47 protein-coding genes, 1 tRNA gene and 1 pseudogene (2 of these 49 cut by a window edge) are annotated in these 56,862 nt (G+C 72.4%); 21 read left to right on the top strand and 28 right to left on the bottom strand.

Annotation, left to right across the window (positions count from 1 at the left end; all coding sequences use genetic code 11):
• The 7 genes from J5Y10_RS03160 to J5Y10_RS03130 all read left to right on the top strand — a co-directional run.
• A protein-coding gene (locus J5Y10_RS03160; protein WP_209370623.1) for a two-partner secretion domain-containing protein crosses the window boundary here: on the top strand, positions 1-1,692 show its 3' portion. Its footprint begins 5,130 nt before the window's first position; the window shows 1,692 of its 6,822 coding nt (coding positions 5,131-6,822); the start codon falls outside the window, past its left edge; the stop codon is at positions 1,690-1,692.
• 2 nt (positions 1,693-1,694) lie between these two features.
• Complete coding sequence (locus tag J5Y10_RS03155) at positions 1,695-4,652, top strand: CHAT domain-containing protein (protein ID WP_209370620.1); 2,958 nt, start codon at positions 1,695-1,697, stop codon at positions 4,650-4,652.
• 15 nt (positions 4,653-4,667) lie between these two features.
• Complete coding sequence (locus J5Y10_RS03150; protein WP_209370612.1) at positions 4,668-5,447, top strand: hypothetical protein; 780 nt, start codon at positions 4,668-4,670, stop codon at positions 5,445-5,447.
• Between the two features lie 93 nt (positions 5,448-5,540).
• Entirely contained in the window at positions 5,541-7,730 is a 2,190-nt protein-coding gene (locus J5Y10_RS27705; protein WP_342452822.1) for a serine/threonine-protein kinase, read from the top strand.
• Between the two features lie 138 nt (positions 7,731-7,868).
• Positions 7,869-8,504, top strand: coding sequence for an OmpA family protein (locus J5Y10_RS03140; RefSeq protein WP_209370611.1), 636 nt, complete (start codon positions 7,869-7,871; stop codon positions 8,502-8,504).
• Positions 8,505-8,529: 25 nt separating this feature from the next.
• Positions 8,530-9,498 (top strand): hypothetical protein, encoded by a 969-nt coding sequence (locus tag J5Y10_RS03135; protein WP_209370609.1) that lies wholly within the window; start codon positions 8,530-8,532, stop codon positions 9,496-9,498.
• A 118-nt stretch (positions 9,499-9,616) separates the two neighbouring features.
• Positions 9,617-10,825 carry a peptidoglycan-binding domain-containing protein gene (locus tag J5Y10_RS03130; RefSeq protein WP_209370607.1) on the top strand — a complete coding sequence of 403 codons (1,209 nt, stop codon included), beginning with the start codon at positions 9,617-9,619 and terminating at the stop codon, positions 10,823-10,825.
• Between the two features lie 156 nt (positions 10,826-10,981).
• On the opposite strand, the gene J5Y10_RS03125 is transcribed toward J5Y10_RS03130, so the two are convergent.
• From J5Y10_RS03125 to J5Y10_RS03055, 15 genes are all read right to left on the bottom strand, one after another.
• Positions 10,982-11,545: a DNA-3-methyladenine glycosylase gene (locus tag J5Y10_RS03125; protein ID WP_245214269.1), complete on the bottom strand. Its 564-nt coding sequence runs from the start codon at positions 11,543-11,545 to the stop codon at positions 10,982-10,984.
• A gap of 7 nt (positions 11,546-11,552) precedes the next feature.
• Positions 11,553-12,050 (bottom strand): hypothetical protein, encoded by a 498-nt coding sequence (locus J5Y10_RS03120; RefSeq protein WP_209370602.1) that lies wholly within the window; start codon positions 12,048-12,050, stop codon positions 11,553-11,555.
• Positions 12,051-12,133: 83 nt separating this feature from the next.
• Complete coding sequence (locus tag J5Y10_RS03115) at positions 12,134-13,426, bottom strand: MFS transporter (RefSeq protein ID WP_209370600.1); 1,293 nt, start codon at positions 13,424-13,426, stop codon at positions 12,134-12,136.
• Positions 13,416-15,026, bottom strand: a complete 1,611-nt coding sequence (gene mdoH, locus J5Y10_RS03110) for a glucans biosynthesis glucosyltransferase MdoH (RefSeq protein WP_209370598.1) — start codon at positions 15,024-15,026, stop codon at positions 13,416-13,418. The genes J5Y10_RS03115 and mdoH overlap by 11 nt, the downstream gene beginning before the upstream one ends.
• Positions 15,027-15,036: 10 nt before the next feature.
• The gene (gene galE / locus J5Y10_RS03105; protein WP_209370596.1) at positions 15,037-16,059 is read right to left on the bottom strand and encodes a UDP-glucose 4-epimerase GalE; all 1,023 of its coding nucleotides are present in this window, start codon (positions 16,057-16,059) and stop codon (positions 15,037-15,039) included.
• Positions 16,056-16,700: a uracil-DNA glycosylase gene (locus tag J5Y10_RS03100; protein ID WP_209370594.1), complete on the bottom strand. Its 645-nt coding sequence runs from the start codon at positions 16,698-16,700 to the stop codon at positions 16,056-16,058. The genes galE and J5Y10_RS03100 overlap by 4 nt, the downstream gene beginning before the upstream one ends.
• Complete coding sequence (locus J5Y10_RS03095) at positions 16,697-17,434, bottom strand: PIG-L deacetylase family protein (RefSeq protein ID WP_209370592.1); 738 nt, start codon at positions 17,432-17,434, stop codon at positions 16,697-16,699. The genes J5Y10_RS03100 and J5Y10_RS03095 overlap by 4 nt, the downstream gene beginning before the upstream one ends.
• Positions 17,434-18,705 (bottom strand): glycosyltransferase family 4 protein, encoded by a 1,272-nt coding sequence (locus J5Y10_RS03090; protein WP_209370590.1) that lies wholly within the window; start codon positions 18,703-18,705, stop codon positions 17,434-17,436. Before J5Y10_RS03090 ends, J5Y10_RS03095 begins: the two co-directional genes overlap by 1 nt.
• Positions 18,669-19,505, bottom strand: coding sequence for a sugar phosphate isomerase/epimerase family protein (locus J5Y10_RS03085; RefSeq protein WP_209370588.1), 837 nt, complete (start codon positions 19,503-19,505; stop codon positions 18,669-18,671). Before J5Y10_RS03085 ends, J5Y10_RS03090 begins: the two co-directional genes overlap by 37 nt.
• Positions 19,502-20,980 (bottom strand): YcaO-like family protein, encoded by a 1,479-nt coding sequence (locus J5Y10_RS03080; protein ID WP_209370586.1) that lies wholly within the window; start codon positions 20,978-20,980, stop codon positions 19,502-19,504. The genes J5Y10_RS03085 and J5Y10_RS03080 overlap by 4 nt, the downstream gene beginning before the upstream one ends.
• A complete protein-coding gene (locus J5Y10_RS03075) occupies positions 20,977-21,828 on the bottom strand; it encodes an MBL fold metallo-hydrolase (protein ID WP_209370583.1) in 852 nt (283 codons plus the stop codon). The genes J5Y10_RS03080 and J5Y10_RS03075 overlap by 4 nt, the downstream gene beginning before the upstream one ends.
• Positions 21,819-22,853 carry a Gfo/Idh/MocA family protein gene (locus tag J5Y10_RS03070; protein WP_209370581.1) on the bottom strand — a complete coding sequence of 345 codons (1,035 nt, stop codon included), beginning with the start codon at positions 22,851-22,853 and terminating at the stop codon, positions 21,819-21,821. Before J5Y10_RS03070 ends, J5Y10_RS03075 begins: the two co-directional genes overlap by 10 nt.
• Positions 22,853-23,959: a class I SAM-dependent methyltransferase gene (locus J5Y10_RS03065; protein WP_209370579.1), complete on the bottom strand. Its 1,107-nt coding sequence runs from the start codon at positions 23,957-23,959 to the stop codon at positions 22,853-22,855. The genes J5Y10_RS03070 and J5Y10_RS03065 overlap by 1 nt, the downstream gene beginning before the upstream one ends.
• Entirely contained in the window at positions 23,956-24,870 is a 915-nt protein-coding gene (locus J5Y10_RS03060; RefSeq protein WP_209370577.1) for an HD domain-containing protein, read from the bottom strand. Before J5Y10_RS03060 ends, J5Y10_RS03065 begins: the two co-directional genes overlap by 4 nt.
• Positions 24,867-26,072 (bottom strand): inositol-3-phosphate synthase, encoded by a 1,206-nt coding sequence (locus J5Y10_RS03055; RefSeq protein ID WP_209370575.1) that lies wholly within the window; start codon positions 26,070-26,072, stop codon positions 24,867-24,869. Before J5Y10_RS03055 ends, J5Y10_RS03060 begins: the two co-directional genes overlap by 4 nt.
• 349 nt (positions 26,073-26,421) lie before the next feature.
• Between J5Y10_RS03055 and J5Y10_RS03050 the strand changes: the two genes are divergently transcribed.
• The 6 genes from J5Y10_RS03050 to J5Y10_RS03025 all read left to right on the top strand — a co-directional run bounded on the left by J5Y10_RS03050 (position 26,422) and on the right by J5Y10_RS03025 (position 35,489).
• A complete protein-coding gene (locus J5Y10_RS03050; RefSeq protein ID WP_209370573.1) occupies positions 26,422-28,044 on the top strand; it encodes a carboxyl transferase domain-containing protein in 1,623 nt (540 codons plus the stop codon).
• A 5-nt stretch (positions 28,045-28,049) separates the two neighbouring features.
• Positions 28,050-30,041, top strand: a complete 1,992-nt coding sequence (locus J5Y10_RS03045; RefSeq protein ID WP_209370571.1) for an acetyl/propionyl/methylcrotonyl-CoA carboxylase subunit alpha — start codon at positions 28,050-28,052, stop codon at positions 30,039-30,041.
• Between the two features lie 93 nt (positions 30,042-30,134).
• Complete coding sequence (locus tag J5Y10_RS03040) at positions 30,135-33,452, top strand: DEAD/DEAH box helicase (protein ID WP_209370569.1); 3,318 nt, start codon at positions 30,135-30,137, stop codon at positions 33,450-33,452.
• Between the two features lie 13 nt (positions 33,453-33,465).
• On the top strand, positions 33,466-34,536 hold the full coding sequence (gene selD, locus J5Y10_RS03035; protein ID WP_245214268.1) for a selenide, water dikinase SelD: 1,071 nt from the start codon (positions 33,466-33,468) through the stop codon (positions 34,534-34,536).
• 46 nt (positions 34,537-34,582) lie between these two features.
• Positions 34,583-34,960, top strand: coding sequence for a hypothetical protein (locus tag J5Y10_RS03030; RefSeq protein WP_209370568.1), 378 nt, complete (start codon positions 34,583-34,585; stop codon positions 34,958-34,960).
• A 76-nt stretch (positions 34,961-35,036) separates the two neighbouring features.
• Complete coding sequence (locus J5Y10_RS03025; RefSeq protein WP_209370566.1) at positions 35,037-35,489, top strand: nuclear transport factor 2 family protein; 453 nt, start codon at positions 35,037-35,039, stop codon at positions 35,487-35,489.
• A 43-nt stretch (positions 35,490-35,532) separates the two neighbouring features.
• Here the strand turns inward: J5Y10_RS03025 and J5Y10_RS03020 are convergent, their stop codons facing one another.
• Positions 35,533-35,913 (bottom strand): hypothetical protein, encoded by a 381-nt coding sequence (locus tag J5Y10_RS03020; protein ID WP_209370564.1) that lies wholly within the window; start codon positions 35,911-35,913, stop codon positions 35,533-35,535.
• Between the two features lie 228 nt (positions 35,914-36,141).
• On the bottom strand, positions 36,142-36,435 hold the full coding sequence (locus J5Y10_RS03015; RefSeq protein WP_209370562.1) for a hypothetical protein: 294 nt from the start codon (positions 36,433-36,435) through the stop codon (positions 36,142-36,144).
• A gap of 315 nt (positions 36,436-36,750) precedes the next feature.
• Here J5Y10_RS03015 and J5Y10_RS03010 point away from each other — a divergent pair, with 315 nt between their 5' ends.
• Positions 36,751-36,969 (top strand): hypothetical protein, encoded by a 219-nt coding sequence (locus J5Y10_RS03010; RefSeq protein ID WP_209370560.1) that lies wholly within the window; start codon positions 36,751-36,753, stop codon positions 36,967-36,969.
• 708 nt (positions 36,970-37,677) lie between these two features.
• Positions 37,678-38,136, top strand: coding sequence for a septal ring lytic transglycosylase RlpA family protein (locus tag J5Y10_RS03005; RefSeq protein ID WP_209370558.1), 459 nt, complete (start codon positions 37,678-37,680; stop codon positions 38,134-38,136).
• Between the two features lie 76 nt (positions 38,137-38,212).
• Here the strand turns inward: J5Y10_RS03005 and J5Y10_RS03000 are convergent.
• The 8 genes and pseudogenes from J5Y10_RS03000 to fdnG all read right to left on the bottom strand — a co-directional run bounded on the left by J5Y10_RS03000 (position 38,213) and on the right by fdnG (position 48,118).
• Positions 38,213-38,308 (bottom strand) — tRNA-Sec (locus tag J5Y10_RS03000).
• Positions 38,309-38,410: 102 nt separating this feature from the next.
• Positions 38,411-40,228, bottom strand: a pseudogene (gene selB, locus J5Y10_RS02995) (selenocysteine-specific translation elongation factor); the annotation flags it as partial.
• The gene (locus J5Y10_RS02990; protein ID WP_209370556.1) at positions 40,225-40,998 is read right to left on the bottom strand and encodes a tetratricopeptide repeat protein; all 774 of its coding nucleotides are present in this window, start codon (positions 40,996-40,998) and stop codon (positions 40,225-40,227) included. The pseudogene selB and the gene J5Y10_RS02990, both read right to left, overlap by 4 nt.
• A complete protein-coding gene (gene selA, locus J5Y10_RS02985; protein WP_209370554.1) occupies positions 40,985-42,373 on the bottom strand; it encodes an L-seryl-tRNA(Sec) selenium transferase in 1,389 nt (462 codons plus the stop codon). The genes J5Y10_RS02990 and selA overlap by 14 nt, the downstream gene beginning before the upstream one ends.
• 5 nt (positions 42,374-42,378) lie before the next feature.
• Positions 42,379-43,302 (bottom strand): formate dehydrogenase accessory protein FdhE, encoded by a 924-nt coding sequence (gene fdhE, locus J5Y10_RS02980; RefSeq protein WP_209370552.1) that lies wholly within the window; start codon positions 43,300-43,302, stop codon positions 42,379-42,381.
• A 39-nt stretch (positions 43,303-43,341) separates the two neighbouring features.
• Positions 43,342-44,022 (bottom strand): formate dehydrogenase subunit gamma, encoded by a 681-nt coding sequence (locus J5Y10_RS02975; protein WP_209370550.1) that lies wholly within the window; start codon positions 44,020-44,022, stop codon positions 43,342-43,344.
• Positions 44,022-45,041: a formate dehydrogenase subunit beta gene (fdxH, locus tag J5Y10_RS02970; protein WP_209370549.1), complete on the bottom strand. Its 1,020-nt coding sequence runs from the start codon at positions 45,039-45,041 to the stop codon at positions 44,022-44,024. The genes J5Y10_RS02975 and fdxH overlap by 1 nt, the downstream gene beginning before the upstream one ends.
• Positions 45,038-48,118, bottom strand: coding sequence for a formate dehydrogenase-N subunit alpha (gene fdnG / locus J5Y10_RS02965; protein WP_209371230.1), 3,081 nt, complete (start codon positions 48,116-48,118; stop codon positions 45,038-45,040). Before fdnG ends, fdxH begins: the two co-directional genes overlap by 4 nt.
• A gap of 395 nt (positions 48,119-48,513) precedes the next feature.
• On the opposite strand from fdnG, the gene hpnA reads away from it, so the two are divergent.
• Genes hpnA through J5Y10_RS02945 form a run of 4 tightly spaced genes read left to right on the top strand, consistent with a single transcriptional unit; the run spans position 48,514 to position 53,299 of the window.
• A complete protein-coding gene (hpnA, locus tag J5Y10_RS02960; RefSeq protein WP_209371229.1) occupies positions 48,514-49,557 on the top strand; it encodes a hopanoid-associated sugar epimerase in 1,044 nt (347 codons plus the stop codon).
• Between the two features lie 3 nt (positions 49,558-49,560).
• Entirely contained in the window at positions 49,561-50,697 is a 1,137-nt protein-coding gene (locus J5Y10_RS02955) for a glycosyltransferase (protein ID WP_209370541.1), read from the top strand.
• Positions 50,694-52,661: a squalene--hopene cyclase gene (shc, locus tag J5Y10_RS02950; protein ID WP_209370539.1), complete on the top strand. Its 1,968-nt coding sequence runs from the start codon at positions 50,694-50,696 to the stop codon at positions 52,659-52,661. Before J5Y10_RS02955 ends, shc begins: the two co-directional genes overlap by 4 nt.
• On the top strand, positions 52,658-53,299 hold the full coding sequence (locus tag J5Y10_RS02945) for a phosphorylase family protein (RefSeq protein ID WP_342452821.1): 642 nt from the start codon (positions 52,658-52,660) through the stop codon (positions 53,297-53,299). Before shc ends, J5Y10_RS02945 begins: the two co-directional genes overlap by 4 nt.
• Here J5Y10_RS02945 and hpnH read toward each other — a convergent pair.
• Together hpnH and J5Y10_RS02935 are read right to left on the bottom strand one after the other, a co-directional pair.
• On the bottom strand, positions 53,249-54,460 hold the full coding sequence (hpnH, locus tag J5Y10_RS02940) for an adenosyl-hopene transferase HpnH (RefSeq protein ID WP_209370538.1): 1,212 nt from the start codon (positions 54,458-54,460) through the stop codon (positions 53,249-53,251). The genes J5Y10_RS02945 and hpnH overlap by 51 nt on opposite strands.
• 15 nt (positions 54,461-54,475) lie before the next feature.
• Entirely contained in the window at positions 54,476-54,790 is a 315-nt protein-coding gene (locus J5Y10_RS02935; RefSeq protein ID WP_209370537.1) for a hypothetical protein, read from the bottom strand.
• A gap of 218 nt (positions 54,791-55,008) precedes the next feature.
• Between J5Y10_RS02935 and J5Y10_RS02930 the strand changes: the two genes are divergently transcribed.
• Both J5Y10_RS02930 and J5Y10_RS02925 read left to right on the top strand, forming a co-directional pair.
• On the top strand, positions 55,009-55,941 hold the full coding sequence (locus J5Y10_RS02930; RefSeq protein ID WP_209370535.1) for a ferritin-like domain-containing protein: 933 nt from the start codon (positions 55,009-55,011) through the stop codon (positions 55,939-55,941).
• 6 nt (positions 55,942-55,947) lie between these two features.
• Positions 55,948-56,538 (top strand): CDP-alcohol phosphatidyltransferase family protein, encoded by a 591-nt coding sequence (locus J5Y10_RS02925; protein ID WP_209370533.1) that lies wholly within the window; start codon positions 55,948-55,950, stop codon positions 56,536-56,538.
• Here the strand turns inward: J5Y10_RS02925 and J5Y10_RS02920 are convergent, their stop codons facing one another.
• A protein-coding gene (locus J5Y10_RS02920; protein ID WP_209370531.1) for a 2-aminoethylphosphonate--pyruvate transaminase crosses the window boundary here: on the bottom strand, positions 56,539-56,862 show its final stretch. 762 nt of this gene lie beyond the right edge of the window; only the last 324 of its 1,086 coding nucleotides appear in the window; its start codon lies off the right edge, out of view; its stop codon occupies positions 56,539-56,541.

Here is a 56,862-nt window from a genome sequence, read left to right as displayed (position 1 = left end):
CGCATCGGCCTGCGCACCGGCGGCACGATCACGGTGCGCAGCAACCTGTCGGCGACGCAGTCCATCAGCTTCCTCGCCAACGGCCTCAGCGTCCCGGCGCCGACCACCACGGGATCCGTGTTCATCCCCGGCGGCACCGTCACCGCGCCGCTGGTGGAGGCCGCACCGCGCGACAACCGGGCCTTCATCCTCGGCAGCACGGCCGTGCAGGCCGGTGCGCTGAACGTGAACCCCACCACGGTCTCACGCATCACGGCGGACACGCTCCGCCTCGGCGCCGCAAGCCTGCGCGGCACGCCCGTGACGACCGCGGCGAACATCCGCTTCGCCGGAAGTCTCGCCGCATCGAACGCGCTGATCCTGCAGAGCCTCGGCGGCATCACGCAGGATGCCGGCACCACCCTCTCGGCCGCCACCCTCTCCGGCAGCGCCGGCGGCACGGCGACGCTCGCCAATGCCGGCAACGCGCTGCCCGTGCTCGGCGACTTCACTGCCGGCACGGCCCTTAACCTCGGCACCGACGGCGCCCTGGCCATCACCGGCGCGGTGCAATCGCCGGCGGTCCGCCTGGTGGCGAGCGGCACGATCACCGAGAGCGGCGCGGGCCGTATCGGCGGCGGCAGCCTCGCCCTCCAGACCCCCGGCGCGGCCACTCTGCTGGGCGCGAACACTCTCACGGCGCTCACGGCCTCCAGTACCGGCGGCGACCTTCGGCTCGCCAATTCGGGCGCGCTGCTCACCGTCCCGGCTGGCAATCTCGTCCAGGCCGGCGGCGCGCTGGAGATCGCGCAGGCCGGCGACCTCACCGTGGACGGCACCGTCTCCGGCTCCAGCACGAGCCTCTCCAGCCCCTCCGGCAGCATCCGGGTGAACGGCAACTCCGCCATCGCCCGCACGGGCGACCTCGCCATCGCGGCCGACAGCTTCGCCCTTGCCGGCCTGCTGCAGGCGGCCGGCGAGATCCGCGTCACGGCGGGCACGCTGGCGACCCTGGCGGGCCGGGCCGCGGCGCCGACGCTCAGCATTGCCGGGCCGCGCGTCACCTTCGGCGGGCTGGACGCTCGTGGCGCCGCCGTCGGCCTGTCGCTCGGGACGGGCGGGACGGCCGAGGGCGCGATCGACGCGGGCGCCCTCACCGTTGCCGGCGGCGCCGGGGCGAACCTGACGGGCACGATCGCCGGCATCACCGGCGGACCCGCCGCCGCCGCCGGGCGGCGCGCCACCGCGACCGGCACCCCGCTCGCGGAGCCGCTGCCGAACGCGAACGGTTATCTGTTCAACGCCTGCGCGATCGGCGTCGCCTCCTGCGCGGCCCTGCCGCCTTCCCCGCCGCCGCCTTCGCCGCCGCCGCCCTCCCCTCCGCCTCCGTCGCCTCCACCGCCCTCTCCTCCACCCCCGTCGCCTCCGCCGCCGTCACCACCGCCTTCACCCCCGCCCCCCTCTCCGCCCCCGGGCGGCAACGTCCCCCCGGCCAGCCCACCGCCGCCAACCACCCCGGTCACGGATATCCCGGTGGGCTCGACCCTGGTGGACAGCCCCCTCACCGTGCTTCGCCGCGTCGATCCCGCCGAGGATCTGACGGCGATCCAGCGCCTGAGGCCGCCGACGCCGAACATCACCATCCGCATCGGCCGCGACCCCTCCGAGGAGGGCAGCCTCGCGCCCCCCAACATCCGCCGCGAGGATTACTGACCATGCGGCCCGCCACCGCCCGCCCGCCGCTCCGCGCCCTCCTGCTGGCGCCTGCCCTCGTTCTGGGCGCCTGCACCGCGCCGCCGCCCTCGGCCTATGTCCCCTCCTCCTCGGCCAGCACCGGCGCCGTCTCCCTCGGCCGCAACGCGGCGGGGGAGGAGTGCCGGATGGCCGCCACGGGGGGTGGCGCCGATGTCTGGTGCGGCGAGTGGAGCAGTCCCAGCGCCCGGCTGCGCGAGGTTCCCGCCTCCCCCCCGCTCCAGGCGGCCGAGGCGGCCCGCGCCGGCGCTTCCGCGCGGCTGGACTGCGCCGCGCCGCGCGGCAGCGCCGTGCTCGGCGACATGCCCGCGGCCTTGGCGGATTGCCGCCGCCGCGCGGGCGGCTGGCCGGGCTTCATCCTCGCCGCCACCTCCGGCAGCCGCAGCTGGGTGGCGGAGGGCGTTCTGCCCGGCTACGCGGCGGCGGAGCAGGCGCTGGGCGTCCTCAGCGGCCGCGTCCCGGCCGATGCCGCGCCGCCCTCCTCCGCCGCCCTCGACGCCATGGCCGCCCGCCTGGCGAGGGAGGCCTTCTCCAGCGGCGACATCGGCCGCTACGAGGGGCTGATGGCCGTAGGCCGCGACGCCAACCAGGCCGAGCGCTTCGTGGCGGCGGAAACCGCCTACCGCGCCGCCCTGGCCCTGCAGGAGCGCGCCCTGGGCCCGAACTCCCCTGACCGCTTCCAGCCGATGGTCCTGCTGGCCATCCAGCTCTCCAACCAGGGTCGCTTCCCGGAGGCGGAGGCGCTGTTCACCCGCGCCGCCCCCCTCGTGCCCCGCGCCGCGGACCCGCTCGCCGGGGCGGTGCTCGCCCATTACCGCGGCCTGCACGAGGCCAATCGCGGCCGCACGGAGCCTGCCCTCGCGCTACTCTCCGGAAGCTACGACACCTATTCCCGCGTCGCGCCGCCTGAGGCCCGGTCCGGCGCCCGGTCCGGCGCCCGGCTGGGGGCTGCCTCATCGCTCGTCGTGGATCCCATGGCGGCGCGCGCCCTCATCGGCATGGTGGAGACGCGGCGCAACGCCGCTTCCGTGCTCCGCGCCGCCGGCCGCAACGCGGAGGCCGAGCGGGCCTCGGAGGACGCCGCGCGCCTGGCCGCCGCCGCGGGCAACCCGGTGGGGGAGGACGTGATCCAGGCCCGCCTCGCCCGCACCGGCGGCGCGGTGGAGGTGGCGGCCGGCGACAGCGCGGGGGCGGATGCCAGCTTCGGCCGCGCCTCCCTGCGCTTCGCGCGCGGCGTGCCGCGCTCCCGCCCGCTGGCGGACACGCTGCTGCTGCGGGCCGCCAATGCATCATCCAGCGCCGCCGCCGGGTTCTGCCGCGAGGCGGTGGCCATCCTGCGGACCCTGCGGGAGGGCACGTCGAGCGAGCGCATCGCCCCCTGCATCGACGCCCTGGCCGCCCCCGGCACGCAGGAGGCGCTCTCGGAAGCCTTCGAGGCCGCGCAGGTCGCCCAGGGCGGCGTCACCGCCACCCAGATCGCCACCGCCGCCGCCCGGCTGACGGCCGGCGCCCGCAATCCCGCCGTGGCCGATGCGCTGCGCCGGCGCGAGGCCGCGGACCGCGCCCTGACGATCAGCTACCGCGAGCGCGACGCCGCCGTGGAGGGCGGGCGCACGGACCTGGCCGCCCTGAACGCCCGCATCGCAGAAGCTGAATCGACCGCCGCGGAGGCCGACGGCGCCGCCCAGGCGGCCGCGCCCGGCTACGCGCAACTCGTCCAGTCCGTCGCCTCCGCGCGGGAAGTCCTCGCCGCCCTCGCCCCCGGCGAGGCGCTGGTGGCGACCACCCTGCCCGAGACGCGCCGCGGCTGGACCTTCGTGCTGCTGGACAGCGCCATCACCGCGACGCGCGTGGGGGCGGACAGCCGGACGGTGGACGCCCTCGTCGGCCGCGTGCGGGCGAGCGTGGAGGCGGGCGACGGCAAGAAGCCCTTCGCGGCGGGCGACGCCCACGCGCTCTACGCCGCGGTGCTCGGCGGCTCGGCGCCCGTGCTGGAGCGCGCGACCGCCCTCGTCGCCGCGCCGGAGGGATCGCTGCTCTCCATCCCCTACGGCATTTTCGTCACGGCCCCGCCGCCGCGCGCGGACTCGCAGGAGGGCGCGGCCTTCCTGCTGGCGAAGATGCCGATCTCGCACGTGCCGGCACCGGCCAGCCTCGTCTCGCTCCGCCGCGCCGGGCGCTCGGGCGCACCCCGGCCGTGGTTCGGCTTCGGCGACCCGCGGCCGGTCCCGGCCTCCTTCGCCGCACGCTCCTTCCCGGCCGCCCCGGAATGCGGGCGCGGCCTCGCCTCCCTGTCGCGCCTGCCCGCCACGGCCCTGGAACTGGCCGCCGCCGCCCAGGTCTCGGGCGCATCGCCGGGCGATCGGCGGATGGGGGGCGAGTTCACGGCCGCCGCCGTGCGCGGGGTGCGGCTGCGCGACTACCGCGTGCTGCACTTCGCCACCCATGGCGTCCTGCCCTCCGACCTCGCCTGCCTGACGGAGCCTGCCATCGTCGCCTCCGCGGCGGCGAACGGGCCGGATGCCACGCAGGCGTTGCTCACCTCCGGCGTGGTGCTGGACCTGGACCTGGACGCCGACCTCGTCGTGCTCTCCGCCTGCAACTCCGGCGGGGGCGCGGCGGCGGGGGAAAGCCTCTCCACCCTCGCCCGCGCCTTCTTCTTCTCCGGCGCGCGCGGGCTGATGGTGACGCACTGGTACGTCAACGACGTGGCCGCTGCGCGCGTGGCCGCCTTCACCCTGCAGAACATCCGCGAGGGGGCGGCGCCGGCGGATGCGCTGCGCAAGGCGCAGCTGGACCTCATGCGCGTGCCCGGCGCCTCGCATCCCGGCCTCTGGGCTCCCTTCGCTCTCATCGGGCCCGGCCCCGGACCCGGCGCGCCGGTGCGCTCCGCCGCGGCCACGCCCGGCACGGCGGGCTGAGGCACCGCCCGCGGCATGACGGAAACCGGGCCGGCGCCCCTGTTCCTCGAGCACCGCCCGGCCCCGCCCTGGGTCCTGCCCGGGGCGCCGGTCTTCCGCTCGGAGATCCTCTGCACCGGGCTGATGGCAGCCCTGCCCTGCTACGGCGGGATGCTGACGACCGCAACGCTCCGCGGGCTGCTGGAGACGCAGCGCTCCCTTCACGCCCTCGGCCTGCCCTTCGCCTGCGCCACGGTGGAGAACGAGAGTCTCATCCCGCGTGCCCGCAATGCCCTCGTCGCCCGTTTCCTCGCCTCCACGGCCTCCCACCTGCTCTTCATCGACGCCGATATCGGCTTCGGGGCGGACGCCGTGCTGCGCCTGCTCGGGCACGGGCGGGAGGTGATCGGTGGCCTCTACCGCAGCAAGCGCCTGGACCGGGAGGAGTGGGTGGCCGGCTTCGCGCCCGGGGCCGACGGCCTGGTGCGGAGCGAGCCCGCGACCGGCGCGGTGGAGGTGGCGACCATCGGCACCGGCTTCCTGCTGATCCGGCGCGAGGTGCTGACGCGCATGGCCGAGGCCCTGCCCGGGACGCGCCACGCCACGGACGAAGGCATCCTCCACGCCCTGTTCGACACGGCGATCGAGCCCGGCACCGAATCCTCGCCCGGCCGCTATCTCAGCGAGGACTACCTGTTCTGCGCCCGCTGGCGCGGCCTGGGCGGCACCCTCTGGTGCGACCCGGCCATCCGGCTGGAGCACCGGGGAAACCTCGGCCTGGCGGGCGACCCCAGCTCCCTCTTCGCGCTGCCATGACGGGCCGAAGGGCACCGAAACCCGCCATGGGAGGGTGGTGCAGGGCGCACCCCGGCCTGTAGCATGGCGGAACGACAGGGAGAGGGGCGCCCGGTGTCACAGGCCTTGCCGCACGGCTTCGGCGATTGGACCGGCGACCAGAAATACGAACTGCGCGGCACGCTCGGCGCCGGCGCCATGGGCGTGGTGCTGGACGGGTTCGACCGGCAGATCGAGCGCCGTGTCGCGATCAAGGTGGTCCGCAAGCCCGCCCCCGACGACGCGGAGGCCGTGGAAGCGGCAGGCCGCTTCAAGCGCGAGGCCCAGGCGGCCGGCCGGCTCTCCCATCCCGGCATCGTCGGCGTCTACGACTACGGCGAGAACGACAGCACGGCCTGGATCGTCATGGAGATGGTCCATGGCGGCACGCTGAAGGCCCTGCTGGACCGGGAGGAGCGCCTGCCCCTGCGCGAGACCGCGCGCATCATGGGCCAGGTGCTGGCCGCGCTCGCCTACGCGCATGGCCGCGGCGTGATCCACCGAGACATCAAGCCCGCCAACGTCATGCTGACGGAGGAGGGCGACGCCAAGCTCGCGGATTTTGGCATCGCGCGGATCGAGAACTCGGCGATGACCCAGGTGGGCACGCTCATGGGCACGCCGAGCTACATGGCGCCGGAACAGCTGCGCGGCGACGCGCTGGACGCCCGCGCCGACATCTGGGCGGCGGGCGTGATGCTCTACCAGCTGCTCACCGGGAAGAAGCCCTTCACCGGCGATATCACCGCGCTGATCCACAACGTACTGAACACGGAGCCGCCGCCCCCCTCGGCCCGCCTCCCCTCCCTGCCGCCCGCGCTGGACGCGGTGGTGGCGCGGGCGCTCGCCAAGCGCACGGAGGACCGCTGGCCCGACGCGCGCGCCTTCGCCGCCGCGCTTGAGGCAGCCGCCGCGGCGCCCGCCGTCGCCAGGGAGGAGCCTGAGGACGCCACGTGCGTGGTCACGCCGCCCCGCGTCATCGCATCCTCCTCGCCACCGGCCGCATCGCCGGCCCGGTCCGGCCGCCCCGCCTGGCTGCTTCCGGCCGCCGGCCTCGGGGCACTGGCCGCCCTCGGCGCCGGCGCCCTCCTGCTGATCCCGCGAGGTGAAGCGCCCAGCCCGCCCCTGGTGACCGCCCAGGCCCCCTCCACCAGCCCCGCAGCCCAGCCGCCCGCCGTCCAGACAGCGCCCGTCGCCCCGGCCCCGCAGCCCCCCCAGTCGCCGGCGGAGGTGGCGCCGATCCCACCCGCCCAGGTTCCGCCCACCCAGGCTCCAACGGCAGCCCCGTTCCGCGAGCCGACGGCGGTCCCGCAAGCCCCGGCGGTGCAGCAGCCCTCCACCCCGGCACGGCCCCCGACATCACCGCCCGTCGCGCAGCCCGATCCGGCCCCACTCCCGCCCGCGCTGCCGGCCCAGGCCCCTGGCCCGTCGGCTTCCCAACCCGAGCCTGAGATCCCGGCAATACGGCCCAGCCCCACGTCACCGGGGCCGGACCCGTCGCGTCCGGCCCAGCCTCAGTCCGTGCCCGAGAATCCTCCCGCTGCTCCGGCGCCGCAGGCCCCGCCACCCGCTGCAGCGCCGCCCGGCGCCCAGGCCGCGCTCCTCCCGGTCCCACGCCCGGACTGGCGGGCCATTTCCGCCGCTGCCGTGGCCGCAGCCCCCTGCGGCCTCCTCTCGGCAAGGATCGAGGAGAACGGCTTCCGCCTGGGCGGCGTGCTGCCCCGCGCGGAGGCCGACGCCGTGCGGCAGGCAATCACCCGCCGGAACCTCCCCTCCGGCGCGGCGCGGCTGGACCTCGGCACCTTCGACGGTCCCTTCTGTCCCCTGGTCAATGCCCTTCGTCCCGTCCTCGCCACCCCCGGCGAGGGACCCGAGGTGGCGCTGGACGGGGCGCGGCCGCTCCGCAAGGGCCAGCTGCTCCGCTTTGCCGTCACGCTGCCCGCCTGGGCCACGCATCTTCACGTCGCCTACGCGACCTCGGACGGCGCGGTGGCGCGGCTGGAGCCGGGCACGGCGGGGGCGCCGGGCGCCCGGATACGCCTGGGCGATCCGCGCCCGGGCTTCCCGGGCTGGCGGATCGACGAGCCCTACGGCACCGACCTGCTGCTCGTCGTCGCGTCGGAGGACCCGCTCTTCGCGCCGGGTGCCCCGGCCGTGGAGGACCTGGCCGCCTATGCCCGCGGCTTTGCCGCCGCGGTCCAGATCGCTCGCGCGACCGGGCGCCGCATCGCCCTGGTTCCCGTTCCCGTGGACACGGCGCCCTGACCGGCGGCCCTGAATCCGCACCTCCGACACCTGCCAGGGGCATTGCACGCTGAACGCGGCGGGAGCAAACCGTTGCGGAACGGTTGGGCGTCCGGTGTAGGCTCCCTCCTCCCGGCCCGGCCGATCGAGGAGAGACGCATGCTGCCTTCCCACCGCCTCGTCCTGTCGCTCGGCGCAGCCCTCATCGCTGCGGCCGGACCCGTGCCCGCCGCGGCGCAGTCCGCCATGCAGATGATCGAGCAGCTCCGCCCCGGGAACGGCCCCCCTCGCGGCATTCAGATGCCCGGCGCGCAGCCGGTGGCCCCTGCCCCGCAGGCCCCGCCGTCCCAGGCCGGCGCGGCGCCGCGCCCGCCCGCCGCAACAGTCCCGCGCCCCTCGCTCCGCCCCGCCGAGGCCCCGGCCGCCACGACGGCGCCGGCCGGCACCCCCGCCGTGTCCATCACGGTGCAGTTCCCGACCAATTCCGCGACCCTCACCCCCGCCGCCGAGCGGGCGCTGGCGCCGCTCGGCCAGGCCCTCTCCTCGCCGGAACTGGCGCCCTACCGCTTCCGGATCGAGGGCCACACGGACACGGTGGGGCCGGACGAGGCGAACCGCGCCTTGTCCCAGCGCCGCGCGGAGGCGGTGCGGGATTTCCTGACGCAGCGCTACAACGTGCCGGCCGCGAAGCTCGAGGCGACGGGGCTGGGGGAGAGCCAGCTCCTGGTCCGCACGGGCGACAATCAGGCGGAACAGCGGAACCGGCGCGTCCAGGTGCTGAATATCGGCAGCTGAGGCCCAGGACGCCGGAGCTGCCGCCGTGCGGGACAGCCGCGACGACGACACCATCCGCATGACCCCGCCGCCGGCCGCGGCGGCGGCCCTGCCCGCGCGGCGGCCGGGATGGCGGCCGGGCGGCCTTGCCGCGCTGGCGATCGGCCTGATCGGCGCCATCTGGATCGGCGTCCAATGGACCGGGCTGACGGAGCGGCCGGCCGTGCCGGGCCCCCTCTCCTCCCCAGCGCAGGAGGCGCCACCTCCTCCGGCCCCCGTGTTCCCCGCCATGGACCGCGAGGCGGTGCTCCGCTGGCAGCCGGCCGAGACCACCATCGTGCGCCTCGCCGACCTGCCGGGCGTCTTCCTCATCGCCTTTCCCGATCTGGCACGCCAGGGGCGCGCCATGAACCGCATCGCCGCCTTCGTGGAGAAGGCCCTCGCCCCGCGCGACCGATTGCTGGACGACACCGCCCTCGCCGCCGCGATCGCGGCGGAGGGCCAGACCGCCGAAACCTATTATTACGGCCACGACTACGCGCTGGCCGAGATGGAGCGCTTCTTCGCCCTTGCCCGCGCCTCCGGCATCGCGCTGAACGCCGAGGAGCGGTGGCTGGAGGCGCAGATGCCGGCCCTCGGCGCGGGGGCGCGCACCGCGCCGCGGGCGGTCATCACCATCCCCGCCGAGGCCGGCAGCTTCGACGCCTCCGCCCGCCGCGCCGTGCTGGAGCACGAGGCGGGGCACGGGCTGTTCTTCACCGACCCCGCCTTCGCCGCCCAGGTGACGCGCGCCTGGCGCGAGGTCTTCACCGAGGCCGAGCGCGACGCCTTCCGCCGCTTCCTGAAAGCGGAGGGCTACGACACCTCCCTGGAATGGCTGATGGCGAACGAGGCGATGGCCTATCTCGTCTTCACGCCCGACACGCGCTTCTTCGACCCGGCCCGCGACCTGGGACTGGACCCCGCCGCGGCCGAGCGCCTCCGCGCCGCCATGCGCCCCGCCCCGCGCCGCTGACGCCGTCCTTTCCGGCTGGTGGAACCGCCCGCGCGGACTGGCGCCATGGCACAGGATCGTGCGTTTGGACCCGGAACGATCCGGCCATAGGATTCCCGGGCCAACGGGAGAGCAGGGAATGCCCCTTCAATCGGCCAGGCTCAGCGGCAATGCCGCCCTGCGGCAGATCGAGACGAAGGCACGGCCGAGCCTTGCCATGGGCCGCACCACCAACGACAGCGGCGCGGTGAAGCTCGTGCAGGAGGCGCTGAAGTCTCTTGGCGAGGATCTTGGCGGCGACTGGGTGCAGCCCTCCTCCGGCAATGGCTGGTACGGACAGCACACCGTCAATGCCGTCACCTCCTTCCAGACGAAGGCCTTCCCGACCACCGCCGCGGAGTGGGACGGGAAGGTCGGGCAGAAGACGCTCAGGGCCCTGGACGCCCGCCTCCTCGCCGGGCCGCCCGCACCCGCCCCCGCGCCGAACAGCGACCCGGTTCCCCCGCCAGGCGTTCTCCCAGGGCAGCAGGACTGGTTCGAGATCCGGTTCGACCCGCCGCTGTTCTACTCGGCCGGGGTCAAGATCTCGCTCGTCGATCCCATCCTCATGCCCGTGGTCAGCAGCGTCATGGCGCAGTTCGGCATCCACGTTCCGCATGGCGCCGACTTTTCCCTCGGCCTGATGCGGCGTCTGGGCTCCGCCCGGGACCTTGGCTCCGTCATGGCCTCCGGCGCGCTGTTCGGGGTCACCCAGCGCAGCGGGGTGCTGCCGTTGAGCCTGCCGCAGGTGATCGCCTGGGCGAAGGCCAACGGCGCCGGCGACGGGCTGGTCAAGGTGCTGGAGAGCCTGTCGGGCGCGCTCGCGGCGGTTCCCACCTCCGGCGCCATCAGCTGCGGGCTCGTCGTCATCGTCGCCACGGGCTTTCCGAATGTCGGCGCCATGCACGGCCACCTCTCCGGCGCGCAGGACGAGGCGGCCTTCAATCTCGCGGTCGGCAACACGAAGGGCCTGACAAAGCTCATCAAGATCGCGATCGAGAGCGGCGGGCACGCGGCCGACCTGATCAACCTCGGCAGTTCCGGCTACGAGACCTACAAGAACCTCAGCAACATGAAGGAGAAGGCGATCGTCGTGATGGACATCCCCGGGCTCTCGCTCGGGATCGATATCGGCTTCTCCGCCACCCGCTCCAAATTCTACTCCGTCGACCTGGACGCGCTGGTGCAGCGCCTCTGGAGCGCGATTCCCTTCGGGAATGACGGGCGCCCCTGGATCATGTCCAACTCCGGCGTCCCGCGCCTGGTGGCGCCGCACCAGGGCCTCATGCGCGTGCGCAGCTCGATCTAAGAATCCCAACGCCCGAAGAGGGCGGCCTCGCGGCCCGCGCCGGCCCTCGGCAGGGTGCCGGACTCCGCGTCGCGCAGCGATGTCGGGGAACGCCGCGCCGGGTCCGGCATCCCCGGCCATCCACGTCCCACACCAGGGCACCGCGAAGCGGCAGCGTCAGGCGAAGCGCCGGCTGAGGAAGGCGGAACCGCGCAGGCCGAAGCGCCACGGCGTCTCGGCGCCCCGCGTGATCCCGATGCGCGGTCCGCTGACGACCGGAACCTCCTCCCGCCGGGCCAGGATCGAGAAGGGCGGCCGGTCCAGCGGCTGCCCGTCCAGCGCGCCAGTCACGCCGAGCGCCTGGCACAGCCGGCCCGGGCCGCTGCAGAGCAGCTTCGGCACCACCGTGCCGCGCCGCTGCTGCATCACCTCGATTCCGGCGGTCGGCTCCAGGGCCCGAATGAGCACCGCGCTGCCGGAAGGCTCGGTGCCGCAGACGATGTTGAGGCACCAGTGCAGCCCGTAGGAGCGGTAGACATAGGCATGCCCCGGCGGGCCGAACATCGCGGCGTTGCGTGCCGTCCGCCCGGCATAGCTGTGCGACGCCGGGTCCTCGTGATCATAGGCCTCCGTCTCGACGATCAGGCCACCCACCCCGTCCATCAGGAGGGTGGCCCCGATCAGGTCCCGCGCCAGCTCGGCCGCGGGACGCGCAAAAAGGGGACGGGGGATCGGAGCCAAGCCGGATCTACCGCCCAAGCTGCGTGGGGCTGGAGAAGGCCGGCGCGGCCGGGTGCATCCGATCCCGCGGGGCGCAGCGGAGGCGCAGGGGCAGGCGGGCCGGGCGGGCGGGCCATGCGGTCATCCCGGCCCGCTTGAACAGGGCGGCGACGCCCCCGCCCTGCCCCTTGGCCCGCCAGGCGGCCCGGACGCTCTCCGGCGTCTCGGGCGTGTTCAGGTCGATGAGCAGGTCGAGCGGCACCCTGTGGGCCATTGGCTTCGGCCCGGCCCGGTCGCAGGCCAGCCGGTTCAGGATCAGCGCGCCGACGGTCCTTGCCGCCTCCCGCTCGGCCATCGGCGCCGGCCAGCCGGGGTGGTGACCGACGAAGAGGGAGACCGCCTCGTCCCAGGCCTGCACCTTGGAGACACCGCGCTCCACCAGGGCGCGATAGCGCTGCTCGGCCAGGCGCGCAGCCAGCACGTCCATGTCGGGGCGGGGAGCGTTGGTGTCGTGGAGGTGGCTCATGAAGGAGAGCTTAAGACAAAAGAGAACAAAACAGGAATACGATTCGTGGGGCCAATCCTCGATTCGGCCGGCTGCCCCCCCCCTCAGGTCGCCCCGAGCCGCCGGAGCCCGCCCGTGGCCGACAGCAGCGCGAAGACGAGGAAGAGGGCCCCGGCCGCCAGGCCGACCGATGGCAGGCCCATCAGGGCAGCCGCATCCCCCGCCACCGCGGATCCCGTCACATCCCCCATGTTCAGTGCCGCCATGAACAGGGCGAAGCGCGTGGCGGCGGCCGGGCCGAGGCTCGCCCGCATCACGGCAGGGGCGAGCGCGACGAAGAGCAGCGCCGGCAGGACGGTGGAGAGACCGAGGGCGAGCGGCCCGGCCATCGCGGCCCAGCGCGGCTCCGGCACCATCAGCAGGGCACCCGATAGCACATGCGCGATGCCGCACAGCCCCAGCAGGACCGCCAGTGCCCGCCCCGGCCCTGCCCGGTCCGTCCACCAGCCGATCGCCAGCGCCCCGAGCGTGCCGGTGACGAGGCCCATGCCGGCCTGGAAGCGCGACAGCGCCTCCGCCTCCCATCCCCGGGCCTGGATCAGCTCCACGCTCAGCGGCAGGCGGAAGATCGCGGCGCCGAAATCGGTGGCGAAGCAGAAGACCAGCAGCAACGGCGTGGCGCCGCCCCGCAGGCTGGCGAAGAGACGGCGCAGCAGGGTGGCGAACCCCTCCCCCGCCGCGGCGCGCGCGTGCTTGCGGCGAAGGGACAGGCGCGCGTCGTCCGCATCCTCCCGCACCAGCATCTGGAGGAGGAGCACCCCCCCGCCGAAGCCGAGCAGCACGAGGGCGGAGGCGTGCAGCCCGTGCGCGGGCAGCATCCAGGCGAAGAGCGCCGCCCCCGCCGCCCCACCGGTCACGAAGCCCGTGCGGGTGACGGCATTGGCCGTGCCCAGCCTCTCCGGCGGCACGTTGTCGATGATCATGCCGTCCGTGGCCGTGTCGTTCAGCGCGGCGAGGGCGCCCTGCACGAGGAAGACGGCGCTGATGGCGGGGAGGGTGGCGACCCCTCCCTCCTCCACCAGCAGCAGCCTCGCCAGCGCCAGCAGGGAGGCAGTGAGCGCCAGCAGCACCCAGAAGCGGCGGCGGCCCATGGCGAAGCCACCGAAGCGGTCCACCACCGGGCCCCAGAGGGGTTGCAGGATCCAGGGCAGCCCGACCGTCGCGACATGGGCGCCGATCTCACCGGTGGAGGCGCCGAGAGCGGCGAAGTGGTTGGGGATGGCGGTGAGCGCGAAGCCGGCCACCAGCCCCTGATGGGCGTAGAGGGCGGCGATCAGGGCGTATCGCCAGCCGGGCGCGCCGATCAGCGGCCCGGTGCGGCCCGGATCACCGCGCATCCGGCGCCGCGGTCAGGACGCAGAAGGGGATCGCCAGCACCAACCCCGCCACCGCCGGCAGCCCGACCAGCAAGGCGAAGGCGGAACCGGAGGCAAGCAGCAGGCCGAGGACGACCACCCCCGCCAGGGTGTGCGGCCAGAGAAAGGCGGCAGCCTCCGCCCAGGGAATGCGTCGCTCCACCCGGCTCTGCGACGGCCAGCCTCTATGGGAAAGGCCAAGGGCGTGGGAGAGGACGACGATCGTGTTGTGGAAGGCGATGATCGGGTCGAAGAGCAGGAGGAAGGAGCTCTCCGACACGGCGAGGCGAAGATAGGCCAGGCGCGTCCCGGGCGGCGCGCGCAGCAGCGCCGCGACGTGCCCGGCCAAGCGCGGCATGTGCAGCGCCGCGTAGCCGAGCAGAAGCAGCGCCACCAGCGCCCCACGCGGCGTGCCCTCCGCATCGAAGGCCGCGTTCAACGCCGCCAGAGGCAGCATGGCGAACCAGAGCGGGGCGAGCAGGTAGTGCAGGATCGCCTGCAGCATCTGGAACCGGCCCACCCGGCTCAGCGAAGGGTCGCGCAGCAGGTGCCGGTACTGCAGGTTTCCCGCTGCCCAGCGCCGGTCCCGCGAGAGGAAGGCGAGGAGGTGGGGCGGCGCCGATTCCAGGGAGCCGCCCGCCCCTTCCCGCGTGTCCGGCAGCACGCGCACGCCCCAGCCCGCCGCGTGCAGCCGTGCTGCTTCCACATGGTCGTGGGAGAGGATGTGCGACCCGTCCGGCAGAGGCCCGAGACGACAGTGGCGGCGGAAGGGCTCGATCCGAAGGGCGGCGTTGTGGCCCCAGAAGGGTCCCTCATCGCCCTGCCACCAGCCCTGGCCCAGCGTCCAGGTCTGCCCGCCCGCGCGATGGCCGGCATTGAACAGGCGGCCGAAGGGCGCGACGGCCGGGCGGCCGGCGATGGGGGATTGCAGCAGGCCCAGGCGCGGCTCCGCCTCCATCGCGCGCGCCAGCCGCAGCACGGCCTCCGCCGACATCTCGGAATCGGCGTCCAGCAGCAGCATCAGGTCGAAGCCCGCGGCGTGGTGGTCCAGGAAGTCCATCACGTTGCCGGCCTTGTAGCCCGTGTTCTCCGCGCGGCGGCGATAGAGCACGGCACCCTTCGGCCGCCCGGCCGAGAAGGCGGCCACCGCAGCCTCCTCCGCCACGGCATGGGCGGGATCCTGGGTGTCGGAGAGGACGGCGAGGGCGAAGCGGTCGCCGAACGGCGCCAGCCCGTCCATCAGCCGCGCCAGGGGCGGCAGCACCTCCTCCATCGCCTCGTCGCGCACGCAGACGGCGATCGCCGTACGGAGGGTGACCGGCCCTTCCGGTTCCGGCGCCACCCGTCCGCGCAGACGGACCAGCAGCCCGACCGTGCCGGTGGCCGCGGCCAGGGCGATCCAGGGCAGGTTCCCGACGAGGCAGATGAGGAGAAGCACCTCCCACACCGACCATCCGCCGGGTGCCAGCACGCCCAGCCCGAGCGCCAGCAGCACGGCCGCGATCCCCAGCGCGAGGCCGGCGAAGGCGATTCGCCGGCCCCGCCGGGCCAGGCGCAGCGCGGCGCCCTGGCGCGCGCTCAAGCCCGGATCCTCACGCGTGGGCGCGCGCGTTCGGCCGGCCTGGCAGAAGCGAAGGGGCGGCACGCCGACCCTCCCAGGCCAGGGCGTCGCCCACGATCCGGTCCAGGCTGTCATGCACCGGGCGCCAGCCCAGGATCTGCCGCACGCCATCGGCCACCGCGACCAACGCCGGCGGATCGCCCGGGCGGCGCGGGGCGATTCGGTGCGGCACGGAGCGCCCGGCCGCTCGCTCCACCGCGCGCAGGACGGCCAGCACGGAATGGCCGCGGCCATAGCCGCAGTTCAGCGTCAGGTTGCCGCCCCCCTCCAGCAGGTGGCGCAACGCCGCCACATGCGCGGTGGCGAGGTCGGCGACATGGACATAGTCCCGCACCCCCGTCCCGTCCGGCGTGTCGTAGTCGTCGCCGTAAACCGTCACGGAATCGCGCCGGCCCAGTGCCGCGTCGCAGGCCGTGGCGATCAGGTGGGTGGCGGCCGGGCGGCGGCGGCCGGTGCGCCCGGCGGGGTCGGCCCCCGCCACGTTGAAGTAGCGCAGCGCGACGAAGGAGAGGCCGTGCGCGGCGGAGGCGTCGCCGATCAGCCGCTCCGCCGCCAGCTTGCTCGCGCCATAGGGGTTGATGGGACGGCAGGGCACGTCCTCCCGCACCGGCAACACCTCGGGGATGCCGTATACGGCCGCGGTGGATGAGAAGACGAGGCGGCGCACCCCGGCCGCCACGCAGCTCTCCAGCAGGCCCAGCGTTCCGGCCAGGTTGTTGCGCCAGTAGGCCAGGGGATGCGCCACGCTCTCCGGCACCACCAGGGAGGCGGCGAAGTGCATCACCGCCTCCGCCCGGTGCGCGCGCAGGGTGCGGGCGACGAGGCCGGCATCGGCCACGTCGCCCACCACCAGCGGCACGCCCGGCGGCACGGCGTCCCGCAATCCAGTGGAGAGGTCGTCCAGCACCACCGGGGCATAGCCGGCGTCCAGCAGCGCGAGGACGGCTTGGCCGCCGATGTAGCCGGCACCGCCGGTGACGAGCACGGCCGTCATGCGCGCCCGCCGCGCAGCAGGGCCGCGGCGGCTTCCAGCGTCTCCGCGATTCGCGCGGGCACGGCGGGGCTGGTGCAGACATAGGTCGGGCTGGGATGCGGCATGGTCAGCACGGGCAGGCCCGGGCGGGCGGCGCGCAGAATGGGCTCCGCCGCCGCGGCGAAACGGCCGGCCAGCACAGCGACGCGGAGGTTCGGCATCGCCTCCAGCAGCGGCGGCACCCATTCCAATCCCGCGCGCAGCTCCGCCGTGCGGGGGGCGCGGTTGAGGGCGCCGGGCGCGTGGATGATCCAGGGCACCGCATTCCAGATCAGCATGTCCCGCCGGTCGATCCGGGCGGCGTCCAGGAAGCGGCGCAGGTTCGCGCCGGTGCCGCCGGGCTTGTCGCGGGAGACGATGGCGTTCTCGTGCGAGAGGCGCGGGCCGGGGGTCTCCAGCAGCAGGAGGAGCCGCGCCTCCGCGCCGCCATCCAGCGGGTCGGGCTCCGGCACGGGGCGGCCCGTGGCCTCGCGGATGCGCCCGGCCAGGGCGCGGATCGGGGCGGTGTGCGGGGCGTCGCGCAGCAGGGCGTGGCGGGCGGCGAGTTCGGCCGGGTCGGACAAGGCGCCCGCATGGGGGCCGCGGCGCCCGGCGGCCATCATGCGGCCCTCGCCAGCACGGGCGTCTCGCCCTGGACACGGGCACGCTCGTGGCCCTCCGTCTCGACCAGGGCACGGGCCAGCCCCTCCGGCCCGCCGAACTGGTAGCCGAGCTGGGTGGCATAGGCAGCGCAGGCCGCGTGCTTCTTCGCCGGATCGGTGGGCAGGTCGATCTCGGGAAAGCGGGCCATCATCGCCTCGAAGGGGCGGCGGGGCGTGTCGGCGCGGGTGATGTAGGGAAAATCCCGCCACCACAGGATCGGGACGCGCGGGTCCAGCAACTGGATGGCACGCACGGTCAGCACATGGTCCACATGACCGCCGATCGCCTGTGGGGCCAGGATCAGGGCCGGCTCCAAATCCCGCAGGAGAGGCGTGAGCACGTCATGCGCCTGGAGATGCGCCATGTCGTCGGAGCGCGGCCCGGCGAAAAGGGCCGCGGCGGAGTGGTAACCCCGGTGCGGGGCCTCGCGCAGCGGAAGGTGGATGGCGCGGGCGCCGAGGGCCGCGCAGGCCGCCAGGTCCTCCGCGCGGCGGATGGCCATGTAGTCGGCCTCGGGCGGCAGGCCCTTGTCGGTCTGGCAGGCCAGGGCGAAGCCGGCCGGGTTCGGCACGGTGGCGGTGAAGAGCGTCGCCACCAGGACCTCCCATCCCGCCCCCGCCATCCGCGCCAGCACGCCGCCCGCCGAGAAGGCGGCGTCGTCCAGGTGCGGGGAAAGCGCGAGGGCGAGGGGCATCAGAGCAGGTGCGGCGCCGCGCGGAAGCGGCATTCCGACACCGGCAGGACGGGGTCGAAACCCGTGTCGGGCGCTGTGCCCCGCACCTCCTCGTAAATCCCCATGATCTGCCGGCCCACGGCGTCCCAGGAATAGGTGCGGCGGCACTCCTCCAGCGCATTCCCCGCCAAGCGCGCGCGCAGGGGTGCATCGGTGATGATGCGCCGCAGGTTCTCCGCCAGGGCCGGCACGTCGCCGGGCTGGGAGAGCAACCCGTTCTCCTCATGTCGGAGGCAGTCCCGCACGCCGACGGCATCGCACGACACGGAGGCGAGGCCACTCGCCATCGCCTCCAGCACGGTGTTGGAGAATCCCTCGGCATAGGTGGGGGAGACGAAGACATCCGCCGCCCGGTACAGCGCCGGCGCCGCATCGTAATCGGCATAGCCGGAGAAGCGCGTGCCCAGCCCCAGTTCCGCGTCCCGCGCCACGCAGGCATCGAGATCGGGACCGATGCCGCTGATGGTCGCGGCGAAGGGCACGCTCTGCTCCCGCAGGATCGCCAGCGCGTCGAGGAAGTCCAGCGCGCCTTTCCGGCGATCGACGCGGCCGTGGTAGAACAGGCGCACGGGATCGGCGGCCTGCCCCGGCACATGGCCCGGGGCGGGATGGAACCGCTCCACCTCCACTGCGCCGGGCACGATGGTGAAGCGGTCGCGCGAGACGCCCAGGCGCTCCACCACCTCCTGCGCGAAGCTGTCGCAGCCGATCAGCAGCCGGTCGGCGTGGTTCAGCACGCGCAGCATGGCCTGCCGATGCGTCTCGCAGCAGGAGCCCACCCAGTGCCCGTCGCCGCCCTGGATGGAGACCACGGTGGGCACGCCGATCTTCTGCGCCGCCAGCAGCACGGCCCAGCCATTCGGGTAACCGTACTGCGCGTGCAGCACGTCGAAAGGCTCCCGCGCGTGCTCGGCCAGGACCGTCTGCACCATGTCGTCCACGTCGCGCTCGAAATCCGCGCCGCCGGGTTCCGCGAAGGCCTCCTCGCCCAGGGAACGGCGGCCGATCACGCGCACGCCCGGCACCTCCGGCGGCAGACCACCGCCATAGACCCTCGTGCCCGCGGGATCGCCGCGATACTGGCTGACCATCGTCACGTCATGCCCCGCCGCGACGAGCTGGCGCAGCAGGTTCACGGCGTAGACGCTCATCCCGCTGATCGCAGGGAAGAAGCGCCGGGAGAGGAAGAGAACCCTCACGCGGCCCTCGCGGCGCGACAGTTCCGCAGCCATTGCAGGGATTGCGGGATCATCGTGTCGGCCCGGTGACTCTCGCGGGAGAGTTCCACGCAGACGAGGCGGGAGAAGCCAATCCCCTCCAGCGCGTCCAGGCAGGCGGGGATGTCCATATGCCCTTCCCCGAAGGGAAGGTGGATGTGGACACCGCGCGCCATGTCCTCGATCGCGACCGTGCCGATACGCGGGGCGAATTCCCTGACCGCCGCGGCCGGGTCGCGCTCCCCCGTCACCAGCAAATGGCCGAGGTCCAGCGCCAGGGTCAGGCCGGGCAGGTCCAGCGCGGACCAGTCGTCCACCGTCTCCACCAGCATCCCCGGCTCCGGCTCCAGCGCCGCCGTCACGCCGCGCGATTGCGCGTGCTCGAGAACCCGCGCCACGCCCTCGCGCAGCCAAGCCTTCGCCTGCTCGCGTTCCACGCCCGGTCGCGGCACGCCGGCCCAGAAGGAAACGGCCTCCGCGCCCAGGATCGCGCCGATGTCGGTGGCGCGGTTCAGGAAGGCCACGCGGCGGTCCCGCCCTTCCTGCGAGGCCGTCAGCAGCGTCGGCTCGTGCTTCGCGCGCGGGTCCAGCAGGTAGCGCGCGCCCGTCTCGATGACGCAGCCCAGCCTGCGGGCAGAGAGGTCGCGCGCCAGCGCCTCCGCGCGCCGTTCCCACCCCTCCTCCATCGGGTCGAGGTGGTGGTGATCCAGCGTCAGCGCCATGCCATCATAGCCAGCATCGGCGATGATCGCGACGGCATCCGCCAGCCGGTGGTTGGCCGCGCCGTTGGTGTTGTAGGCGAAGCGCAGGGTCATGCCGGCACCGCCTCCCCGCGCCGCGCCGCGAGCGCGAGCTGGGCGGAGAAGGTCCCGCTCTCCCGGTAGAGCGGGTAGAGCGTGCCGACGATCCGGTCGGCCAGCGCGGCATCGAACCAGGCCGGGCCGCCGGCGCGCGCCTCGTCCTCCGGGCGCAGCAGCACGCGCTTCGCACCCTCGCGCGGTGCATCCAGGATCAGCGGGTCGTTCCGGTCCCGCAGGCGGCGCACGCCGCGCCAGCCGATGCGGTGATAGCTCATCGTCTCGCTCTCCAGCCCGGGCACGATCACCTTCGCCACGCGAATGGCGTGGTCGGCCGGGGAGAGATCGACGACCAGCACCTCCAGCCCCTCCGCCGCGAGGCGTTCCAGCAGCAGCGCCAGCCGGTCCTTCGAGTTTACCACCGCTGAGGCCGGCACGGTGGGCAGGGCGGAGAAGGGGCGCTGGCTGCGGGCGGAGAGGACGTTGTTCTCCAGCCGCGCGCGCAGCACGGAGGCGTCCTTGTCCACCCACTCCACCATCGCCTCCAGGGCGCGGTTCTCCTCCTCCTCATACACCGCCACGCCGATCTGCCGCTCCACGTAGTCGGCGGGCAGGGCCTGGCGCAGCAGGGGAATGGGGCCGTGCGTGGCCGCCTTGCGGGCGCGGGAGCCGCAGAACTCCAGCAGCGCCTTTCGCAGCGTCCGCTCGCGGTCAGGGCTCACCGCCTCGCCGCAGGAGGTGATCTGGATCGGCGCCACCGGCTGCCCGCGGTCGTCGCCGACCACATAGAGGTTCGCCATGCCGAAATCGGTCGCGGCGAGCTTCACCCGCACGTCGATGCCGAGGGACTTCAGGTGGTCCAGCAGCCCGCGCACCTGCGCGTCCGGCACGGCATCCATGTCCACCACCGCGCCCTGGTCCAGCGCGCGGTAGGAAACGACGTTCCCGTCGCGCTGCAGCGCCTCCATGATGCCGTGGGCGATGGCGTGCTCCATGTCGAAGCCCGCGCCCAGCCCGTTGGTGATCGGCGTGATCAGCCGCGGCGTCTCGCCGAGCTGGTAGGGATAGGCGGCCACCCATTCCCGCGGCACCAGCACCGTCTCGCCGGAGGGCCAGCGCTGCGCCTCAACCCAGGCCAACTCCGTCTCCGGCGTGTAGTCGCAGCCGGCGGGCAGGCAGAGGGTGAGCGGATCGGCCACGGCGCGCGTGCGGGAGAGTTCGGCGTAGCTGCCGGTCACGCGCGGCAGCACCTTGATCGCCGCACCGCAATGGACCTCCTCACACAGCTCGCCCAGCGCGCCGACCTCCGCCTCCACTTCGGTGAAGCCGTAGCCGTAGCCCGTGGTGGCCGGCTCGTCGTCCAGGATCAGGTTGGCCTGCACCACGGGGATGCCGGTGCGGTCCAGGTGGTCGATGCGGAAGATCGTGATCTGGGCGCCTTCCGGCATGGTCGCGCGGAAGGCATCCGCCACCCGGCGCAGCTCGTCGCTCATACAACTCTCTCCCCAGCGCGGCGGCGCAGTTCGTCCATGGGAATGTGGCGCACGCCGGGCGGGCCGCGCAGCTGGTCGTCCAGCACCGCCAGTGCGATGTCGCGCGTGATGCCGCGCGCGTGCTCGAAGGGCGTGCAGACCGTGTCGAACTCCACCGTCCCGATCACCTCGCGGTACTTCCGCACCTCGCCCGGCGAGAGCGGGATGTCCTTGTGGAAGGCCTTGTGGGTGGAAACGGCCAGGTTCTCGCCATCGGCGCCCTGGTCCACCTTGAAGGCATCGCCGCAGAACAGCGTGTTCCGCGCCGCGTCGTGCAGCACCGCCTGGCCCTCGTAGTGGCCACCCACATGCATCAGCACCTGCCCGGGCCGCAGCTCCAGCGCCTCGTCATAGGGCCAGGTAACGCGAAAGGCCTTGGTCATCCGCAGGTCATCTTTCTGGATGGCCAGCACCTCCGGCTGGAACACGTCCTGCAGCTGCCACAAGGCGCCGTAGCCATGGCAATGGCTGGCCGCGAGATAGCGGATGCCACCCAGCCGGCGGATCTCCTCCAGCATGTCGGGCGTGTAGTAGGGCGCGGCCTCGAAGGCGGTGTTCCCGTCCTCGTGCAGCAGCAGCCAGCCCGTGCCATTCAGCCCGAAGCCCGGGCTGGTGTTGAAGGCCACCATGTCGCGGTCCAGCCGCTTCCACGAGCCGGTCAGCCGGGCCGCGACCTCCTCTTCCCTCAGGAAGTGCCACCCGTCATGCGGGAGGTCGTTGCGCGTGTCCTCGCAGACCGGGCAGCCGCGCGGCTCGAAATGCTTCTGCCAGAAGCCGCAATTGGCGCAGGCCCAGGGTGTCAGCGGCATGCCGGATCCTCCGCATAGGCCCGGTGCAGCAGGCGCATCGTGTGCAGGTCGCGCGCCGCGCTGAAAGTGGCGCGGTCGCCGCCGGACAGGGCGCGCCCGAAAGCGGCCATCTGGCGGGCAAAGGGCGAGGCATCGGCGTCCGGCACGTCCAAGGGCGCGCTGCGCCCCGCCACGTCCGTGTGCGTCACGCGGCCGCCGGCATCCTGGCCCATCGTGTTCTCCGCCAGGATCTGGCCCGTGCTGCCGAGAACCTCCAGCCGGCGGCGCGGCAGGGCATCGGGGCAGTTATAGGCCACATGCAGCTGCACCAGCGCGCCGCCCGTTGTGCGCCCGATCAGCAGCGCGCCGTCGTCCACGGAATAGGACTGCACCCGCCGCTGGGTCAGTGCCGCGATCTCCTCGATACGTTCGCCCAGCAGGAACTCGGCGAGGTCCAGCCCATGCGGTGCCAGGTCCATCAGCGCGCCGCCCCCGGCGCGGGCGGGATCGGCGCGCCAGTTGTCGCCCTCCCCCGTCACGGTCCAGTCCGCGCCCAGCCAGCAGGCATAGGCGATGCGGATGGCCGTGGGCGTGCCGATCAGGCCGCCCCGCACCGCCGCGCGGATCGCCTCATGCGCGGGATGGTGCCGCTGATCGAAGGCGGTGCCGTAGAGGATGCCCGCGCCCTCGGCCGCGGCCGCCATCGCCTCGGCGTCTTCCAGCGTCGCCGCCATCGGCTTCTCGCAGAGCACGGCCTTCCCGGCCGCGGCGATGGCTTCCACCGCGGCACGGTGCAGGTGGTTCGGCGTGGCGACGTAGATCGCCTCCACCTCCGGATCCTCCAGCATCGGGGCGAGGCTGGCATGCAGCGCCGCGCCGGGATGCGCGGCCCGCGCCGCCTTCAGCGCGGCGGGGGTGGGGTCGCAGACCGCGCGCACCGCGTGCCCGGCAGCGAGGATCGCGGGCGCGGCGTAGTCCCGCGCCACCCAGCCGTAACCGACGATGCCCCAGCCGATGTCCCGCGCGGACAGTGGCGCTTCCGGCATCACCAGCGCTCCGGCAGGTCGAGCAGTTCCCGCCGCATCGCCCATTCCGCGGTGGCGGCGCCGGCGGTGGCGCGTTCCGGGGCGGTGGGGCGGGCTGGATAGGTGGCGCGCGGCCCGTACTCGCGCTCATAGCGCTCGGATGGCCAGGCGATGGCATCGCCCCGGTAAAGTGGGTTGCGGCGCAGCGCAGCACCCTCCGGCGGGAGCGCCAGGGCACCGCTGATCGGTCGCGCCGGCACAACGCCCGGCCCCGCCACGACCGAGAAGGCCTCTGCGCCCGTGAGCGCGCCCGGCGGCGCGGAATGCGGCACACGACGCTCGACGGCGGCGCGCGTCAGCTCCGCATCGTCATACACCGTGCCATCGGGGAACAGCCCTGCGAGTTCCTCCGCCGTCACCGCGGAACCGGCGGAGAGGTTCGGCCATTCGCGGTTATGGATATGCCCGATGGCGAGCCACCCCTCCCCGGCCAGCCGCCGCAGCCGTTCGAGGATCGGACCCTTCGGCTCCAGGAAGTAGAAGGCGTCGTGGCAGGCCACGAGGTCGAAGCGGCGCTCCTCCGCCAGCGGCCAGGGCGTGACGGAGGCGTCCAGGCAGATCAGTTCGGCGTCCGGCGCCACCCAGTGGCGCGCCACCCAGAGCTTGGCGAAGACCACATCCGCCCCCGCCGCGGCCACGCCGCGCTGGGACAGGGCGCGTAGATACTGCCCGATGCCGCAGGCCAGCTCGAAAGCCGTGCGCGGCGCCGTCCAGTGCGCCTCCATCAGCGCGAGGCCGGCCAGGAAAGTCGGGTCGCTCCAGCGATGCGCGAAGTAGTCACCCACCGGTCCCCAGGACAGATGCGCCATCGCCTCCCGCAGCGTCAGCCGTGCCCGGTCCCGCACCAGTGCGCGGAGCGAGGCCTCGTCGGCCGTCGGGCCGCGCCACCAGTCATCCTGATCGGCCAGCAGCAGCACCAGGGCACCGTCCCGGTCCCCCGCATCCAGCCGCGCCAGCGCCGCATCGGCCAATTCCGGGCGGGAGGCGCGGGCGAAGGCGATGCCATCGATCACCGGCCAGCGCCGGCCGGCCGCGTCGCACAGGGAATGGGCCGTGTCAGGCGTCACGCCGAAAGGCCCATGGCGGTGAGCAGCCGGTCTTGGAAGACCCGCACGGGCCCGGCATGGACCAGTTCCATGTCGTGCAGCACGTAGTGCATCGTCGCCTTGCCCGCACGCAGGTGCTGCTCGATCTGCAGCACGCGGTCCAGCGTGTCAGCGGCGTGGAAGGCGCGCCCTTCCGGCGTCTCCGCATCGGGGAGGATCGCGCGGGCCTTTCGCACGCGATCGGCCAGGGCAGCGGGCAGTTCCGCCAGCGCCAGTTCCGTCGCCCGTGCGAAGGCGGGCTCCAGGTGCTTGCCGAGCAGGACCTCGCCCGCGAAGCCGGAATCCGGGATGAGCGCGTTGTGCAGGTGGTGGGCCAGGGAGGCGAGGAACACGGCCTCCGATCCCGCGCCATAGAAGGGCGAGAGAACCACGCCGTAAACGGCCGTTATCAGGCAGTGCTCCGCGTGGTTCTCCGGCGGCTCCAGCAGCAGGCGCGGCTTGCCCGGGCAGGTCACGCCCGCGCGGGGCTGGCGGGCCAGCTTCGTGACGAAGGGCGGCGCCGCACCGGCCGTGAGCAAGGGCGCGCCGCGCAGCCCGTCCAGCGCCTCCGGAGGCAGTTCCTCCGCGGCCTCGCCCACGGCGCGGTCGATGATGGCCTGCGCCTCATCGCCCTCTACCCCGATCGCGGAAAGCACGCCGCGGTCGATATCGCCCAGCCGCGTGGCCGCAAGGGCGGCGGCCGTGGTGGCACGCATCACCGCCCCCAGCTCCTGCCCCGCGACCAGCGCGCCCCATGCGGCGGCGAAGAGGCGCTCGGCGATCGAGCCCTCCTGCAACGCCGAACGGATGCGCTTCAGCTCGCCGAGTTCACGGAACGGTCCGAGGATGCGCACCGGCAGCGTTTCCGCCGCCGGCGCGATCCCGTCATTCACTGGTTGAAGCCCTGCGGCGCCCCCAGCCAGTCCATCAGCATCGTCTCCTGCGCGTGGAAAGCGTGCTCCGGCGCGTGGCCGTTCGCCACCATCGGCGCCTTGAAGAACAGGGAGAGCTGTTCCTGCACGCCGCCATCCCCGCGCTGCTGCGCCAGGTCCAGCACGCGCGCGATCTCCAGCGCCAGCGGTGCGGCGAGCACGCTGTCCTTGCAGAGGAAGTTCACCTTGATCTGCATCTTGTGGCCGAGGAAGCCGGAGACGTCGATGTTGTCCCAGGCCTCCTTGTCGTCGCCGCGCGGGCGATAGTAGCGGATGTCCACCACGTGGTCCTCGACATGGTAACCGAGGATGCTGTCCAGCACGTTCCCCTTGGTGTCCAGCTTGGACGCCAGGCTGCCGGGGTCGCGCAGCGCCTCGCCATCGCGGTTGCCCAGGATGTTCGTGCTGAACCAGCCGTCCACATGCAGCGCGCGGGACCGCAGCGCGGGCGCCAGCACCGTCTTCATCATGGTCTGGCCGGTCTTGCCGTCCTTGCCGGCGATGGGGACGTTCCGCTGCTTCGCGAACTGCTTCAGCGCCGGCGCATCGGCCGCCAGGGAGGGCGTGAAGTTGCCATAGGGCACGCCGCTCTCGATCGCCGCATAGGCATACAGCATCGCCGGCCCGATCGAGGGGTCGTCGCGGTCCAGCGCGCGCTCGAAGGCGTCCAGCGAGTTCAGGGCCTCGTCATCACCCGGCGTGCGCTCGGTGGAGGCGAGGTTGATCATCACGATCCCGTCTGCCTCGCTCCGCTCGCGGAAGCGGCGAAGATCGTCGGAAATGGCCTTGATCGCGGCGCGGTGCCCGGCAGCCTCATGCTTGTTGGCGCCGTCCACGCCGCGGCAGAAGGAGCCGCTGCCAACGGCGGGCCAGGGCCGGATCGCAGAGAGGGCCTCGCCCGTCTCGGCGATCTGCGCGTCGTTCAGCACGCGGTGGTGGCCCGCAGCGGCCGCCAGGTCGGAGCCGTCCAGGTCCCAGCCACCGAAGGTGATGTCGCGGTAGTCGACGAGCCCGGGAACGGAAACATCCGCCAGCGGAAGTCCATCCAGACGGTTCGCACCGCGCCGGATCACCTCGATTCCCGCAACCGCCGTCGTGGCGACCGCACCACCCAGTCCCACCACGGCGATGCCCAGCCGGCGCCCAGTACCCGTCATCGACATAAAAAGCGTCCCGTCCCGTTCACCAAGGTAGATGGACCGGTTCCGGGAGCTGCCAATCACGAACCCGTGTAAGATGATCACGATCCGCGAACGAAATCCGCCTGCCCGGCGTCTGGCCGGCAAAGGCGGGCTGGAGGTTCAATCCCGGTCCTTGGGGGCCGGGGCGGCGTGGCAATAGGGCAGTGCCCTTGCACAGTCCCCAGGCGCGGGTTCAACTCCTTCGCAGCGCGAGGGCACGAACGGGCCTGGTGAGCGCGGGAAGACCTTGGGGGAAACGAATGGGTTCGCAGAGCCGCCGGCAGGACCGGCCCCTGGCCGCTGTCCACCTGTTCCGTTCCGGCGCCACCTGATGCCGGTTTTGCAGACAGCCGTGGACTCGCGCTCGCCTGAGTTCGCGGAGAATGCGGCGCGCATGCGCGCGCTGGTGGAGGACCTGCGTGTCCAGGCGGCGCGGGTTCGGGAGGGCGGGGGGGCTGTGGCGCGGGAGAAGCACCTCGCGCGCGGCAAGCTGCTGCCGCGGGAGCGGGTGCGGGCGCTGCTCGATCCGGCCTCTCCCTTCCTCGAGGTCGGACAGCTCGCCGCCCACGGCCTCTATGGCGGCGAGGTGCCCTCGGCCGGGATCATCACCGGGGTCGGGCGCGTGGAGGGCCGCGAGTGCATGATCGTGGCGAACGACGCCACGGTGAAGGGTGGGACCTACTTCCCCCTGACGGTCAAGAAGCACCTGCGCGCGCAGGAGATCGCCGAGCAGAACCGCCTGCCCTGCCTCTATCTCGTGGATTCCGGCGGTGCCAACCTGCCGAACCAGGACGAGGTCTTCCCCGACCGCGACCATTTCGGCCGGATCTTCTTCAACCAGGCCAACATGTCCGCCCGGGGCATCCCGCAGATCGCGGTCGTGATGGGCAGCTGCACCGCCGGCGGCGCCTACGTGCCGGCCATGTCGGACCAGAGCGTGATCGTCCGCAACCAGGGCACCATCTTCCTGGCAGGCCCCCCGCTGGTGAAGGCCGCGACGGGCGAGGTGGTCTCCGCCGAGGAGCTCGGCGGCGCGGAGGTCCATTCCCGCATCTCCGGCGTGACGGACCATATCGCGGAGAGCGACGCCCACGCGCTCGGCATCGCCCGCCGCATCGTGGCCGGGCTGAACACCCGCAAGCCCGCCACGCTGGACCTCGCCCCCCCGCGCCCGCCGCTGCACGACCCGCAGGGCATCCACGGCCTGATCCCCGCCGACCTGCGCCAGCCCTATGACGTGCGGGAGGTGATCGCGCGCGTCGTGGACGGCTCGGAGTTCGACGAGTTCAGGCCGCTCTACGGCCCGACCCTCGTCACCGGCTTCGCGCGGCTGCACGGCTATCCCGTCGGCATCCTCGCCAACAACGGCGTGCTCTTCGGCGAGAGCGCGCAAAAGGGCGCGCATTTCATCGAGCTGTGCTGCCAGCGCGGCATCCCGCTGGTCTTCCTGCAAAACATCACGGGCTTCATGGTCGGCCGCAAATACGAGAGCGGCGGCATCGCCAAGGACGGCGCCAAGCTCGTCACCGCGGTCGCAACCGCCACCGTCCCGAAGTTCACGGTGGTGATCGGCGGATCCTTCGGGGCGGGCAACTACGGCATGTGCGGCCGCGCCTATTCCCCGCGCTTCCTCTTCATGTGGCCCAATGCCCGCATCTCCGTCATGGGCGGGGAGCAGGCGGCCTCCGTCCTCTCCACCCTCCGGCGCGACGCGATCGAGGCCAGGGGCGGCACCTGGCCCGCCGAGGAGGAGGAGCGCTTCAAGGCCCCGCTGCGCGAGCAGTACGAGACCCAGGGCCACCCCTATCACGCCACCGCCCGCCTCTGGGACGACGGCATCATCGACCCGGCGGAGACGCGCACCGTGCTGGCGCTGGCCATCTCCGCCTCGCTGAACGCGCCGGTCCCGCGCTGGGCCGATCGCGCACCGGGCTTCGGCCTGTTCCGGATGTGACGCAGATGTTCAGCACCATCCTCATCGCCAACCGCGGCGAGATCGCCTGCCGCGTCATCCGCACCGCGCGCCGCCTGGGCATCCGCACGGTGGCCGTCTTCTCGGAGGCCGACGCGGGCGCGATGCACGTCGCGCTCGCCGACGAGGCGCGCCTGATCGGCCCCGCGCCGGCGCGGGAGAGCTACCTGCGGATCGAGGCCATCATCGAGGCCGCGCTCGCCTCCGGCGCGGAGGCGATCCACCCCGGCTACGGCTTCCTCTCGGAGAATGCGGAGTTCGCGGAGGCCTGCGCGGCGGCCGGCATTACCTTCATCGGCCCGCCGCCGTCTGCCATCCGCGCCATGGGCTCCAAATCCGCCGCCAAGGCGCTGATGGAGCGGGCCGGCGTGCCGCTGGTGCCGGGCTATCACGGGGAGGACCAGGCCCCGGCCAGGCTGCGGGCCGAGGCCGACCGCATCGGCTACCCGCTGCTCATCAAGGCCAGCGCGGGCGGCGGCGGCAAGGGCATGAAGGTGGTGGAGAACCCCGCCGGGCTGGAGGAGGCGCTGGCGCTCGCAAAGGGCGAGGCCCGCGCCGCCTTCGGCGACGACCACGTGCTGCTGGAACGCTACCTCACCCAGCCCCGCCACATCGAGATCCAGGTCTTCGCCGACAATCAGGGCAACACCGTCCACCTCTTCGAGCGCGACTGCTCCATCCAGCGCCGCCACCAGAAGGTGGTGGAGGAGGCCCCCGCCCCCGGCATGGACCCGGCCCGGCGCGAGGCCATGGGCCGCGCCGCCTGCGAGGCCGCCCGCGCCATCGGCTATGTCGGCGCCGGCACTGTGGAGTTTATTGCCGAAGGAGACACCTTCGCCTTCATGGAGATGAACACCCGCCTGCAGGTGGAGCATCCCGTGACGGAGGCGATCACCGGCCAGGACCTCGTGGAGTGGCAACTCCGCGTCGCCGCCGGCGGGCCCCTGCCGCTGGCCCAGGAGGATCTCCGCATCGGCGGCCACGCCGTCGAGGTGCGCCTCTATGCCGAGGATCCGGCGCGCGACTTCGCGCCCTCCATCGGGCGGGTGGAGCATCTGCGCTTCCCCGAGGGCGAGGGCATCCGCATCGACACCGGCATCCGTGGCGGCGATGCCGTGACGGTCCACTACGATCCCATGATCGCCAAGATCATCGCCCATGGCCCGGACCGGGCGGCGGCGGTGGCCCGCATGGCCCGCGCGCTGGACGCGACGGAGCTGTCCGGCCCCGCCACGAACCTTGCCCTGCTGCGCGCCATCGTCGCCCAGCCCGCCTTCCGGGAGGGGGCGCTCGACACGGGCTTCATCGCCCGCCACGCCGAGACCCTGCTCGCGCCCGCCGGCCCCGCCCCCCGCGCCGCCCTGGCCGCGGCCGTCGCCCGGCTGCTGCTGGACCGCGCCGCCGCCCCGCCCGCCGACGCGGCCGACCCCCACTCGCCCTGGGGCAGCGCCACCGCCTGGCGCCTGAACGGGGCGGGCCACCAGGACTTCACCTTCGGGCATGGCGAGGCCACCCACACCCTCCGCGCCCACCCGCGGGACGGCGGCTTCCGCCTGGACCTGCCGGACGGCGCCGCCGAGGTCGCCGCCGCCGAAGCTCCGGACGGCCGCATCCTCCTGCGGGTGGACGGCCGCGCCCTCTCCGCCCGCGTGCTGCGCGCGGAGGACCGGCTGACCGTCCTCCTGCCCGGCTCCTCCCACGCGCTGCGCGCGATCGACCCCCTGGCCCCGGCGGGCGGGGAAGGTCCCGCCGCCGGCCGCATCCTCGCCCCCATGCCCGGACGCGTGCTCGAGGTGCTCGTCACCGAAGGTCAGGCCGTCGTCCGCGGGGCCGTGCTGCTGGTCCTGGAAGCCATGAAGGTGCAGATGCGCATCACCGCACCCGCCGAGGGCACCGTATCCGCCATCCTCTGCGCCCCAGGCGAACTGGTGGAGGATGGGGTGGAGTTGGTGTCCCTCAGCCAGAACGGGGCCGGTTAGCGCGCGCCAAGCGTTTCACTGCACAGAGCGCTGACACCCTTCCCGCTCCTCCCGCGTTCTGGACCTGAGTTCAGGACGATCAGGGGGATGGGCATGGCAGCGCTGGCGGCGGAACCGGAAGGCCTTCTGGCCGCCGGGCTGGTGGAGCGCGCCGAGGGCGCGGGCGCCGCGATTCATGTGGCGCGCAGCGAGGCCCGCGCCGCACGCCTGGCCCGCGCCGCCGCCGCCCTGGCGCCCGGGCTGGCCGTGCTGCACCTGCCGGGCTGGGACTGCCTGCCCTACGACCGCGCCTCGCCCTCCCGCCGCTCCATGGGGGCGCGCATGGCCGTGCTGCATGCGCTGGCAACCCGGGGCGATCGCCCGGTGCTGCTGATCGCGGGCATCGAGGCGATCACCCAACGCCTTCCCCCGCCGGATGCCTATGCCGAACTCACCCTGCGCCGCGGCGATCCCCTGGACATCCCCGCGCTGCAGGCCGCGCTGGAGCGCCTGGGCTACGTGCTGGACGAGCGGGTGGACGAGCCGGGCGAGGCGGCGCTGCACGGCAGCGTGCTGGATGTCTATCCCCCCGACGGCGAGATCCTGCCCTGCCGGGTGGAGCACGCGGAGGGCAGGATCGCCTCCATCCGCCACTACGACCCGCTGACGCAGCGAAGCCTGGAGGACGAGGCGGAAGCCGTCATCCTTGGCCCGGCCTCAGAGGTGGTCTGGCCGGAGGACTCCGAGGAGCGTCACACGCCCGGTCTGGAGCACGCGCTGGCGGAGATCCACCCCGACCTCGTCACCCCCTTCGCCTTGCTTCCCGGCGCGCCCGTCTCCCTCGATGCGGAAGTGAAGGAACTGCGTCCGCAGCGCTGGGAGGAGGTGACGGACGCCCATCGCGCCCGCATCACCCTCGCCCCCCTGGAGGAAGGCGCGCGCCGCCCCTCCGACCCCGTCAGCCTCTACCTGGACGACCGGGCCTGGACGGAGGCGATGGAAGCCCGCGAGGTGACCGTCCTGGACGAGCCGCCGGAAGAGCCGGAAGGCACCGTCCCGCACTTCATCGAGGAACAGGAGCCGGAGGAGGCCTTCCTCTCCTTCCTGGAGGCGCGCGTCGCCGAGGGCGACCGCGTGGCCCTGGCCGGGCGGGAGAGCCGCCGCGGCCGCGCCCTGTCCCGCCTGGTCCGCCAGCGCTTGGGCTGGGAACCGGATCGCTTCCCCGACTGGGCCGCGCTCCGCGCCGCCCCGCCCGGCCGGTTCGGCCTCCTGGACGGGATGCTGGACACCGGGGTCGAGACGGAAGGTATCGTCGTCATCGCTCCCGGCGACGTGCGCCCCGCCGCCGCCCGCAAGCACGAGGCGGAGACGCAGGCCGCCCTGGGCCTGATGGGCACCGCCCTGCAGCCCGGCGACGCGGTGATCCACCTGGACCACGGCCTGGGCGCCCTGCGTGGGGTGGAGACGGTGCAGGCCGGCGAGGCCGCGCTGGACACGCTCGTGCTGGAATATGCCGGCGGCGCGAAGCAGCTGGTGCCGCTGGACGAGATGGACCGCCTCTGGCGCTACGGCGCGGAGGCGGAGGGCGTCTCGCTCGACCACCTGGGCGGGGAGTCCTGGCCGAAGCGCCGGGCGCAGGTCGAGGAGCAGGTTGCCGCCACGGCGCGCACGCTGGAGGGCATGACGCGGGAGCGCGCGGCCCGCTCCGCCCCCGTGCTGCGCCCGCGCGCCGGCGCCTATGCCCGCTTCGCCGCGCGCTTCCCCTACGCGTTGACGCCGGACCAGGAGGAGGGGATCGACGCCGTGCTGGCCGACCTCGCCTCCGGCCGCCCGATGGACCGGCTGGTCTGCGGCGATGTCGGCTTCGGCAAGACGGAGGTGGCGCTGCGCGCCGCCGCCGTGGCGGCGATGGCCGGCAAGCAGGTGGCCGTCATGGCGCCGACCACCGTTCTGGTGCGCCAGCACCTCACCACCTTCCGCCGCCGCTTCGCGGGGATGAAGGTGAACGGGAAGACGATCCGGATCGAGCAGCTCTCCCGCCTCTCCAAGCCCGCCGAGGCGAAGGCGGTGAAGGCCGGGCTGCAGGACGGCAGCGTGCACATCGTGATCGGCACGCAGGCGCTGACGGCGAAGGGCGTGTCCTTCGCCGATCTCGGCCTCCTCGTCATCGACGAGGAGCAGCGCTTCGGCGCGAAGCAGAAGGCCGCCGCCCGGGAACTGGGCGCGAGCACCCACCTCCTCTCCATGACGGCCACGCCCATCCCGCGCACCCTGCAATCCGCGCTGGTGGGGCTGCAGGAGCTCTCCGTTATCGCCACGCCGCCGGGCCGGCGGCAGCCCATCCACACCATCCACGTGCCGATGGACGACGCCGTGCTGCACCAGGCGCTGATGCGGGAGAAGCGGCGGGGCGGGCAGAGCTTCGTCGTCCTCTCCCGCATCGAGGACCTGCCGGCCATGCGGAAACGCGTGGAGGAGCTGCTGCCGGACCTCTCCATCATCGAGGCCCATGGCGAGATGCCGGCGGAGGAGGTGGACACCGCCCTCGTCCGCTTCGCCGAGGGCGACGGCGACGTGCTGCTCTCCACTAACATCGTGGAGACCGGGCTGGACGTGCCGCGCGCCAACACCATGCTGGTGCATCGCGCGGACCGCTTCGGCATCGCCCAGCTTCATCAGCTGCGCGGCCGTGTCGGGCGCGGGCGGGTGCGCGGCAGCATCGTGCTGATGACGGATCCGGCCGACCCGCCCTCCCCCCTCACCCTCAAGCGGCTGAAGGCGCTGGAGGCGCATGACCGCGTGGGCGCCGGCTTCGCCATCAGCGCGCGCGACATGGACCTGCGCGGCGCCGGCGACCTGCTGGGGGACGAGCAGGCCGGGCACGTGAAGCTCATCGGCCTGGACCTCTACCAGCACCTTCTGGACCGCGCCCTGCGCGAGGCGCGCGGCGAAAAGGTGGCGGAGGACTGGACGCCCCAGCTCTCCATCGGCGTTCAGGCCGCGATCCCGCGCGAGCATGTGGAGGAGGAGGCGGTGCGGGTGGAGCTGCATGCCCGCCTGGCCTCGATCCTCCGCCGTGGCGATGCCGTGGCGCTCGGCGACTTCGCGGAGGAGGTGGAGGACCGCTTCGGCGCGCCGCCCGAGGCCCTGGCCAACCTCCTCGCCCTGGCCGGGCTGCGGCTGCGCTGCCGCCGCCTGGGGATCGCGGAGCTGAAGGTGGGCCCCAGCGCCGTGGCCGCCGCGTTCCGCGGCGAGCCGCCCGCGGTGCAACCGCCCCTGGAGCGGCGCGGCGAGCGGATCGTGCTGCCGCGCGAGAGCAGGGATGCCGCCGGCCAGCTGGCCGCCGCGACGGAGTTGCTGGACCGCCTGTCCAGGCGGCGCGGGCGCAAGGCGGCATCGGCGGATTTGGAGCAGGCCCGCCCGGCGGCGTAGAACCCCGCCCGTCATGCCAGGACTGGAGGACGCCATGGACGCCGCCCCGCAAATCCGCCTCACGGAACTCGCGCATGGGGGCGGCTGCGGCTGCAAGCTCGCGCCCTCGGTGCTGCAGAACCTGTTGGCGGGGCAGGCCATGGCCGCGCCCTTCAGCCAGCTCCTCGTCGGCACCGAAAGCTCCGACGACGCGGCGGTGTGGCAGGTGAACGACGAGATCGCCATCATCGCCACCACCGACTTCTTCATGCCGATGGTGGACGACGCGCGCGACTTCGGCCGCATTGCCGCGACCAACGCCATCTCGGATGTCTACGCCATGGGGGGGAAGCCGGTGATGGCTCTCGCTATCCTCGGCATCCCCGTGAACAAGCTGGACCCGGCGGTGGTGCGGGAGATCCTGGCGGGCGGCGCCTCCGTCTGCGCGGAGGCGGGCATTCCCGTCGCGGGCGGGCATTCCATCGACTGCCCGGAGCCCGTCTACGGCCTCGCCGTCATCGGCATTATCCATCCCTCCAAGGTGCGCCGGAACACGGGCGCGCGCGCCGGCGATGCGTTGATCCTGACCAAGGGCATCGGCGTCGGCATCTACTCGGCCGCCATCAAGAAGGGCGTGCTGCCCGACGGCGCCTATGACGAGATGATCGCCTCCACCACCCTGCTGAACCGCGTGGGCGCGGAGCTGGCCGAGGATCCGGCGGTGCACGGCATCACGGATGTCACGGGCTTCGGCGTGCTCGGCCACGGGCTGGAGATGGCGCGGGGATCGGGCGTGGCGCTGCGGATCGCGGCGGATGCCATCCCCCTTCTCTCCCGCGCCGGGGAACTGGCGCAGGCCGGGCACGTCACCGGCGCCTCCCACCGCAACTGGGACAGCTACGGCGCGGGGGTGGAACTGCCGCCCGGCCTGCCGGACTGGCACCGCGCCCTGCTGACGGATCCCCAGACCTCCGGCGGACTCCTTGTCGCCTGCGCGCCGGAGGCCGCCGATGCGGTGCTGGCCCGCATCGCCGCCGCCGGCTATCCCCTGGCCCGCCGGATCGGCAGCGCCGAGGCCGGCGCGCCGCGGGTGGTCGTGACCTGACGCGCCCCCGCGCGTTGCAGCTGGCATGAGAGACGGGAGCGGCACGATGCGGTTTGGGGCAGGGATGATCGCGATGCTGGCCGGGCTGGCCCTGGCGGCACCCGCCGGGGCGCAGAACTCGGTCGCCAATGCGGCCCAGGAGGCCGCGACCCGGCCGGGCCAGCCGCCCTCCGCCCAGAGCACGGCCGGCTCGGAGTGCAATGCCGGCGGCAAGGCCGAGGAGGCCACGGGGCCGGCCCCTTCGGCGCGCGACGGCACGGCGCCCGGCAGCGCCGGCTCCACGGGCTGGAGCGGCGGTACGGGCGGCTCCTATATCGGCAACAACCCCGCCGGGGCCTCGGGGGATTCCGCCACCTGGCAACCGCCGACCTCGCGCGGGCTGGACCCGATCGGCGCGCCGATGCGCGCCCGGGCCAGTTGCTGACACCGGGCCGGTAGCGGCGCGGGCAACTTCCTCCTAGCCTCCGGCCGGTGCCCCAGAGCACAGGAGGAAATCGTCCATGTCCCAGTCCCGCCGCCAGGTCGGCTTCAACGCCGCGCTCGGCGCTGCCCTGCTCGTCGCGGCCCCCCTGGCCGCCCAGACGAGCGATCAGTCCGGCGTCGCCGAGGCCGTGGAGGCGCTGCGCCAGGCCATGCTCTCGGCCGACCGCGCGAAGCTGGAAGCCATCGCCGCCGATGCGCTGACCTACGGCCACTCCTCCGGCCGCGTGGAGAACAAGGAGCAGTTCGTCGCCGCTATCGTGGAGGGGCGGAGCGTGTTCCGCACCATCACCCTGACGGAGCAGACGGTCGCCGTCTCCGGCGACGTCGCGATGGTGCGTCACATCCTCTCCGCCGATACGGCGGATGGCGGAAAGCCCGGCACGGTGCGGATCGGCGTGCTGCTGGTCTTCCAGAAGCAGGCGGGCGGCTGGAAGCTGCTGGCGCGGCAGGCCGTTCCCCGCCCCGCCTGAAGGCAGCCATGGGCTGAGCGGATCCCCGCTGCGGGGTATCCGCTCAGTGCGGCTTCTGCTCCTCGAGCCGGAGCCTGAGCCCTTCGGCGTTGAAGAACTCGCCTTCCCCGATCAGTGACCGATCCTCGTGCAGCTTGCGCGTCAGGGATTGCAGCCGCGCCCTCGCCTCCGCATCCGGCACCAGCCCCTCCCGCCCGGCGCGAAAGAACACGGCGGCGTCCCATGGCACCTTCGCGCCGGCGAACAGCGCGACCATGTCAGGCCAGCGCGTCTCGTCGCCCATCACGTGCAGCCAGGCGGAGCGCAGCGGCTCCACCGTGCGATCCGTGATCCGCATCAACACGAAGAGCACGGTGAAGTCGCCCGCCGCGCGGTGCGTGGCGGTGATCCAGTCGTCGAAGTCGGTCTCGGCAGGCGTTGTCATGCGGCAGCACCGGATGGCCGGGCGTCGGAGCTGTTACCTGGCGTCATCGAGACGCCATAGGGCCGCATCGGGCGAAAGATTGTGGGCATGCCCGGAAGGTAACCGCACCCTGGCCCGGTCGGTAGAGCGGGCCCGGACAGCGCCGTCACCAGCGAGGGCAGCAGCATGCGGCCCTGCGCCGCGACGGCCGGCGAGAGAGCCTTTCGCGCGCGAGCCTGCCCCGGATGCTCAGTGGAAGCGCAACTCGCCCCAGGCGGGATCCCAGACCCCGAACGGGTCGATGATCACGAGCGGTGCCTGCAGCGCCTGGGCCTTCCTGATGCCGTCGTTGATCGCCAGGGCCGCGGCCCGCTGGACGAGCCCTGGCCCACTGGGCAGATCGCCGCTCTGCGACAGCTCGCAATGGCTGCCGGGCGGCACGACGACGCCGACCAGCTGCCGCCCATCATCCTCCGTAAGATGGACGGCGACCTCCCCCGGGAGAGCCGTCTCGCGGCTCCCGAAAATCCCTTGGCCCAGCATGCTGTCCTCCCGCCCGGTCTCGTGCCGGATCGGTATCCTCCGCTGAGTTCCCGTCGCTTGTCTAAGCCTATTCCGCCATCGGGGCTGACAACCCGGCCTAGAGCTCCGCATCGGGGCTGTACCTTTTCTGGCCGCGCCGGCTGCCCCTTGCCGGTCTCCGAGGCGTCGAAGGGAGAGCGGGGCGGCCTTCAGCTTCATCCACCCGATGAATATCTGGAATCCACCACCTGCGTTGGAGTCCGCGGTCACCCAGGGTCATCTTCTGGTCAAGGGAGAGCGGCACCCCGCCGCCCCATCCACCCAGGACATGCCGCCATGATGAACTTCCGCACCCTCGCCCTCGCCGCCGCCCTGATCGGCTCCCTCGCCGCCCCGGCCTTCGCCGACCAGGACCGCGTGCCCGAGGGCGCCACCGCCTCCGGCCGCTGGACCGCCGCCGAGAGCCGCACCCCGCTCGCCAGCCCCGTCGCCAACCCCCAGCAGAACTTCCTGGCGCTGAGCGGTGCGACCGGCGGCTTCGGCCAGCACTCGTAACCAGCCGCGCCACCGATAGCCCAGGTTCTTGTCCTGGGGCCTGGGCCTCGATTGGCCCGAGAGGGGCTGCCAGGGACGCCTGGCAGCCCCTTTTGCTCACGCGGGTCTCGTCTCACCGGCGTGCAGGACCTGAGGGGGGGGCAGGAGGCAATCACCGGCCCTGTCTCGCCGCGGCGAAGCGTTGCAGCCGCAGGACGCTCACAGGCCGGGTTTGATCCTGTCCTTGCCAAGCGGTGGATCGAACCGGCTGATGCACCCTCGCCCCCGGTCCAGACGTTCATCCCCTGGGGCCGCTTGCCGCGGCGGTCCGATGGAGACTGGAATGCCGGACGATGCGATAACAGCCCTGGAGCGCACGATCAGCCGGCTTCTGGAGCAGTGCCAGCGCTCCCTTCGCTCAGGCCATGCCCGGCGGGCCCGGCAGGAAATGGACGGGGCAACCGCCCTCCGCCGGATCATCGACCGGATACGGGCCTAACTCCCGCCCCCCGCCTCAATCCCGCCTTCGGGCAGCCCCATTGCCCCGGCATGGAGCGTCGGCCGTGGCTGGGCCGGTGGGCGGCCCACGCAAGCAAGTCCCCAAGGGGCCGCTCCCCTGTACGATGCGGCCACGGCACCCTGGCGCGGACCGCTCGCCATCCTTGGCCCCCGCGGATGAAGCTGCACTGGCCGCGCAACGTTAAGCGGCTGTCATCTCCGGAAGCCCCCATGTCGCGCCCTATTGCCCTGGCGACCCTTTCGCTCCTCCTCTGCGGCCCTGCCCTCGCGAACCTGCCGGATGCACCCGATGCTTCCGGGCAGGCACGGCGCGGCCAGGCGGCAGTCATCGCCCAGGGTCTCGCCGGACGTCGCATGGCGGACGGCGGCAAGGTCGAACTGAACTCCGACACCGTGGCGAGCGCGGACCTGCCCCTCGGCACGACGGCGCGGATCCGGAACCTGCGGAACGGCAGGGTGGCGATGGTACGGGTTCGCGACCGGCTGCCGGCCTCGGAAGGACGGATCGTGAGCGTGACGCCCAAGGTGGCGAGCCTGTTGGGCATGGGCAGCGTCGCCCAGGTGGAGGTCGCGCCGCTGGCCGTACCCCAGCGGGACGGCACGGTGCGCCTGGGTTCGGGAACGCGCCTCACTGGGCGGCGGGCCTACGTAACCGAGCCGACGCGCTGAGGCCGAGCAGGAGTTCCCGGCCCACGCACGCCTAGGTGACTTCTGACGCCGGCCGAGCCGCCGGTGTATCCGGGGCTGGCGGAAGAGAATGGGAGTCGAACCCACCCGGGACAGTCTCGCTGCCCCACCCGGATTTGAAGTCCGGACGCCCCACCGGGGACGATTCTCCTCCAGCACCGGTGAACAGGCGGAACAGGTCCGCACGGTGCGGATTTATGCGGCGCAGGTCCCCACGGCGCAAGGTGACGCCCTGCCGGTCGAGGAAGTCGAGGATCTGGATCGCCACCTTGCGTCCGTTGTCCATCCGATCGCGAAAGGCGGCGGCGGTGATCCAGCCGTCCGGCGCGGCCTCCGCCACGTCGCGCGCGATCTCGACCATCTCCGCCGTGGTGGCGCGCAGGAAGAAGTGGTCCTGCGCCAACTGGTCCACCCGGCCCAGGCGGGCACAGAGCTTCATCACCCGCCGGATTTCTGGCTCCGTGGCGCCGAGCACGGGCACAAGGTCGCGCACGCGGGGCGGGCGGAAGCGCGCCTCGCCGCCGAGATGCGGCACCGCTGCCTCATACAGCGCCTCGTCCCCCGGGTTCAGCCGCACCTCGTGCCCGGGCAGGCGCACGAAGGCCCCTTCCAGCACCACGGCGCCCTCTGCCGCCAGCTGGTCCAGCGCCGCCAGGAAGGCCGGCTGCGGCAGGCGGGGGCGGGCGAGCATCCGCAGCCGCTCCCGCCCGATGCCCTGGATGTCCGGGTTCTCCTCGTGGTGGCGGCCCGTCTCCTCCTCCAGGCTGGCGTGGAACGCTGCCCATTGGCCCGGGGAGAGCGCGGTGCGGCGCCCGCCCGCCTCCAGCACCACGGCCCCATCGGACAGCGCGGCCTCCTGCGCCGGCCCGAGGGCGTGGTCGCGCGCAAAGCCGTCCAGCTCCATGAAGAAGGGCGGCAGTTCCAGCAGCCGCGCGAAGGCCTGCGGCGCGGGGGCGGAGAGCGCGTCCAGCACCGCCATCCGCTCCGGCGTGCGCCGCTTGCGCGCGGGCGCCCGCAGGTCGAGGAAGCGGCCGCCGCCGACCGTGCGCTGGGCCGAGACGTCGCGCAGGATGAAGCGGTCCCCCACCGCCGCCGCGATGGGGCGATCCAGCACCAGTTGCACCGGCCCGCGCCCGCCCGGTGCCACCGGCCCTTCCAGCGGCACCAGGCGCACGCCCACCTCCTCTCCCGCATGGTGCAGTCGTGCGGGGAACCACTGGCCGATCGGCTTCGGCTCGCCCTCCAGTGCGTGGAAGTCGGCGTCGATGCGGTCGGTCGGCGCGTGCAGGAGGGGGTCGAGCACCATATCCCCGCGCGAGACGGCGTCCTTCGAAACCCCCTCCCCTGCCAGGTTCAGCGCGCAGCGCTGCCCGGCCACGCCGCGCGGGGCGGGCCGGTTCTGCGCGTGGATGGAGCGCACCCGCGCGGCGAGGCCGAGCGGGCTGATCATCACCGCATCCCCGACCGAGACGGCGCCGGACAGCACCGTGCCTGTCACCACCGTGCCCGCGCCCTGCAGCACGAAGCTGCGGTCCACCGAGAGCCGGAAGCGCCCGCCCGCATCCCGCGCGCGCGTCTCGTCCTCGGCCCGCGCCAGCAGCGCCCTCAGTTCGGCGATACCTTCTCCCGTGATGGTGGAAACGGGGATGATCGGTGCGTCGCGCAGGGCGGTGGGGGCAAGAAGCGCCCGGATCTCCGCCTCCACCTCTGCGCGCCGTGCGGCATCGGCGAGGTCCGCCTTGCTCATCGCCACGGCACCGCGCGCGATGCCCAGCAGGTCCAGGATCGCCAGGTGCTCGCGCGTCTGCGGCATCACCCCGTCATCGGCGGCCACGACCAGCAAGGCGAAGTCGATCCCGCTGGCGCCGGCCAGCATGGTGTGCACGAAGCGCTCATGCCCCGGCACGTCCACGAAGCCGGTGACGCGATCCCCCTCCCCGGCATAGGCGAAGCCGAGCTCGATGGTGATGCCGCGGGCCTTCTCCTCCTTCAGCCGGTCGGTTTCCACGCCCGTCAGGGCGCGGACGAGGGCGGTCTTGCCGTGGTCGATATGCCCGGCGGTGCCGACGATCATGGCAGGGGCTCCTTCGCCCGGCGCTCGGCCTCCGCGATGCCGGCAGGATCCAGCGCGGCGCGCACGGCCGGCATGAAGGGCCGGGCCAGGGCGCTACCCCCGGCCTCGGCGCGCAACAGCCAGGCCAGGGCCGACACGCCGTCCGCAGGCACGCCGGCGGCCAGGTGATGCGCCGCGCCCAGCATGGCCTGCCCATCCGCGTCGCCCAAGGCCGCGGCGCGGGACCACCAGCGCGCGGCCTCCGCCACGTCCCGCTCCACGCCCATGGCGTGGTGGTACAGCATCCCCATCCGGGTCATGGAGGCGGCGACACCCTGCGCCGCCGCCCTCTCCGCCCAGAGGCGCGCCTCCGCGGGGTCGGCCGGCATCACCTCGCCCTCCAGCAGCATCCAGCTCAGCATGTCCTGCGCGAGGCCGTCCCCGGCCTCCGCGGCGCGGCGGTACAGATCGGCGGCGCGGGCGAAATCGGTCTCCACCCCGCGCCCGCCGCGCAGGTACAGCGCCGCCAGGTTGCGCTGGCCCGGCGGATGCCCTGCCTCAGCCGAGAGAGTCAGCCACTTCAGCGCCAGCGGCGGGTCCAGGGGCACCCCCATCCCTTCCGCGAAGCAGGCGCCGATGTTCGCCTGCGCCCGCGCATCCCCGGCCCGCGCCAGGGGCTCCCACAGCGCCAGCGCGGCCGCGTAATCTCCGGCGCGGAAGGCCGCGAGCGCGTCCTCTGCCGGATCGGGCGCGGGCGGGGCCGCGCGCCGGAAGCGGTCAAGCCAGCCCATGGACCCCCGGCAGGGCGGAGAGGCTCTCCAGGAACCCCGCCTCGTCGATCAGGCAGCGTAGGTCCAGCACCAGGGCGCCGTCCCGTACATGGCCAATCACCGGGCGCGGCAACTCGCGCAGCGCGGCCGCCAGGGCTTCCAGGTCGCGCCCGCGCGGCGCCGTCAGTCGCAGGCCGGCGCTCGGCAGCGTGTCCACGGGCAGGGCGCCGGAGCCGATCTGGCTGCGGCAGGCGCAGACTTCCACATCAATGCCCGGCGGCAGGTGCTGCGCCACCAGCGGCAGCAGGCGCTGAGCCTGCGCCTCGATCTCCGGCCCCTTGCGGGACAGCAGGCGCAGCGCGGGCAGCCGCTCCGCCAGCCGGTCCGGGTCGCGGTACAGCTTTAGCGTGGCTTCCAGCGCGGCGATGCGGATCTTGTCCACCCGCAGTGCCCGCTTCATCGGGTTGCGGTTGATCGCCGCGATCAGGTCGCGCCGCCCGACGATGAAGCCCGCCTGCGGCCCGCCCAGCAGCTTGTCGCCGGAGAAGGTGACGATGTCAGCCCCTTCCGCCACGGCCTCATGCACTGTCTGCTCCTTCGCGAGCCCCCAGCGCGAGAGATCGACCAGCGTGCCGGAGCCGAGATCATTCATGACCGGCACGCCCGCTTCCCGCGCGATGGCGGAGAGTTCCGCCCCGCTCACCTCCGCCGTGAAGCCCTCGATCCGGTAGTTGGAAGGATGCACCTTCACGATCAGCGCCGTCTCCGGCCGGATCGCGCCGCGATAGTCCCTGGGGTGGGTGCGGTTCGTCGTGCCCACCTCCACGAGGCGCACCCCGGCCTGCGCCATGATGTCGGGGATACGGAAGGCGCCGCCGATCTCGATCAGCTCCCCGCGGGAGACGATCGCCTCCCGCCCCATGCCGAGCGTGTTCAGCGCGATCAGCACGGCGGCGGCGTTGTTGTTCACCAGGGTGGCGTCCTCCGCCCCCGTCAACTCCCGCAACAGCTCGCGCAGGTGGTCGTCGCGCTCGCCCCGCCGCCCCGTCGCCAGGTCGAACTCCAGCGCCACCGCGTCGCGCATGGCGGCGGCGGCGGCCTCCACCGCCTCCTCGGCCAGCAGGGCGCGGCCGAGATTGGTGTGCAGCACCGTGCCGGTCAGGTTGAACAGCGGCCGCAGGTTGGACCGGTCCCGCGCCGCCAGCTGCGCCCCGGCGGTGGCGGCGATGGCGCCGGCGTCCGGCAGCGTGCCCGCCGCCCGCGCCTCGGCCAGCGCCGCCCGCACGGCCGCCGTCACCTCGGCCCGGCCGAAGCGCGCGACGAGGGGCGCGGCTTCCGCGGCCCCCAGCACGCGGTCCACGGAGGGAAGGGCCCGAAGGGCCGCCTTGTCGGACACGGGGCCTAGTAGCCGATCAGGAAGGGGTCGAAGCCGGCGCGCCGGTACTCGGTACCCTGCATCAGCAGGTCCAATCCCAGGCTCGCCACGTCGTCCGCCACGACCTCCAGCGAGGGATTGGCCTTGTGGTAAAGGATCTTCACCCAACTGCGGCAGGAATCGCAGGTCTCGGCCTTGATGGCCGGTTCCGCCCCACCCTCCTCAGCGGCCTTGTAGCCGATGCCCTTGGTGGAGCCGCAGGCCAGGCACTTGATCCGCACCTCGTTCCAATGCGTGCCGCAGAAGGCGCAGGCGGCGTAGCGCGCCCCCTCCGCCCCGGGCCGCTCCACGACGAGGGACGCGGCGGGCGGCCCGCCGCAGACCGGGCAGACCCCCATCTCGACCGGCACCAGCTTCGCCGCATCCAGCCCGGCGGCAAGCCGCGCCGCCTCGATCTGCGCGGCGGCGGAGAGGAAGAGGTGCTGCGGGATCGCCTCCAGCGGGACGGCATCGGCCACGACGTTGCCGAGCATCTCCCTCATGGACTCCTCGGGCGCCCGGCGCAGCCACTCCAGCGCGTCCTGCGCAGGCTGCGGCTTCGGCACGGGCAGCATGGCGTCAAGGAAGGGGCCGATCACCGCCCGAAGCCCCGGGGAGTCCCGGAAGGCGTTGCGGTCCAGCGGCGGCATCTTGCCCTCCCGTGCGCGCTCCACCTGGGCGGCAGGGATGGGCTCGGCGGGCGGCAGCGCATCGGCCACCGCCGCCTGCGTCTCGCAGAGCCCATTCAGGAAGCGGAGATAGGGGGCCATGTCCCCCGCCTGCGCCAGTGTCGCCAGGCGTTCCGCCCGCGCCCGGAACAGGCGGCGCGGGTCGGGAAGGAGGGCGAAGGGGGGCGGAAGAAGGCGCCCGATGGTGGAAGGATCGGGCTGGATGCTCTCGAAACCGGACATGTCATCTCGGCGGACCGGACCGGCCACGCCCCCCTTCCCTTATTCGGCCGGATCGATCCGGCGCTGCCGGGCCAGGTCGCGCAGCCACTTGCGGTGGTGCCGCCAGGCCCAGCCCGCCGTCACGTCGCCCCGCGTCATCGCCCGCAGCGTGCCCCGCGTCCATATGGCCGCATAGACGTGCAGGATGAAGATGCAGATGATCAGCACCGCCGCGATGGAGTGGGTGATCACGGCGATCCGACGGATGGGGATATCCACGTAGTCGGCGAAGTACTGCTCCCAGATCAGGACGCCGCTGGCGATCAGCACCAGGATCAGGCCCGCCATGCCCCAGAAGATGAACTTCTGGCCGGCGTTGTACTTGCCGAGCTCCGGCAGGTTCTCCTCATGCCCACCGAGCAGGTCCCGGATCTTCGAGAGCCACACCCAGTCCACGCGCTGCGGCAGGTTCGCCTTCCAGAGCTGGAAGAAGAACACGAAGAACGACACGAAGAGCACCACCCCGATCCAGGGATGGAGGGCCCGCGTGTTCTGCCCCCCGCCGAACAGGCCCGTGAGCCAGTAGAGCGAGGGGGTGAACAGCGCGAGGCCGGACAGCGCCAGCAGGATCAGGCTGAGTGCCGTGACCCAGTGGTTCAGCCGGGCCAGGGGACCGTAGCGGTCCACCGTGCTCGGCTTCCCCGGATGGATGGCGTCGCCGGGCTGGATACGCTCCACCATCAGCGGTGCTCCCCGCTGCCGGGGCCGTAGGTCTCCGGCTTGGGCGGCGGCACGGGCTTGCCCTCCACCAGGTCCTCGCCGTGCACGTCATCCTCCTGCGTCACGCGGTTGGGGCGGGCGAAGACGCCGTGGATGAGGCTGCCCGCCGCCAAGAAGCCCATGGCGGCGAGGCCCACATACTTCGTCACGCCCTTCCAGGTCTGCACGATCGGGGAGATGCGCGGGTTGTCCGGCAGGCCGGCATAGAGGCTCGGCCTGTCGTTGTGGTGCAGCACGTACATCACATGCGTGCCGCCCACGCCCGGCGGATCGTACAGCCCCGCATTGGCGTAGCCGCGGGACTTCAGGTCGGCGATCCGTCCCTCGGCGTGCCGCTTCATGTCCTCCTTCGTGCCGAACACGATGGCCTGGGTCGGGCAGGCCTTCGCGCAGGCCGGGCCCTGGCCCACCGCCACGCGGTCGGAGCAGAGGGTGCACTTGTAGGAGCGGTGATCCGCCTTCGAGATGCGGGGGATGTTGAAGGGGCAGCCCTTCACGCAGTAGCCGCAGCCGATGCAGTTCTCGTGGACGAAGTCCACGATGCCGTTCGTGTACTGCACGATCGCGCCCGGCGCCGGGCAGGCCTTCAGGCAGCCGGGGTCGGAGCAGTGCATGCAGCCATCCTTGCGGATGAGCCACTCCAAGTTGTCCGTCTCCGGGTTCACCCATTCCGTGAACCGCATGAGCGTGAACATGTTCTCAGTGAGGTCACGGGGATTGTCGTAGATCCCGTGGTTCTCGCCGATGTCGGGGTGGGTGTCGTTCCACTCGATGCAGGCGGACTGGCAGGCCTTGCAGCCGATGCACTTGGAGACGTCGATCAGCTTCGCCACGGGGGTGAGCTGCCGCTGCGGGGGCGGCAGGTCACTGGTGGCGGAGCGGCGGACGAGGTCCGCCTCCCCGAAGCCCGCGGCCACGGGCGTGACCGGCGGGTTGGAGACCGCGGTGTGCGGGCTCTGATAGGTGGTGCTACCGCTCATGACTGCACCCCCGGGGCTGTCGTGGGCTCAAGGTTGACGAGGAACGCCTTCACCGCCGGCGTCTCGATATTCGCCTCGCCCACGGGCATGGTCAGCGTGTTCACGCTGTGGCCCTTGCGCGCGGCGCCCATGAAGCCCCAGTGGATGGGCACGCCGACGATGTGCACCGTCTTCCCATCGCATTGCAGCGGCCGGATGCGCTTGGTGACGACGGCGCGCGCCTTCACCGAGCCGCGCTTGGACCACACGCGCACCCAGCTTCCCGCCGTCACGCCCCGCAGCGCCGCCAGCTCCTCCGAGATCTCGACGAAGAACTCGGGCTGCAGCGCGGCATTCACCCGGTTGTGCTTCGTCCAGTAGTGGAAGTGCTCGGTCAGGCGGTAGGAGGTCGCGAAGAACGGGAACTCGTCCGCATTGCCGAAGCGGCCAACGTCGCTCTCGAAGATGCGGCCGACCGGGTTGCCCCGCATGCGGCGGTTGAACACGTTCTGCACCGGGCTCTCGAAGGGCTCGAGATGCGCGGGGAAAGGCCCGTCCCGCATCAATCCCCGGGCGAAGAGGCGCGAGACCCCTTCCTGGTTCATGATGAAGGGCTGCACCTCGCCGGGCTTCGCGTTGACGCCGATATCCGGGACGTCGTCGCTCACCCACTTCGTGCCGTCCCACTCCAGCAGCTTGCGGCTGGGATCCCAGGGCCGGCCCTGCGTGTCCGCGGAAGCGCCGTTGTAGAGGGTGCGGCGGTTCAGCGGCCAGGCGAAGGTCCAGCCGGCATGGGTGCCCAGGCCCGAGGGGTCGCGGTTGTCCCGCCGGGCCATGTTATTGCCCGCCTCGTTGAAGTTGCCGGAATAGATCCAGCAGCCGCACATGGTGGAGCCATCGTCCCGCAGCTGGGAGAAGTTCACCACCTGCTTGCCCGCGGGCACCAGCACCTTGGACGGATCGGCCGGGTCCTTGAGATCGACGAGCGCGCGCCCGTTGATCTCGCGGGCCAGCTCCTCCGGCTCCGGCTCCCGCGGGTTGTGGTAGTCCCACGAGAGGTTCAGCACCGGGTCGGGGAAGGCCCCCCCTTCCTTCTTGTACAGCTCCCGCATGCGGAGAAGGATCTCCGCCATGATGGCGGTGTCCGGCCGCGCCTCGCCCGGCGGGGTCGCCGCCGGCCAGAACCACTGCAGCCACCGCCCGGAGTTGGTGAGAGACCCCTCGTCCTCCGCGAAGCAGACGGTCGGAAGCTGGATGACCTCCGTCTGAATGCTCCGGGTGTCCACGTTGTTGAACTCGCCGTGGTTCTCCCAGAAGCGGGCCGTCTCCGTCTCCAGCGGGTCCATCGTGATGAGGAACTTGAGCTTGGAGAGGGAGGAGGTGACCTTCGCCCGGTCGGGAACGGCCATCAGGGGGTTGAAGCCCTGGCAGATGTAGCCGTTCACCCGCCCCTGGTTCATCAACTCGAACATGCGAAGGATGTCGTAGGCCGGGACATCCAGCTTCGACAGGTAGTCGTAGCACCAGTCGTTCTCGGCCGCCGCCACCTCGCCCCACATGGCCTTCTGGAAGGAGACCATGAACTTGGAGTAGTTCTGCCAGTAGCTCGTCTGGCCGGGACGCAGCGGCTTGAACTGCCGCGACTTCATATAGGTGTCGTAGTCGGGCTCCGCCTCCGACGGCATGTTCAGGTAGCCGGTGAGGAGGTGCGACATCAGCCCCAGGTCCGTCAGGCCCTGGATGTTGGAGTGCCCGCGCAGCGCGTTCATGCCGCCGCCGCGCAGCCCGATATTGCCGAGGATGAGCTGCAGCATCGCCATGGCGCGGATGTTCTGCGCGCCGTGGGAGTGCTGGGTCCACCCCAGGGCATACATCGACGTCATGACCTTGTTCGGCGCGGACGTCTCCGCGATCATCTCCGCCACCCGCAGGAACTTGTCTTTCGGCGTGCCGCAGATGTTCGACACCATCTCAGGCGTATAGACGGAGACGTGCTGCTTCAGCAGGTTCCAGACGCAGCGCGGGTGCTGGAGCGTCGGGTCGACCTTCGCGAAGCCGTCCTCGCCGATCTCGTAGTCCCAGGTGCTGCGGTCGTAGTCCCGCTTCTCCTCGTCATAGCCCGTGAACAGCCCGTCCTGGTACCCGAAGCCCTCCTTCACGATGAAGGCGGCGTTCGTGTAGGCCTTGGTGTACTCCCACTGCACCTTGTCGTTGGTGATGCAGTAGTTGATCAGCCCATTCAGGAAAGCGATGTCCGATCCCTGCCGGATCGGGGCGTAGTAGTCGGAGACGGAGGCCGTGCGGGTATAGCGCGGGTCGACGACGATCAGCTTGGCGCCGCGATGCGCCTTCGCCTCCGTCACCCACTTGAATCCGCAAGGGTGCGCTTCCGCCGCATTGCCGCCCATGACGACAACGAGGTCGGCGTTCTTGATGTCGGTCCAGGAGTTCGTCATCGCTCCACGGCCAAATGTCGGGCCCAAACTGGACACCGTGGGGCCGTGTCAGACGCGCGCCTGGTTATCGAATCCGACGATCCCGAGCGCCTTGGCAACCTTGAAGGTCGCCCAGGCCGTCTCGTTGGTGGTGGCGGAGGCGGCGAGCATCCCGGTCGTGGTCCACCGGTTCACCGGCAGCCCCGCCTTGTTCTTCGCCACGAAGTTCGCGTCGCGGTCGTCCTTCATCAGGCGCGCGATGCGGTCCAGCGCGAAGTCCCAGCTCACCCGCTCGAACCGGTCGGAGCCGGGCTTGCGGATCATCGGATACTGCAGCCGGCTCTCCGACTTCACGAAGTCCTTCAGCGCCGCGCCCTTGGGGCAGAGCGTGCCGAGGTTCGTGGGGTGGTCCACATCGCCCTCGATGTGGATCAGTTCGGCCCGCTCGCCCTTGCGCCGGTCGCCCTTCGAGTAGGCGATGATCCCGCAGGCCACCGAGCAGTAGGTGCAGATGCTGCGCGTCTCGTTCAGGTTCGCGAGCTTCAGGGGCCTCACATGGGCCGCCACCGCGGCCTCCGCCTCACTGAAACCCATCGCCCCGAGTGACGTGCCAGCAACGCCCGCGCCGGCGACCTTCAGCAGGCCGCGCCGCGAGAGTTCCATGTTCATATGGTCCTCCCAGACCTAGTGCCGCGTGATAGAGATAACACCTGCATTAATACGCGGTTCCCGCAATACCGGGCAAGACACGGGCACGAAACGTAACTATCCGCCACGCGGTTGTTGAGGATGGTTCTCAGCTTCAGATTATCCATCCGGCAAGATGCTGGCTTGTCGATTCCTGCTGCTTCGGCCGGACAATCAGACCGCCCTATCTGACCGCCACGGACTTCGCCGGCCGGGCAGGACCGGTGCGCTCGATCGACTGGGCATCGACAACCCACCCGCCAAATTGAAGCCGGCGCCCGGCGGGCCTAGTTTCACGCCCGCGACCCTCCCGGGCACTCCGGGCGGCGCGACAGCAGGGGAAGCAGGCCATTCCTGACGCCGACCGGTCGATCGACACGCCGACCGCGCCCTCCCCGGGTCCCGCACCCTTTCCGCTCCGCCCCGGCGAAACGGCCCTCGTCACCGGCGCCTCCGGCTTCCTCGGCTCCTCCGTCGCGCGCGCCCTGGCGGCGCGCGGGCTGCGCGTGCGGGTCCTCCTCCGCCCCTCCAGCCCGCGCGGCAACCTGGAGGGGATGGGCTGGGAGCCCGTCTCCGGCGACCTGACCGACCCCGCCTCCCTCCGCACCGCGATGGAGGGGGCGCACTACCTTTTCCACGTCGCCGCGGATTACCGCCTCTGGGCGCCCGACCCCGCCGTGATCCACCGGGTGAACGTGGAGGGCACGCGCGACCTGATGCGCGCCGCCCAGGAGGCCCGGGTGGAGCGGATCGTCTACACGAGCAGCGTCGCCACGCTGAAGCTGGCCGGCGCCACCGGCCCGGTGGACGAGAACGCCCCGCAGGACCCCGCGGCGGCCATCGGCGCCTACAAGCAGAGCAAGACCGCGGCCGAGCGCGTGGTGGAGGCGATGGTGGCGGGCGAGGGGCTGCCCGCCGTGATCGTGAACCCTTCCACCCCCATCGGCCCGCGCGACATCCGCCCCACCCCCACGGGCCGGATCATCCTGGACGGCGCGCGCGGCAAGATCCCGGCCTTCGTCGAGACCGGGCTGAACTTCGCCCATGTGGACGACATCGCGGAGGGCCACCTCCTCGCCTTCGAGCGGGGGCGCATCGGGGAGCGCTACATCCTCGGCGGCCAGGACGTTTCCCTGCAGGACTTCCTGGCGGAGGTGGCGCGGCTGGCGGGCCGCCGTGCCCCGCGCGTGAGGCTGCCCCGCGCGCCCCTCTATCCCCTGGCCTGGGGCGCGGAGGCGGTGGCGCGCTTCACGGGGAAGGAACCGATCCTCACGGTGGATGCCCTGAACATGTCCCGCTACCGGATGTTCTTCACCTCGGCCAAGGCGCAGCGGGAACTCGGCTACACCGCCCGCCCATGGCAGGAGGGGGTATCGGATGCCATCGCGTGGTTCCGCGGCGCGGGGTATCTGTAGGGCATGTTGCTCCTCCTCGGCCTGGTTCCGGTCGCGATCTGGCTCGTCATGCTCCTCGCCCGCGGCGGCTTCTGGCTGTGCCGGGAGCGCGACGACCGCGACCTAGCGCCGGAGCCCGCCGCCTGGCCCCGCGTGGTCGCCGTGGTGCCCGCCCGCAACGAGGCGGACGTGATCGCCCGCTCCATCGGCAGCCTGCGCGGCCAGGACTATCCCGGCCCCTTCTCCGTGGTCCTGGTGGACGACGGGAGCACGGACAGCACCGCCGAGGCCGCCCGGGGCACAACCGGCCGCGCCCCCCTGGAGGTACTGCGGGGTGAGCCCCTGCCGCAGGGCTGGACGGGCAAGCTCTGGGCCCTTTCCCAGGGGGTTCGCCATGCCGGGGATGGCCCGGACTACGTGCTGCTGACCGATGCCGATATCGGCCACGATCCCGGCAACCTCCGGGCCCTGGTGGCGCGGGCGGAGGCGGGGCGCCTCTCCCTCGTCTCCCTCATGGCGGAACTCTCCTGCGCCACGGCGGCGGAGCGCTTCCTGATCCCGGCCTTCGTTTTCTTTTTCCAGATGCTCTACCCCTTCCGCTGGGTGGGGGATGCGCAGGCCCGCACGGCGGCCGGCGCCGGCGGCTGCATGCTGGTCCGGCGGGAGGCGCTGGAGCGCATCGGCGGCATCGCCGCCATCCGCACCGCCATCATCGACGACTGCAACCTCGCCCGCCGCCTGAAGGAGACCGGCCCCATCCGGCTGGACCTGACCCGCCGGGCGCGCAGCCTGCGCCCCTATGGCGGGGTGGCGGAGATCGGGCGGATGGTCTCCCGCTCTGCCTATGCCCAGCTCGGGTACTCGCCCCTGCTGCTGGCCGGGACCGTGCTGGGCATGGTCCTCACCTATCTCCTCCCGCCCGCCCTCGCCCTGTTCGGGGATGGCTATGCGCGGATCGCGGGGCTGGCAGCCTGGGCGATGATGGCGCTTGCCTTCCAGCCCATGCTCCGCTTCTACCGCGTCTCGCCTCTCTGGGGCCTGGCTCTGCCGGTCATCGGGGCGGCCTATACGGTGTTCACCCTGCAATCCGCCCTGCAGGTCTGGCGGGGGAAGGGCGGAATGTGGAAGGGACGGGCCCAGGCCATGACGGGCCGCGCATGAAGGACGTGCCGAACGATCTCGTCTCCGAGGCCGAGCCAGGGCTGGGCGCCGTCGAGGCCGGGATCTCCCGCGCCTCCGAGGCGCTGCTCCGCCAGCAGCGGGGGGACGGCCACTGGGTCTTCGAGCTGGAGGCGGATGCCACCATCCCCGCCGAGTACGTGCTGCTGCGCCAGCACCTGGCGGAACCGGACGACCTCGAGCTCGAGCGCAAGATCGGCAACTACCTCCGCCGCATCCAGGGCGACCACGGCGGCTGGCCGCTGTTCCACGGCGGCGGCTTCGACATCAGCGCGTCCGTGAAGGCCTATTTCTGCCTGAAGATGATCGGGGACAGCCCGGACGCGCCCCATATGGCCCGCGCCCGCGCCGCGATCCTCGCCCATGGCGGCGCTGGCCGCGCCAACGTCTTCACCCGCATCCTGCTGGCCATGTTCGGGGAGATTCCCTGGCGCCGGGTTCCCACCATCCCGGTGGAGATGATCCTGCTGCCGCGCTGGTTCCCCGTGCATATCGGCCGCATGTCCTACTGGGCGCGGACGGTGCTGGTGCCGCTGCTGGTCCTGCAGGCCCTGCGCGTGCGCGCCCGCAACCCGCGCGGCGTGCGGATCCAGGAGATCTTCGCCCCCAGGCGCCTGGCCTGGAAGCGGGCGCGCAGCCACAAGCACCCGGGCTGGGCGCTGTTCTTCAACGGGCTGGATGGCGGGCTGAAGGTGGCCGAGCCCTTCTGGCCGCGCACCCTGCGCAAGCAGGCCATCGACCGCTGCGTAGCCTTCGTGACGGAGCGTCTGAACGGCGAGGACGGGCTGGGCGCGATCTACCCCGCCATGGCCAATGCCGTGATGATGTACGACGCGCTGGGCTACCCGGAGGACCATCCGGATCGCGCCATCGCCCGCCACTCCGTCGAGAAGCTGCTGGTGATCCGGGAGGACGAGGCCTACTGCCAGCCCTGCGTCTCCCCGGTCTGGGACACGGCGCTGACGGCGCATGCCATGCTGGAGGTGGGCGGCGAGGCCGCCGAGGCCGCCGCCGCGCGCGGCCTGGAATGGCTGAAGCCCCTGCAGGAGCTGGAGGTGAAGGGCGACTGGGCCGAGTTGCGCCCGCATGTCCGCCCCGGCGGCTGGGCCTTCCAGTACCGCAACGCCCATTACCCCGACCTGGACGACACCGCCGTGGTGGTGATGGCCATGGACCGCGCCCGCGACCAGCTGGGCCTGGACGCGCGCTACGACGAGGCGATCTCACGCGGCACGGAATGGACGGTGGGGCTGCAGAGCGGCGACGGCGGCTGGGGCGCCTTCGATGCCGACAACACCCATTTCTACCTGAACAACATCCCCTTCGCCGATCACGGCGCCCTGCTGGATCCGCCCACCGCCGACGTCTCCGCCCGCTGCGTCTCCATGCTCGCCCAGCTCGGCGAGACGCGGGAGAACCCGCGGATGCGCGCCGCGCTGGACTACCTGGAGCGCGAGCAGGAGGCGGACGGAAGCTGGTTCGGCCGCTGGGGCGTGAACTACATCTACGGCACCTGGTCCGCCCTCTGCGCCCTCAACGCCGCCGGGCTGGACGGCACGGTGCCTTCCGTCCGTCGCGCGGCGGACTGGCTGATCGCCATCCAGAACCCCGATGGCGGCTGGGGCGAGGACTGCCAGAGCTACAAGCTGGACTACCGGGGCTACGAGCCCGCCCCCTCCACCGCCTCCCAGACCGCCTGGGCGCTGCTGGGGCTGATGGCCGCCGGCGAGGTGGACCACCCGGCGGTGGCGCGCGGGATCGAGTACCTCCGCCTCACCCAGGGCGAGGACGGGCTCTGGGCGCAGGACCACTACACGGGCGGCGGTTTCCCCCGCGTCTTCTACCTGCGCTACCACGGCTACCCGAAGTTCTTCCCCCTCTGGGCCATGGCGCGGTTCCGCAACCTGAAGCAGGGCAACGCGGCGCGCCCGCTGCACGGGATGTGAGCGGGGCCGCAAGCCCCGTCCTCGTGGCGACGGGGCTGCTGCGGGAGGCGCGAATCCTGGCCCGACCCGGGGTTCAGGTCGTGGCCGGAGGCGGCGACTCCGCCCGACTTCAGGCGGAACTCCACCGGAAGGCGGTTGGCGTGGCCGGCATCCTCAGCATCGGCATCGCCGGCGCGCTGGCGCCGGGGCTGCGGCCCGGGGATTGGGTGGTGGACGGCGAGCCTGCCTGGGCCGCCCGCCTGGAGGCCGCGCTCCCCGGTGCAAGACGGGGTGGCATCGTCGGGCAGGACCGGATGGCCGCGGACTCGGCGGAAAAGGCCGCCCTGCACTGGGCAACCGGCGCCCTGGCGGTGGACATGGAATCCCACGTCGCCGCCCGCGTGGCCGGCCGATACGGACTGCCCTTCGCGGCGGCCCGCGTCATCTCGGACGGCGCGGACCAGAGCCTGCCGCCCGCCGCGCGGGTGGGGATGCGGCCGGATGGCGGGATGGACCTGCCGGCCGTTCTGCTCTCCCTGGTCCGCAACCCCCTCCAGCTCCCCGCCCTGATCCGGACGGGGTGGGAGGCGGAGCGGGCCTTCCGGGCGCTACTCCGCGGCCACGATCGTCTCGGGCCCGGCCTCGCCGGTCCCGGTTGAACGCGTGATCTTCACCCGCGGGCCGTGCTTGGCCTGCCCGGCGGGCTTGGTGGCGCGGATCTCGGCCAGCTTCTTGTCCACATGGCCGGAGAAGACGTAGTCGGCCGGGCGCTGGTTATCGAGGGAGATGTCCTTCGCCATCGGCCCCTCGGTCCGGATGCCGCCGAGGGTCACGGCCAGCGCCTTGATGGGGTTGGTCACCATGTGCTGCACGGCCGAGGCCTCGAAGCCGGAATGGACCATGCAGTCGGCGCACTTCTCGTAGTTGCCGACGCCGTACTTGTCCCACTCGGTGTCGTCCATCAGCTCCTTGAAGGTCTTCGCGTAACCCTCGCCGAGCAGGTAGCAGGGCTTCTGCCAGCCGAAGACCGTGCGCGTCGGGTTGCCCCAGGGCGTGCACTTGTAGGCCTCGTTCCCCGCCAGGAAGTTCAGGAACATCCGGCTCTGCGTGAAGGGCCAGGCCTTGCCACCCCGCCCGCGGGAGAGGATGCCGCGGAACAGCTCCTTCGTCTTGTTGCGGTTCAGGAAGTGCTGCTGGTCCGGCGCCCGCTCATAGGCATAGCCGGGGGAGACGGTGATGCCGTTCAGCCCCATCGCCGTCACCTCGTCGAAGAAGCGGGCGGTCTGCTCGGCGTCGGCGTCGTTGAACAGGGTGCAGTTGATGGAGACCTGGAAGCCCTTGGACTTCGCCAGCTTGATGGCCTCGACCGCCTTGTCATAGACGCCCGTCTGGCAGACGGACTTGTCGTGCATCGCCTCGTTCCCATCCAGATGGATGGACCAGGTAAAGGCCGGGCTGGGCTTGTAGTCGTCGATCTTCTTCGCCAGCAACAGGGCGTTGGTGCAGAGGATGACGAACTTCTTCCGCTCCAGGTAGCCCTGGACGATCTGCGGCATCTCCTTGTGCAGCAGCGGCTCGCCGCCCGCGATCGAGACGACGGGCGCGCCGCACTCGTCGATCGCCTCCATGCACTCGTCGTAGGAGAGGCGCTGGTTCAGGATCTCGTTCGGATAGTCGATCTTGCCGCAGCCGGCGCAGGCCAGGTTGCAGCGGAACAGCGGCTCCAGCATCAGCACCAGGGGGTAGCGCTTCCGCCCGGAGAGTTGCTGCTTCATCAGGTAGGCCCCGATCCGGGCGGCCTGCAGCGCGGGAATGCCCAAAGCGGCGCTCCTATCCTATTCGGCTGGCTGGGCGAGCGTCGGCTCGGACGGTGCCCGGAGTTCAGGGGTTAGACAGAAACCCATGTTTTCCCGGATTCCGTCCATCGCCGCAACCTCCACCGCCCCCGCGCCGCCCGCATGGCGGCACGGCGCCCCCAGCACCATTCCCTCCGGCGCGGAGGCGCCGGCGGTCAGCCCCACCCGCCCCGCGCCGGATCGCCGGGCGGGGTCGGGCTCGCTGCAATCCGCGATCAGGGGCCTCGGCACGCCTTGTTCAAGCCCGGCCCCGCGTCCGCGGTCGGAATTCGGTCCGTTGCGGCTTTCCGCCATCAGAGGCAGCATCCTCCCCGGCCGGGCCGGTTTTCCCCCGCCGGGTCCCCGGCCCGGCTGGCCGGGACGTGAAACCACCGCAACATAGATCATACGGGGCAGCAGCTTTCCTTACGGCCATGACAGCCCCATGGCGGCCGCGGGTTGCGTTCCCCGCCGGAGCCGCCATTAATCATTCTTCCGGCCAGGGTTCGCCGGCTCCTTTCCGAGGTTCTCCAATGTCGTCGAGTTCTGCCGAGGCTGTCCCTCTCGACAGCCCCACCGTGGCCGCCGCCGACCACACCGCCCGGCACTGGACCTTCGACGAGCCTGGCCCCGTGCGGATCGGCAGCGAAGCCCATATGCGGATGTTCGCGCGGATGCTGCTGGAGACGCACAACCCCTACAAGCCGCGGGTGCTGGACTGGCCGAAGCTGGACGCCGAGGCCCATGCCCGGCTGACGGGCCTGCCGATCTGGGACATCGCCGTGCAGACGGAGGGCCGCGCCTCCCTCCGCGTCCACGACTACGCTCGCACGATCCGGGACCCGCTGCTGAACGAGGCGCTGGTGATGGATGCGGAGGAGGAGGCGCGCCACAAGCGGGTGCTGTCCAATCTCGTCGAGGCCTATGGCGTCGTGCTGGAGCCGGAGCCCGAATACACCGGCTTCAAGGACGTGGAATGGGGCTGGATGCGGACCGGCTACTCCGAGTGCATCGACAGCTTCTTCGCCTTCGGCCTGTTCGAGGCCGCCCGCCGCTCCGGCTTCTTCCCCCCCGACCTCGTCGGCACCTTCGAGCCGGTGATCCAGGAGGAGAGCCGCCACATCCTCTTCTTCCAGAACTGGGCCGCCTGGCAGCGGGCGCAGCAGCCCCTGTGGCGCAAGCCCTATTTCCTGGCGAAGACCGCGGCCGTCTGGGCCGTGCTGCTCTGGGACCGCTTCGTGCTGGCGCGCGACCTCGGCGGCTCCTCCTCCCAGACGAACTTCACGGCGAGCTCGGACTCGATCGGCGTCACGATGAGCCCGGTGGAGCTGATGCGGATCTGCCTGGAGGAGAACGACCGGCGGCTGGCGGGCTACGACCCCCGCCTGCTGCGCCCGAACACCGTGCCGTTCTTCGTGCGCCTCGCGCTGCGTTTCATGAAGAAGCCCAAGCCCACGACGGCCTGACAGAACGTGAGCAGCAACACCATCATTCACCGGATCGTGCGCCCGGCCGTCCGGGCGATCGCGCCCACGGGGATCACCCCGAACGCCATCACCACGGTCCGCCTGATCAGCGGCATCGCCGCCGCGGTCGCGCTGGGGCTGGATGCCGGAACCTGGCAGAACATCGGGGCGGGAATCTTCCTCCTCTCCATGCTGCTGGACCGGGCGGATGGAGAACTGGCGCGCTCCACTGGCCAAACCAGCCCGGCCGGGCACCGCTACGACCTGTTCAGCGACTGCTTCTCCAACGTGATTGCCTTCATCGGCATCGGCGTGGGGCAGATAGAGCACCTCGGCGCGCTCGGCCCTGCCCTGGGCACGGCGGCCGGGCTCGCGATCGGCGCGATCTTCTGGCTGCTCCATGTCCTGCAGATCGGCACGCTGCGCGGCTGGGAGCCCACCCCCGGCATCGTCATCGACCCGGACGACCTCCTCGCCCTCGTGCCCGTCCTGATCTGGGTGGGGGCGGCGGTGCCGATGCTCTGGGTGGCGGCCGTCGTCACGCCGCTCTGCGCGATCTGGATCGCCCTTACCGGGACCCGGCGGCAGCGGGCCTGATCAGGCCGGCGCCAGCACCTCTTCCACCGCCGCCAGAAGCCGCTCGAAATCCGCGCGGCCCAGCGCGCCGATGCAGCCGATGCGGAAGGTTTCCGCCTGCGTCAGCTTGCCCGGGTAGATGAGGAAGCCGCGCTCGGCCAGCGCGTCGTAGAAGGGGCGGAAGGCCAGGCTCTCCGGCAGGCGGAAGGTGGCGATGATCGGGGCCTGCAAGGACTCGTCCAGGAACAGCTCGAAGCCCAAGCGGCGCATGCCGGCCAGCATGGTCCGCAGATTGTCCGCGTAGCGCGCCAGCCGCGCGGGCTGCCCGCCCTCGGCCTCGAAGGC

This window comes from Roseomonas indoligenes (assembly GCF_017813365.1).
Lineage (GTDB): Bacteria > Pseudomonadota > Alphaproteobacteria > Acetobacterales > Acetobacteraceae > Roseomonas > Roseomonas indoligenes.
The sequence above is the reverse complement of the archived record's forward strand: the minus strand, read 5'-3'. Positions and strand labels throughout refer to the sequence as shown.

What these genes read in the sequence shown, in the direction of transcription:
- J5Y10_RS03080 (WP_209370586.1), bottom strand. Translation starts at nt 20,980, where the DNA reads ATGAGCGACGAGCTGCGCCGGGTGGCGGATGCCTTCCGCGCGACCATG.
- J5Y10_RS03055 (WP_209370575.1), bottom strand. Translation starts at nt 26,072, where the DNA reads ATGTCGATGACGGGTACTGGGCGCCGGCTGGGCATCGCCGTGGTGGGA.
- J5Y10_RS02935 (WP_209370537.1), bottom strand. Translation starts at nt 54,790, where the DNA reads ATGGCGGAAAGCCGCAACGGACCGAATTCCGACCGCGGACGCGGGGCC.
- J5Y10_RS03030 (WP_209370568.1), top strand. Translation starts at nt 34,583, where the DNA reads ATGCGGTTTGGGGCAGGGATGATCGCGATGCTGGCCGGGCTGGCCCTG.
- J5Y10_RS03095 (WP_209370592.1), bottom strand. Translation starts at nt 17,434, where the DNA reads ATGCCCCTCGCCCTCGCGCTTTCCCCGCACCTGGACGACGCCGCCTTC.
- shc (WP_209370539.1), top strand. Translation starts at nt 50,694, where the DNA reads ATGAAGGACGTGCCGAACGATCTCGTCTCCGAGGCCGAGCCAGGGCTG.
- J5Y10_RS03150 (WP_209370612.1), top strand. Translation starts at nt 4,668, where the DNA reads ATGACGGAAACCGGGCCGGCGCCCCTGTTCCTCGAGCACCGCCCGGCC.
- J5Y10_RS03090 (WP_209370590.1), bottom strand. Translation starts at nt 18,705, where the DNA reads ATGGCTGCGGAACTGTCGCGCCGCGAGGGCCGCGTGAGGGTTCTCTTC.
- J5Y10_RS03015 (WP_209370562.1), bottom strand. Translation starts at nt 36,435, where the DNA reads ATGCTGGGCCAAGGGATTTTCGGGAGCCGCGAGACGGCTCTCCCGGGG.
- J5Y10_RS03085 (WP_209370588.1), bottom strand. Translation starts at nt 19,505, where the DNA reads ATGACCCTGCGCTTCGCCTACAACACCAACGGCGCGGCCAACCACCGG.
- J5Y10_RS03130 (WP_209370607.1), top strand. Translation starts at nt 9,617, where the DNA reads ATGCCCCTTCAATCGGCCAGGCTCAGCGGCAATGCCGCCCTGCGGCAG.
- J5Y10_RS03045 (WP_209370571.1), top strand. Translation starts at nt 28,050, where the DNA reads ATGTTCAGCACCATCCTCATCGCCAACCGCGGCGAGATCGCCTGCCGC.
- J5Y10_RS03100 (WP_209370594.1), bottom strand. Translation starts at nt 16,700, where the DNA reads ATGATGGCCGCCGGGCGCCGCGGCCCCCATGCGGGCGCCTTGTCCGAC.
- galE (WP_209370596.1), bottom strand. Translation starts at nt 16,059, where the DNA reads ATGACGGCCGTGCTCGTCACCGGCGGTGCCGGCTACATCGGCGGCCAA.
- J5Y10_RS03050 (WP_209370573.1), top strand. Translation starts at nt 26,422, where the DNA reads ATGCCGGTTTTGCAGACAGCCGTGGACTCGCGCTCGCCTGAGTTCGCG.
- fdxH (WP_209370549.1), bottom strand. Translation starts at nt 45,041, where the DNA reads ATGAGCGGTAGCACCACCTATCAGAGCCCGCACACCGCGGTCTCCAAC.
- selD (WP_245214268.1), top strand. Translation starts at nt 33,466, where the DNA reads ATGCCAGGACTGGAGGACGCCATGGACGCCGCCCCGCAAATCCGCCTC.
- J5Y10_RS03140 (WP_209370611.1), top strand. Translation starts at nt 7,869, where the DNA reads ATGCTGCCTTCCCACCGCCTCGTCCTGTCGCTCGGCGCAGCCCTCATC.
- J5Y10_RS03025 (WP_209370566.1), top strand. Translation starts at nt 35,037, where the DNA reads ATGTCCCAGTCCCGCCGCCAGGTCGGCTTCAACGCCGCGCTCGGCGCT.
- J5Y10_RS03040 (WP_209370569.1), top strand. Translation starts at nt 30,135, where the DNA reads ATGGCAGCGCTGGCGGCGGAACCGGAAGGCCTTCTGGCCGCCGGGCTG.
- J5Y10_RS02955 (WP_209370541.1), top strand. Translation starts at nt 49,561, where the DNA reads ATGTTGCTCCTCCTCGGCCTGGTTCCGGTCGCGATCTGGCTCGTCATG.
- J5Y10_RS03120 (WP_209370602.1), bottom strand. Translation starts at nt 12,050, where the DNA reads ATGAGCCACCTCCACGACACCAACGCTCCCCGCCCCGACATGGACGTG.
- J5Y10_RS02990 (WP_209370556.1), bottom strand. Translation starts at nt 40,998, where the DNA reads ATGGGCTGGCTTGACCGCTTCCGGCGCGCGGCCCCGCCCGCGCCCGAT.
- J5Y10_RS02975 (WP_209370550.1), bottom strand. Translation starts at nt 44,022, where the DNA reads ATGGTGGAGCGTATCCAGCCCGGCGACGCCATCCATCCGGGGAAGCCG.
- J5Y10_RS02930 (WP_209370535.1), top strand. Translation starts at nt 55,009, where the DNA reads ATGTCGTCGAGTTCTGCCGAGGCTGTCCCTCTCGACAGCCCCACCGTG.
- fdhE (WP_209370552.1), bottom strand. Translation starts at nt 43,302, where the DNA reads ATGTCCGGTTTCGAGAGCATCCAGCCCGATCCTTCCACCATCGGGCGC.
- J5Y10_RS03020 (WP_209370564.1), bottom strand. Translation starts at nt 35,913, where the DNA reads ATGACAACGCCTGCCGAGACCGACTTCGACGACTGGATCACCGCCACG.
- J5Y10_RS03075 (WP_209370583.1), bottom strand. Translation starts at nt 21,828, where the DNA reads ATGCCGCTGACACCCTGGGCCTGCGCCAATTGCGGCTTCTGGCAGAAG.
- J5Y10_RS03155 (WP_209370620.1), top strand. Translation starts at nt 1,695, where the DNA reads ATGCGGCCCGCCACCGCCCGCCCGCCGCTCCGCGCCCTCCTGCTGGCG.
- J5Y10_RS03115 (WP_209370600.1), bottom strand. Translation starts at nt 13,426, where the DNA reads ATGCGCGGTGATCCGGGCCGCACCGGGCCGCTGATCGGCGCGCCCGGC.
- J5Y10_RS03005 (WP_209370558.1), top strand. Translation starts at nt 37,678, where the DNA reads ATGTCGCGCCCTATTGCCCTGGCGACCCTTTCGCTCCTCCTCTGCGGC.
- J5Y10_RS03070 (WP_209370581.1), bottom strand. Translation starts at nt 22,853, where the DNA reads ATGCCGGAAGCGCCACTGTCCGCGCGGGACATCGGCTGGGGCATCGTC.
- J5Y10_RS03010 (WP_209370560.1), top strand. Translation starts at nt 36,751, where the DNA reads ATGATGAACTTCCGCACCCTCGCCCTCGCCGCCGCCCTGATCGGCTCC.